Source organism: Actinomadura graeca, assembly GCF_019175365.1.
Classification (GTDB): domain Bacteria; phylum Actinomycetota; class Actinomycetes; order Streptosporangiales; family Streptosporangiaceae; genus Spirillospora; species Spirillospora graeca.
This window is the reverse complement of the sequence record NZ_CP059572.1, coordinates 8,828,913-8,886,583: the sequence shown is the minus strand read 5'-3', so window position 1 is coordinate 8,886,583 and position 57,671 is coordinate 8,828,913. Positions and strand designations below refer to the sequence as shown.

Genomic DNA, 57,671 nt, shown 5'->3' with positions numbered 1-57,671 from the left:
ATCAGGGCAGGGTCGTCGAGGGCCGGTACCCCGTCAACGAGGCCGCCTTCGCGATCCACTCCCAGATCCACCAGGCCAGGCCGGGCGTCGTCGCCGCCGCGCACAGCCACTCCACCCACGGCAGGGCGATGTCCGCCCTCGGGCGGCGGCTGGAGCCGATCACCCAGGACGTGTGCGCGTTCTACCAGGACCACGGCCTGTTCGACGACTACACCGGCGTCGTCACCGACGTGGAGGAGGGCAAGCGCATCGCCGCCGCCCTCGGCGGCCACAAGGCGGTCATCCTGCGCAACCACGGCCTGCTCACCGTCGGGGACACCGTGGACGCCGCCGCCTGGTGGTTCATCACCATGGAGCGCTCCTGCCAGGTGCAGCTGCTGGCCCAGGCCGCCGGGCCTCTCGTCCCGATCGAGCACGACAACGCCGTCCTCACCCACGGGCAGATCGGCAACGACCTCGTCGGCTGGATCAACTACCAGCCCCTCTACGACCAGATCACCCGCGAGCAGCCCGACCTGTTCGACTGACCCGCCCGGCGGGCGCCCTACCCGTCCGTGTCGGAGGTCTCGGCGAGCGGGAGCAGCACCTGGAAGCGGGTGTCGCCCGGCAGCGACTCCACCCGGATGTCGCCGCCGTGCCGGTCGGCGACGATGCGCCAGGAGATGTCGAGGCCGAGGCCCGTCCCCTGCCCGACCGGCTTGGTGGTGAAGAACGGCGTGAAGATCCGGGTGAGGTGCTCCTCGGGGATCCCCACCCCGGTGTCGCCGATCTCCACCAGCGCGTGGTCGTTCTCCAAGGCCGTCCGGATCGTGAGGGTCCCCGACCCCTGCATCGCGTACAGCGCGTTCACGATGAGGTTCGTCCACACCTGGTTGAGCTCGGCCGCGTAGACGGGCACGGGGGGCAGCGACGCGTCGTAGTCGGTCTTCACCGTCACGTCCGGGCCGATCTTGCGCTTGAGCATGGTGAGCGTGCTGTCGAGCAGCCCGCGCAGGTCGGTGCGCTGATAGGCGGCGCGGTCGAGCTGGGAGTACTGCCGCGCCGAGTCCAGCAGCGCGGTGATCCGGCCCGTCGCCTCGGCGATCTCCTCCTGGAGCTGGGCGACCTCCAGCACCTCGGCGAGCCACCGCACCGCCGCGGGCAGGTGCTCGCCCGCCGCGGCCGCGACCTCCCCGGCCTCCTCGACGCCGACGCCGGCCGCCACCAGGCCCGGCGCCAGGTCCCAGGCGTCCGGGACGCCGTGCTCCTCCAGCCAGTCGCCGAGCTCGTCCTCGGCGTCGCTGACCTCCATCGGGCTCCTGCGCGCCGCCGGCGCGGGCAGTTTCGGTCGCAGTGACACCAGGGCGCTCAGGTGCGTGCAGTCCACGCCCCGCGCCGCGAGGTCGGCCAGGCTCCGCTGCGCGCCGAGCAGCCGCTCGCCCAGCTCGGCGCTCGCCCGCGCCGCGGCCGCCGCCGGGTTGTTCAGCTCGTGGGTGAGCCCGGCGGTGATCGTGCCCAGCGCCGACAGGCGCTCACGCTGGTCCACGGTCCGGCGCAGCGTGCTCATCCCGAAGAAGATCCCCGCCAGCAGGTGCGTCGCCATCGGGAACCACTGGCGGACGGCCTTGCCGAACTTGCGCGCGGGCAGCACAAAGATCCGCGAGGGCCGCGACGCCCGCAGCGTGTGCTGGTACCTCTGCTCGATCTGGTCGTCCAGGTACGCCTGGACGGCGCCGCCGTAGGTGCCCCGGCGCGCCGTCCGGCTGATCTCGACGCCGTGCCCGCGGACGTTCTGGCTCATCACCATCTCGCCGTCGAGCAGCACGTAGAAGTACTCGGCGGGGTCGCCCTGCGCGCAGATCACACCGTCCGCGGGGTACTCCTCGACGGTCCCGTACTGCGACAGCCAGCGCAGCTTCTCCTCGTCGAGGTCCTCGAAGAGGAACAGCCCCCGCAGTTCCTCCGGCGACGCCTTGCTCATGCCGGCCTCCCCATGCCCCCGCACCTCACGCCTGTTCCAGGTACCGGTGGACGAGCGCGACGGCCATCGCCCCGTCACCGACGGCCGAGGCGACGCGCTTCATCGACTCCGAGCGGACGTCTCCGGCCGCGAACACGCCGGGCACGCTGGTCTCCAGGTGGTAGGGCTGGCGGCCGAGCGTCCAGCGGGCGGGCCGCCGGCCGCCCGCGACGAGGTCGGGGCCCGTCACCACGTAGCCGAGCCGGTCCCGCTCCACGTAGCCGTCCAGCCAGTCCGTGCCGGGCTCGGCGCCGATGAACACGAACAGCCAGTGCGCGTCGATCGTCCGCAGCCCGCCCGGCCACCGGACGGTGAGCCGCTCCAGCCGGTCGCCGCCCTCGGCCCCGCAGACGGCCTTGCCGGTGTGGACCTCGATGTTGGGCGTCGCGGCGATCTGCTCGACCAGGTAGTGCGACATCGACCTCTCCAGGCCGTCCGCCCGGACGATGATGTGCACCTTCTTGGCGTACTTGGCCAGATGGACCGCGGCCTGCCCGGCGGAGTTGGCGCCGCCGACGATGGCGACCTCCTCGTCCACGCAGGAGGGCGCCTCGGTGAGGGCGGCGCCGTAGTAGACGCCGCGCCCGACGAAGTCGTCCACGCCGGGGGCGGCCAGCCGCCGGTAGGACACGCCGGTGGCGAGGATGACGGCGTGCGCGGCGATCTCCGTGCCGTCCGAGAGGCGGGCGACGCGGGCGGTGCCGCGCGACTCCAGCGCGACGACCTCGCCCGCCTGGAGGAGCTCGGCGCCGAACCGGTCGGCCTGGCGGCGGGCCCGGTCGGCGAGCTGCGCGCCGGACACCCCGTCGGGGAACCCGAGGTAGTTCTCGATGCGGGAGCTCTGCCCGGCCTGGCCGCCGAGCGCGCGGCGCTCGACGACGACCGTCTTCAGCCCCTCGGACGCGCCGTACACCGCGGCGCCGAGCCCGGACGGGCCGCCGCCCACCACGATCAGGTCGTAGAAGCCGGTGGACGGCGTGGTCGGCAGCCCGATCGCGGCGGCCAGCTCCGCGTCGGACGGGGCGGGGAGGGCCGCGCCCTCGGCGGTGACGACCAGCGGCAGCTCCGGCGCCCCGGCCGCCGCGACCAGCTCCGCGCCCTCGGGGTCGGCGTCCAGGAGCCACGTGTAGGGCACCTGGTGGCGGGCGAGGAAGTCGCGCACCTCGTAGGAGCGGGACGACCAGCGGTGCCCGACCACCCGCAGCTCGCCGGGGCTCCGCCGGTCGGCGCGCTCCCACGCGTCCAGCTGCGCGTCGATCACCGGGTAGAACTTCTCCTCCGGCGGGTTCCACGGCTTGAGCAGGTAGTGGTCGAGGTCCACCACGTTGATCGCGCGGATCGCGGCGTCGGTGTCGGCGTAGGCGGTCAGCAGCACGCGGCGGGCGAAGGGGAACAGGTCCATGGCCCGTTCCAGGAACTCGACGCCGGTCATCTCCGGCATCCGGTGGTCGGCGAGCAGCATGGCGGTGTCGTCGCCGCGCAGCCGCAGCTCGCCGAGCGCCTCCAGCGCCTGGCGGCCGGACTCGGCGCGGACGATCCGGTAGGACCCGGCGTACCTGCGGCGCAGGTCCCGCGCCACGGCCCGGGACACCCCCGGGTCGTCGTCGACCGTCAGCAGGACTGGTTTGGGCACCCTGTCTCCTCGATCGGGAACTCCCCCGGGCGAAAGCCTACGTCCCGCCGCGCCGTCCCGACCCCGGCGGCACCGCCGGAGGGGCCGATCGGTCATGATGCGGGCATGGACCTGCGTGTTGCGCTGATCGGGTACGGCACCGGCGGCTCGGTGTTCCACGCCCCGCTGATCTCCTCGGTGCCCGGGATGCGGCTGGCCGCGGTCGTCACCGGGGACGCCGGGCGGCAGCGGGACGTGAAAGACCGGTACCCCGGTGCGAAGGTCCTCGACACCGCCGACCGGCTCTGGGAGGCGTCGGGCGCCTACGACCTGGTGGTGGTCGCCGCGCCGAACCGGATGCACGTCCCGCTGGCCCGGACGGCGCTGACCTCCGGGGTGGCGGTCGTGGTGGACAAGCCGGTGGCGGCCACGGCGGCCGACGCCCGGTCTCTGGCGGCGCTCGGCGCCGTCCGGGGGCTGCCGGTCGTCCCGTTCCACAACCGGCGCTGGGACGGCGACTACCGCACCGCGTACCGGCTCGCCGCGTCGGGCGCCCTCGGCGACGTGCACCGGTTCGAGTCGCGGTTCGAGCGGTGGCGGCCCGAGGTGGGGACGGGCTGGAAGGAGAGCGGCGACCCCCGCGACGGCGGCGGCATCCTGCACGACCTCGGCTCCCACCTGATCGACCAGGCGATCACGCTGTTCGGCCGTCCCGAGCGGGTCTACGCCGAGATCGACGCGCGCCGCCGGGGGGCGGCGGCCCCCGACGACGCGTTCGTGGCCCTCACGCACCGCGGCGGGATCCGCTCGCACCTGTGGATGAGCGCGACCGCGGCGCAGCTCGGCCCGCGGTTCCGGGTGCTGGGCAGCCGCGCGTCCTACACGGTCTCCGGCATGGACGTGCAGGAGGCGGCCCTGCGCTCCGGGAGCACGCCGCGCGACGCCGGGTACGGCGTCGCTCCCGCCTCGTCGTACGGGCGGCTGGGCACGCCGGGCGACGACCGTCCCGAGCCCACCGACCCGGGCGCCTACCAGGACTTCTACGCGGCGGTGGCCCGCACCCTGCGGACCGGCGCGACACCGCCGGTGACGCTCGCGGACGCGATCACCGGCCTGGAGGTCGTCGAGGCGGCGCTGCGCTCGGCCCGCGAGGGCGTGCTCGTCGACCTCTGACCGGGGGACGGTCAGAGGACGGACACGTGGACGTGGTCGTAATGGTTGGCGGTGATGCTGCCGCGGTCCTCCATCTGGCGCCAGCCTCCGCCGCCGCGCATGTCGTAGATGCGCTGCCGCCAGATGACGTACTTGATGCCGAGCCGCGAGGCGTTGCTGATCACGTACTGGGCGACCTGGTCGCCGTGGGAACGGGCCGAGGCGCTCGGCGCCCTGCCCCCGGTGCTCTCCATGAAGTCGCACGCGCGGCCCGAGCCGTGGTCCTGCGGGTCGCCGGGGCGGGCGCAGCCGATCGTGGGGAAGGGCCCGAACCGGCCGTCGATCGCGAGGAGCGCCGTCCGCATCCGCGCGGTCATGGAGTTGCCGACGATGGGCGACCTGGCGCCGCTCGCGCCGTCCGGGCGCCCGCCGCCGCTGGGGGCCCGGGTCTTGGTCACCTCGGGCTTGTACTTGGCGAGCAGCTTGCTGACGCGGGCGCGCTGGCCCTCCAGGTCCTCGATCTCGCGCCGGACCTCCTCCAGCTTGGTCTCGGCCGTCCGCCGCGACTGGGCCGCCTGGTCGTTGAGCGTCCGCAGGCCCTGGACGCGGCGGCCGGTGTTGCGGCTCAGGTGCTCGATCATGGTGGCGTCCCGGATGGCGCCGTCGGGCTCGCCGCCGGTGACGATCGAGGTCACGTCGAGCCGCCCGGTCATGTACGTGGTGGACGCCAGCCGGACGATGTCGGCGCGGGCGTCGTCGTACTCGCGGCCCGCCCGCTCGGCGTCCGCGCCGGCGCGCAGGGCGGCCTTCTTCGCCTGCTCCAGGGAGATGAGCTCGCCCCGGTACTCCTTGGAAAGGGCGTCGGCGCGCTTCTTGAGCTTCGCGTACTCCTTTTTGAGGTCCTTCTTAGGAGCCTCAGGGGCGTACGCGGCGCTCCCGGACGCCGGGGGCAGCGCCGACGACATCCCCGCCACGAGGACGAGCACGGCCAGGCGGCGGGCAGCCGTGCGCGTTCCGGAGGGGCGCTCCGTCCTTCCGCGCCGGGTGCCGCCGGGGGGATCGTGGGCCGCCACAGATCACTCCTCTATAACAAACCTCAAGATTTGCGGCACGCTACCACATTCACTCAATTCACCTCAGTAACTTCGATAAATACACAGAGTCACACAGAGACCACGGAGGCGGACGCCGCGCCGGACGATTCGGGGCCGGACCACCCATGGCGGTCCGGCCCCTCCCCCGTCACACCGGGCGGCCGTGGCCCCCGGCCCCCGCTCCCGGTCCCCGGGCTGTGGCGGCGGCCCTCGCCGGGTCACCGCCCGGCGAGCTCCTCCCAGCGCGGCACCCTCGGCTCCCACCGCAGCCGGAGCCCGGCCTCGGCGGGCGTCCGGTCGCCCTTGCGGTTGTTGCACCTGCCGCAGGCCAGCACGGTGTTCTCCCAGGTGTCCCGGCCGCCGCGCGACCGCGGATGGACGTGGTCGATGGTGTCGCCCCGCCTCCCGCAGTAGCCGCAGCGGCCGAGGTCGCGCAGGTACACCCCGCGCTTGCTCCACGGCGGGCGCCTTCCGTGCCGCCAGCGCATGGCGACGTACTTGACCAGCCGGAGCACCCGCGGCACGGGGAAGCTGCCGATCGTCCGCCCCTCCTCGGCCTCCTCGACGACGGCCACCTCGCGCACCAGCATGCGGATGGCGTGCCGCAGGTCCACCTTCTGCAGCGGCTCGTAGGACGCGTTCAGCACGAGCACGTTCACCGGGTCACCTCCCTGGCCCGCGTGCCGCTCCCCCGCCAGGATTCGAACCTGGATATCCGCATCAACAATGCGGCGTTCTGCCGTTGAACTACGAAGGAATGGTCCGGCAATTCTCTGCCTTCCGGGCATTTCCCGGAAGCCCCATCAGAGTGCCGATACACCGGCGGAAACGGCAACGCATTTTCCGGCGGCCCGGCCCCGGCGGCCTCGTCCGGCGCCCCGGAGCGGCCGGAGCGCGCGGCGCAGCCGTCTGCGCGCGCGAACACGCGCCGTCCCGTATTCAGGGAAGATGGACAACGGCGCCCATTCCGCCGGGGCGGCGGACGGTCAGCGGAAGGCGGGGAGGGCGGTCACGGCGGCCTGGTACTCCAGGGACTCGCGTTCGACGCGGAAGCCGAGTTCCTCGTTGACGGCCAGCATGTGCGTGTTGTCGCCGACGTTGTCGGTCTCGATCTCCCTGACCTCGGGGCGCTCGATGGCGAGCCAGTCGAGCATCGCGGCCTTGACCCAGATGCCGAGGCGCCGCCCCCGGTGCTCGGGGGCGACCGCGGTGTCGTACTGCGCGGCGCGCCCGGCGCAGCCGAGCGGGACGACGACCTCGGTGAACCCGGCGATGGCGGAGCCGTCGAACGCGGCGACGGTGTAGAGGTCGTCGCCGCGCTTGGCGACGACCTCGGCCGTCTCGCGGACGCGGTCGGCGTCCCACGGGGTGCCCTCGTACTCGGCGAGGTCGGCCATGGCGGTCTTGACCCGGGCGAGGGCGGAGGCGTGCTCGTCGGGGACGACGCCCTGCCAGCGGACGAGCCGGTACCCGGGGGGCGCCTCGGCGAGGAGCCGCGCGACCCGGCCGGGCGGCATCTCGTCCAGGCGCAGCAGCATGCCGCGCAGGGTCAGGACGCACTCGAAGCCGTGGGACTCCAGGAACGGCACGGCGGGGGTCCCGGCGAGCACCTGCGCGATCACGCTGGAGCGGCCGTCGGCCCGCAGGCCCTCGGCGGCCGCGGCCAGCAGCCGCCGCCCGAGCCCGCGCCGGCGGTCCTCCGGGCGGACCTTGATGTCGATCTCGGCCGGGCGGACCGCGCCGGGCTCGCCGGGCAGCCGGAGCACCGCCACCGCGGCCAGCCGGCCGTCCCCGGCGGCGGCCCACAGCCGCAGCCGGGACCCGCAGCCGAGCAGCCGCTCCGCCGTCTGCTCCGGCTCGGGCGCCGGCTCCCCGGCGGGGTCGGCCGCGTGGACGGCGGTGACCACGTCGTGCCACTGCCGGACCTGCGCGGCGGTCGGATCATCGAGTGCGATGACGTCCATCCGACTTTTGTACCGGATACCGGGCCGCCGCGACCGGGACCCCGCAGAACCTGTCCCCCGGGGGCCGGGAACGCGGCTCAGCGGTCCCGCGAGAACGCCTCCAGGATGCGCTCGGCGGCCAGCGCGGGCGGCAGGTCGCCGTCGGCGACGCGGCGCTCGAGCCCGGGCGCCAGCTCCCGGACGGACGGGGCGGAGCGCAGCTCGCCGAGGAGCCGCTCGCGGACCATCTCCCACGTCCAGCCGACCAGCTGGCGGCGGCGCCGCTCCTGCAGCCCGCCCGATTCCCGCAGCCGCTCCTGGTGCTCGACGATCCGCGCCCACACCTCGTCCAGGCCCCTCTCCTCCCGGGCGCTGCACGTCAGGACGGGGGCGGCGGGCGGCCCGCCGCCGCCGCGCAGCAGCCGCAGCGCCCCGGCCAGCTCGCGGGCGGCGCGCTCGGCGTCCTTGGCGTGCTCGCCGTCGGCCTTGTTCACCGCGATGACGTCGGCGAGCTCCAGCACGCCCTTCTTGATGCCCTGGAGCTGGTCGCCGGTGCGGGCGAGGGTGAGGAACAGGAAGGTGTCGACCATCCCGGCGACGGCCGTCTCGGACTGGCCGACGCCGACCGTCTCCACGAGGACGATGTCGTACCCGGCGGCCTCCATGACGACCATGGCCTCGCGGGTGGCCTTGGCGACGCCGCCGAGCGTCCCGGCCGTGGGCGAGGGCCGGATGAACGCGGCGGGGTCGGCGGCCAGCCTCTGCATGCGTGTCTTGTCACCGAGGATGCTCCCGCCGGTGCGTGTGGACGAGGGGTCCACGGCCAGGACCGCGACACGGTGGCCCCGGCCGGTGAGGGAGGTGCCGAGCGCGTCGATGAAGGTGGACTTGCCGACGCCGGGCACGCCGGTGATCCCGACGCGGCGGGCTCCCCCGGAGTGCGGGGTCAGCGCGGTCAGCAGCTCCTGCGCGAGCCCGCGGTGGTCGGGGCGGGTGGACTCCACGAGCGTGATCGCCCGCGCGATCCAGGCCCGCGACCCGTCCCGCACCCCCGCGGCGTAGTCGTCGAGCCCGTGCCTCACCGGGGCGCGTGCCCGAGCTTGGCGGTCAGCTCCTCCAGCAGGCCGATCGCCGCGTCGGCGAGGACCGTGCCGGGCGGGAAGATCGCCGAGGCGCCGGCGGCGCGCAGCTCGTCGAAGTCCTGCGGCGGGATGACCCCGCCGACGACGATCACGATGTCCTCGCGGCCCAGCGCGGCGAGCTCCTCGCGCAGCGCGGGCACGAGCGTGAGATGGCCGGCGGCGAGGGAGTTGACGCCGACGATGTGCACGTCGGCCTCGACGGCCTGCCGGGCGACCTCGCCGGGGGTCTGGAACAGCGGGCCGACGTCGACGTCGAAGCCGAGGTCGGCGAAGCCCGTCGCGATCACCTTCTGGCCGCGGTCGTGGCCGTCCTGGCCCATCTTGGCGACGAGGATGCGGGGGCGGCGCCCCTCGGCCTCCGCGAACGCGGCCGCCGCCGCCCGCGCCCGCTCGACGCCCTCCGCGCCTCCCGCCTCGTCCCGGTACACACCGGAGATCGTACGGATCTGCGCGGCGTGGCGCCCATAGGCCCGCTCCAGCGCCTCCGAGATCTCGCCGACGGTGGCCTTGGCGCGGGCCGCCCCGATGGCGAGGGCGAGCAGGTTCTGCTCCAGGCCGGGCGCGCGGGTGCCGTCCTCGGCGGCCGCGGCGGCGCGGGTCAGCGCCGACAGCGCGTCCCGCGCGGCGGCCTCGTCGCGCTCCTCCCGGAGGCGGCGCAGCTTCTCGATCTGCCGTGCGCGGACGGCGGCGTTGTCGACCTTGAGGACCTCGATGTGCTGCTCGGTGTCCGGGCGGTACTTGTTGACGCCGATGACGGGCTGGCGCCCGGAGTCGATGCGCGCCTGGGTGCGGGCGGCGGCCTCCTCGATGCGCAGCTTCGGCAGGCCCTCGTCGATGGCGCGGGCCATGCCGCCGGCCCGCTCGACCTCGGTGATATGACCCCAGGCACGGCGGGCGAGGTCGTAGGTGAGGCGCTCGACGTAGGCGCTGCCGCCCCACGGGTCGATGGTCCCGGTCGTCCCGGACTCCTGCTGGAGGAGCAGCTGGGTGTTGCGGGCGATGCGGGCGGAGAAGTCGGTGGGCAGCGCGAGCGCCTCGTCCAGCGCGTTGGTGTGCAGCGACTGGGTGTGGCCCTGGGTCGCGGCCATCGCCTCCACGCACGTGCGGGCGACGTTGTTGAAGGCGTCCTGCGCGGTCAGGGACCATCCGGAGGTCTGCGAGTGCGTCCGCAGCGACAGCGACTTGGGGTCGCCGGGGTCGAAGGTCTTCACCAGCCGCGCCCAGAGCAGCCGGGCGGCGCGGAGCTTCGCGACCTCCATGAAGAAGTTCATCCCGATGGCCCAGAAGAACGACAGGCGCGGGGCGAACGCGTCGATGTCCAGGCCCGCCTCGCGGCCGGCGCGGATGTACTCGACGCCGTCGGCGAGGGTGTAGGCCAGCTCCAGGTCGGCGGTGGCCCCGGCCTCCTGGATGTGGTAGCCGGAGATCGAGATGGAGTTGTACTTCGGCATCCGCCGGGAGGTGAACGCGAAGATGTCGGAGATGATCCGCATCGACGGCGCGGGCGGGTAGATGTAGGTGTTGCGGACCATGAACTCCTTGAGGATGTCGTTCTGGATGGTCCCGGCGAGCGCCTCGGGCCCGACGCCCTGCTCCTGCGCGGCGGCGATGTACAGCGCCAGGACGGGCAGCACGGCCCCGTTCATGGTCATCGACACGCTCATCCGGTCGAGGGGGATCCCGTCGAAGAGCTGCCGCATGTCGTAGATCGAGTCGATCGCGACGCCGGCCATGCCGACGTCGCCGGCCACGCGCGGATGGTCGGAGTCGTAGCCGCGGTGGGTGGCGAGGTCGAACGCGACCGACAGGCCCTTCTGCCCGGCGGCGAGGTTGCGCCGGTAGAAGGCGTTGGACTCCTCGGCGGTGGAGAACCCGGCGTACTGGCGGATCGTCCAGGGCTGGGTCGCGTACATGGCCGGGTAGGGGCCGCGCAGGTACGGCGCTATGCCGGGGTAGGTGTCGAGGAAGTCGACACCGGCCAGATCGTCGGCGGTGTACAGGGGGCGGACGGCGATGCCCTCGGGGGTGTCCCACGTGTGCGCGTCGGGGTCCCGGCCGGTGGACTCGGTGACGGCCCCGCGCCACCGCTTGGCGGCCTCGTCGGCGGGCGGGGCGGCGCCGAGGTCGATTTCCGCGAAGTCGGGGATCATCACTTCACTCCCAGGTCGTGGAGGGTGGCCCGCAGCACCTCGACCGCGTCGCAGCCCGCGGCCAGGGTCGCGTCGACCCCCTCGTAGGTTCCCTTACCCGCGAGCCAGACCTTCATCGCGCCCGCGGCCCGGAGGTCCCGGGCGGCGCCCGCGGCCTGCTCGGCGTACACCGTGTCACCGGAGCACAGGCAGGCGACGGGTGTCCCGGCCGTCCCGAACTCCCCGGGGGCGCCGGTGACCGTCTCGATGCCACCGGCCTGGAAGAGGTTGGCGGCGAAGGACGCGCGGGCCGTGTGCGCGGCGGCCGTGCCGAGGACGGCGAGGAAGACCCGGGGGCGGGCCCCGGTGGACCGGGCGTGGGCGTCGGAGCGGTCCCGGAGGGCCTCGAAGTCCTGGGCGTAGGCCACGACGGGCAGGCCGCCGCCGGGGCGGCGCGGCGCGGGCTCGCGCTCGGGCGGCGTCTCGTCCAGGTTCGGGAACTCGCTGACCCCCGTCAGCGGGGCCGTGCGCCGCGCGATGTCCCGGCGGCGGCGCTCCCAGGTGCGCGCGAGCCGGCCGGCGATCAGCCCGGACCCGAGCGCGGCCGCGTACCCGCCGGCCTTCTCGATCTCGGTGAACCAGTCCCAGGACGCCTGGGCCAGGTCCTCGGTGAGCCGCTCGGCGTACCAGGACCCCCCGGCGGGGTCGACGACGCGCGCGAGGCTCGACTCCTCCAGGAGGAGGGTCTGGGTGTTGCGGGCGATGCGGCGGGCGAAGCCGTCGGGCAGGCCCAGGCGGGCGTCGAACGGCTGGACGGTGACGGCGTCCGCGCCGCCCACCCCGGCGGCGAACGCCGCGACGGTCGTGCGGAGCATGTTCACCCACGGGTCGTGCCGGGTCATCATCGCCGACGACGTCACCGCGTGGACGCGCGCGGCGGTGCCCTCGGGCGCCCCGCTGACCTCGGCGACCCGCGACCACACCCGGCGCAGCGCGCGGATCTTGGCGATCGAGGGGAACTGCCCGGCGTTCACCGCCAGGCGGAACTCGATCTGCCCGAACGCCTCGGCCACCGTCAGCCCGGCGCCGGTGAGGGCGCGCAGGTAGGCGACGCCGGAGGCGACGACGGCGCCCAGCTCGTCGGCGTCCCCGCCGCCCGCGTCATGGTGGACGGTGCCGTCCGCGACGATCGCGCGCAGCCGGGGGAACCCGCGGGCGCAGCGCACGGCCAGCGCGGCGGCCTCCTCCAGCGGGGCGGCCGCGCCGGTCCGGGCCTGGAGGCCGAGCGGGTCGGCGCCGAGGTTCCCGGACGCGCCGGCGGCGTCACCGCGCTCGGCGGCCAGCGTCAGGAACACCTCGGCGGCCTCGCCGGTCTCCTCCCCCGCGTCCAGCACGACGGGCGCGAGGCCGGGCAGGACGCCGCGCAGCGCCTCGGGGATCCCCGCCACGGGCAGTCCCGCGCCGCCGGCCTCCAGCCATACGGAGGTGACGCCGTTCTCCAGGTCGGTGAGGATCGCGTCCCGGACCGCCGCCGGGTCGGTGCCGGAATGCCGCTGCCGGACGTCCCAGCCCGCCAGGCCCTCGCCCTCGGGACGCACCTCGCGGATGTACGGCGCGAGCCCGGGGCGGCCGGGCGGCGCGTCGTCGCGCGTGTACAGTGCCGCCACCGGCACGCCGTCGTACGACTCACGGGCCAGGAGGCCCTCGATCTCCCCGAGGGGGGTGTCGTCGGTCGCCACGCCGGACTTGCGCAGGACCCCCTTCACCATCTCCCGCCACCGGTCGCGCCCGGCCGGGGGGAAGGCGGCGGCCAATTCGAGTTCCTCAGGCGGCACCGTCATGCCCTGGATCGTAAGTGAGCGGTCTAAGGCCGCCTTAGAGCGGGTCCCGCCGCGGGAGCCGGGCACGAACCGGGTTCGCGCCATCGTGGGCCGGAGCACCCCGGAACGGCCTGCGGGCCGGGCGTTGCTAGAGTTCCGCGTAGCACGCCCCCACCGGACCTTTGAAGAGGGAAGACGAACGCATGTCGACTGGCAGCCACGCTGGGCGCCCCAAGTCCTGGATCGCCGTGGCCATCATCTTCATCGGTTTCGCCATCGGCGGCGTCGGCCTCGTCATGGGCCCCGACTGGGTCGTGTTCGGCGTGGGCGCCGCGGTGACGGTGATCGGCGGCATCATCGCGCTGGCCGTCGACATCATGACCGACGTCGTCGTCGACGAGCCCCGGGGGTAGCGGTGTTCGGCCGCCCGCCCATCGAGGAGCGCATCGCCGCGCGGCAGCGGGAGCGGGGGCCGCTCAAGCCCGGCACGGTCTTCCCGCACGGCCCCGCCAAGATGCTGTTCTTCTTCGGGTTCGGCGTGGTCGTCGTCACCCACCTCATCGCGCTGTCGATGTACTTCTTCGTCCCCTGATCCCCGCCGCGCCCCCCATCGGCCTGACAGCCGGTCTGACAGCCGTCAGCCCGGTCGCTGCCCGGTCAGGTGCGAACGCGGCGGGGAGCACGTACGGTCGAAGGAGGTGGCCACCCGCGTCGCTCCCGGCCCGATCCGAGGTGGTGGGATGACCCTGCGATTCGGCATCGAGGAAGAGTACTTCGTCGTCGATCCCGGCTCCCGCGTGGTCGTCCCCCGCGCCGCGGCCGTCGTCCGCGGCGCCCGCCCGGCGCTGGGCGAGCGGGCCTCCACGGAACTGGTCGACTTCCTGGCCGAGGCCAAGACCCCGCCGTGCGACGACCTGGACAAGCTGGAGGAGCAGGTCCGGTCGATGCGCGCGGCGATGGCCGCGTCCGCCGCGTCCGAGGGGGTGCGGCTCGCCGCGACCGGGACGCCCGTGCTGGGCGACCTCGTCCCCGCGCCCATCAGCCCCGGCGCCCGGTACGCCGAGAGCCTCGCGACCTACCGGGGCCTGGACGACGAGCAGTGCATCTGCTCGTGCCACGTCCACGTGGAGATGCCCGACCGGGAGCGCGCCGTCCAGGTCAGCAACCATCTGCGGCCCTGGCTGCCGACGCTGCTGGCCCTCGCCGCGAACTCGCCGTACTGGGCCGGCCGCGACACCGGCCACGCCTGCTGGCGGGTGATGGCGTGGGCCCGCTGGCCGGTCGCCGGGCCCCCGCCGTACTTCGAGTCCTACGCCCACTACGAGGACCTCGTGGGGAGGCTCCTCGACTGCGGGGCGCTGATGGACACCGGGACGATCTTCTGGGACGTCCGCCCGTCCGCGCGGCTGCCGACCGTGGAGGTCCGGCTGGCCGACGTCTCCCTGACCGCCGCCGACGCGGCGGTGTTCGCCGGGCTCATCCGGGCGCTGGTACGGGTCTCGGCCGCCGCCGCGGAGGCCGGCGAGCGGGCGCCCGAGCCGTCCCAGGAGATGCTGCGCGCGGGGTACTGGCTGGCGGCGCGCGACGGCCTGTCCGGCACCGGCCTGGACGTGTGCACCGGGCGGCCCGCCCCGTTCCGGGACCAGGCCGGCGACCTGCTGTCCCACGTCCGGCCCGCCCTGCTCGACAGCGGCGACCTCGACCGCGTGACCGGCGGCGTGCGGCGCCTCATGACCGGCGGGACGGGCGCGGAGCGGCAGCGCGCCGCCTACCGCAGGCGGGGCCGCCTCACCGACGTCGTCGACGCCTGCATGCTCCGCGACGTCCCGGACTGACACCGGTGCCGCACCCGGCCGCCTCCTCTGCCGGGCCCGCCCGGTGACCGCCGCTCCGGCCTGCGCGTTTCCAGTGCCGAGGCCGGGGTAACGACCAGCGGGAAACGGTTCACCGAACCGCCGGGGACGCGGCGCGGGGGCGGGGGCGGTGTCGCGCCATCGCCGCCCGGCCCGTACGCTCGGTTCGATGCATGTCAAGGCTGTCCGAACGGAGTGACGGCGCGATGAAGGTCCTGTCCGGGCCACCGGGCCCGGCGCCCGCCGGCCCGTTCGTCCATCCCGCGCTCCTGTACAGCGGCGACGAGGAGTACCTCGCCGGCACCGTCCCCTTCATCCGCGAGGGCCGCCGCGCCGGGGAGCCTGTCGCCGTGGCCGTCCCGCGCCCCCGCCTGGACGCGCTGCGCGACGCGCTCGGCGACGACGCCGGGGGCGTCCGCTGGATGGACATGTCCGAGGCGGGCCGCAATCCCGGCCGGATCATCCCCGGTGTCCTGCGCGCCTTCGCCGACCGGCACGCGGGGCGGCGGGTCCGGATCATCGGCGAGCCGATCTGGCCGGGCCGGTCGGCGGCCGAGTACCCGGCCTGCGCGCAGCACGAGGCGCTGATCAACCTGGCCTTCGAGGGCCGCGGCGTCTCGATCCTGTGCCCCTACGACATCGCCCGGCTCGACCCGGTCGCCATCGCCGACGCCCACGCCACCCACCCCGTCGTCATCGACCGGCACGGCGAGCGGGCGAGCGCCGACTACGCGCCGCACCGGATCATCAGCGACTACAACCGGCCGCTGCCGGAGCCGGCGGAGGCCGTCCGCCTGGGCTTCGACCTGGGCCGGCTCCCCCGCGTGCGGGACTTCGCCTGCCATTGGGCCGGGCGCCTCGGCCTCGGCCCCGGCCGGGTGGGCGACCTGGAGGTCGCCGTGAACGAGCTGGCGGCGAACTCCTGCCTGCACGGCGGCGGGTCCGGGACGGTGCGGATCTGGCGGGAGGACGGGCAGGTCGTCTGCGAGGTCCGGGACGCCGGGACGATCACCGACCCGCTCGCCGGGCGCCGCCCGGCGGGCATGAGCCCCCACGGGGGCCGCGGGATCCTGATGGTCAACCAGCTCGCCGACCTCGTCCGTGTGCACACCGGCGACGGCGGCACCGCGGTCCGGATCTACATGCGCCTCTGAGCTGCCCCGATCGTGTCCGGGCGGCCGTGGGGCCGTCGTCGGGCGGCCGGAGGCGATGCCGAGACTTGACCCGCGCATCACGTGTAACGGACGCGGCGCGGGAATGATCCGGGTCGCCCGGTCTCCCGATCGATGTGGGGAAACGATGCGACTCTCGGCCCGCCCGCACCAGCTGCCCGTCCGGTTCGCCGTGGGCGCGTTCGTCCTGAACTCCGGGCTGTCGAAGCTCCGGGGCGGGGAGGAGACGGCCGAGGGCACGCACGGCATGGCCACGACCGCCTACCCGTTCCTGGAGTCGCAGGACCCGCGGGAGTTCACCCGCAGGCTCGGCATGGCCGAGGTGGCGCTCGGCGCCGCGCTGGTGGTCCCGGTCGTCCCGTCGCTGCTGGCGGGCGCGGCCCTCACCGCCTTCGCGGGCGGCCTGACGGGCCTGTACCTGCGGATGCCGGGGATGCGGGAGGAGGGCGGGCTGCGCCCCACCCAGCAGGGCATCACCCTGGCCAAGGACACCTGGCTCCTGGGGATCGGCGCGTCGCTCGTCCTGGAGGAGCTCGGGCGGCTGCGCGCGGAGCGGCACGCCGTCCGCGCACGGCTGATCCCCGCCTGAGGGCCCTCACCACCGGTCCTTGACGGGCGGGCGGCCGCTCGGTGAGGATCAGCGCGTCCCCCAGGAGGCGCGCCATGACGTCGTCCCAGTCCCAGCCGTCGCCCGCGGTCCGCCTCGCGGCGGACGCCGACGTGGCGGCCATGGCCGCCGTCCTCGGGCGCGCGTTCGACGACGACCCCGTCTGGCGGTGGATCATCCCGGACGACGCGTCCCGGGTGCGCCGGCTGACGGGCCTGTTCGCCCTCGCGATGCGGCGCGTCCACATGCCCTACGGCGCCAGCGAGGCGGCCGGGCGGGACGCCTCGGTCGAGGCGGCCGCGCTCTGGGACCCGCCCGGGCACTGGCACGTCTCGGCCGGAAGCCAGCTCAGGCTGCTGGTGCCGCTGCTGGGCGTCCTCGGGGCGAGGGTGCCCGCCGCGCTGCGCGCGCTCGGGGCGATCGAGAAGCACCATCCCCGGGAGCCGCACTGGTACCTGGCGGTCCTCGGGACGGACCCGCCCGCGCAGGGGAACGGGCTCGGCGGCGCGCTGCTGCGATCGCGGCTGGACCGCTGCGACGCCGAGGGCGTCCCGGCCTACCTCGAATCGTCGAAGGAACGGAACGTTCCGTATTATGAACGCTACGGATTCCGGGTGATGCGCGAGCTCGCGCTGCCCGGCAAGGGGTGCCCGCCGGTGTGGCTCATGTGGCGCGACCCCGCCGGCGGCGCATGATCCCGACAGGACGGCGGCGTCCCGGTTAAGTCACTGTCATGGCCGGAAACGGCCGTGCCGCGGGGCCGTCCGCACGCTGGCGCGCATACGCGGCGGTGGCCGCGGTGCTGCTGCGCTCCTGCTGCCGGCCGTCCGCCGCTCCCCGTCCGGCCGATCGCCGCCAAACGCCGATGACCCGATGCGGTCACGGGCGCGCCGACTTTCGGACGGGCCACCGGCCGCCCCCTCCACGACCCCATTCCCGGCGCCTACCGTCGGAGGCGAGCCACCGCAACGCTCCCGTTCTGCGAAGGCGACAGGTGAGATGTCATGACGGCGGACCCCGCCCTCCGTGAGGCGCGGACGGGCGCCGGCGCCCCCGGCGTCCGCCGGCGGGCGGAGGCGCCGGAGCGGGAACCGCTGGCCCTGCACCGGCCGGGTCCCGCCCGCGTGCACGACTACCTGCTCGGCGGCAAGGACAACTACGCCCCCGACCGCCGGCTCGCGCAGCGCATCCTGCGGGTGCTGCCGCAGTCGGCCGCGGCGGCCAGGGACGGCCGGGCCTTCCTCGCCCGCGCCGTCCGGGAGCTGGCCGCCCGCGGCATCAGGCAGTTCGTCGACCTCGGCTGCGGGCTGCCCGCCGCCGTCAACCTGCACCAGATGGCCGCGCGGCACGCCCCGGGCACCCGCGTCCTCTACGTCGACGACGACCCGCTGGTCCTGGCGCACGCCCGCGCGCTGCTCATCGAGGACGGCAACATCGCCGTCCTGCGGGGCGACCTCCGCGACCCCGCGGCGATCGCGGACGGCCCGGACTGGCACCGGCTGATCGACCCGCGCGAGCCGGTCGCCCTGGTGTTCTCCTCCGTCCTGCACTTCCTGCGCGACCCGTACGGCCCCGTCGCCGCCCTGGGCGCGGTGGCGCCGCCCGGCAGCGCGCTGGTCGTCTCGCACGCCACCGCCGACTTCGATCCGGGGACCGGCGAGGCTGCGCGGCTGTACAACGAGGCGAGCCTCGTGCCGCTGCTCCCCCGCCGGGCCGCCGACATCGAGCGGCTCCTCGGCCCGTTCACGCCGCTGGCCCCGGGCGTCGTCCCGGTCGCGCACTGGCGCCCTGACGCGCCGTCCCCGCCGTCCGGCCCGCCCCTCATGTACGGCGGAGTGGGTATCCGCGCCGCCCGGACCCGCAGCACGTGAGCCGATGTCCGGACGAGGGAGGCGGCGTCCTGATGACGGCCTTCGCGCCGCCGGCCGTCGCACGGCACGGATGGCGGACACCCGCCGAGCGGATGCAGGGCTGTGGTGTTCGTCACGGCGGGCGCGCTTGATGGGCCGCTTCTCACCGCCACGCTCCGCCTCCGCGCCGACCACGCGCCACCCGGCACACGGTCCCGGGTCTTCGCCGTCGGTGCCGGGCTGGAGATCACGGCGGCGACGTCCGGGACGGCGCTGGCGGGCGCGGCGGCGGGGCTCCCGGCGCCCGTCCTGCTTCTGGCCGTCGCCGCGTCGCACGCCGTCGCCGGGCTCCTCCACCCCGTGCTGCGGGGGACGGCCCGGTCCCCCGCCGCCCTCTCGGAGGCCACCTCCGCGAGCCGTCGCGTTCAGTGAGTGTTCAGGCGGCCCACTGTGAACATCGAGCACGGGCCCCTAGGGTGTCCCGGATGCCGACGAACACCCTCACCCCGCAGAGCACCGAAATCGGCGCCCCTCCGGCCAAGGCCCCCCGGATGGGCTGGCTCGACGCCCTCCGGGGCCTCGCCGCGATGGTGGTGGTGTTCGAGCATTCCCTGGACGTGCTGCTGCCCGAGGTGCGCCGCACGGCGAGCCCCTGGTTCGACTTCGGGCGGTACGGGGTGTTCGTGTTCTTCCTCGTCAGCGGCTACGTGGTGCCGTCCTCGCTGGAGCGCCGCGGGAACGTGCGGGACTTCTGGATCGGCCGGTTCTTCCGCCTGTACCCGGCGTGGCTCGTGTGCGTCGGCCTCGCGCTGCTCCTCGGTGTCACCGGGATCTCGTGGGGCCTCCCGGCGCCGCTCGGCGAACGGCCCTGGGCGTCCGCGCTGGCGCACCTGACGATGATGCAGGACCTGCTCGGCGTCCCCAACGTCGTGAACGTGCTCTGGACCCTGTCCTACGAGATGGTGTTCTACCTGCTCGTGACGGCGATGTTCCTCGCCGGGGTCCACCGCGCGAGCGCCCGCGTCGCGCTCGGCTTCGGCGTCGCGGCGGCGATGCTCGGGGTGGCGCTGCCGAGCGCGCTGCTCGCCTCCCGCTGGCCCGGCGGGACGATCCTCATCACCGCGCTCGCCCTCGCCGCCGGGCTCGCCGCGCTGGCCAGCCGGCGGCGGGCCGTCCGCCGCGCCGGCATCGCCGTCGCGCCGGCCCTCGCGCTGACCCTGCTCGTCCTCGACAGCCGCATCGGCGGCGTCGAGAGCCTGTGCATCATCGCGACGATGTTCGCGGGAACGGCCGTCCGCGGGGTCCAGGACGGGCGGCTGCGGCCCTGGCCGGCCGCGGCGATGGTCGCGCTCGTCCCGCTGCTGTCCGTGCTGGCGGGCCTGCGCCCGCCCGCCGCCTGGGGCGCGCGGGCGGGCGCCCAGGCCCTCGGGCCGGACTGGTCGATCGCCGTGGCCGCCGCGTGGCTGACGTTCCTCGCCGGGCTGGCCCTGCGCCACCGCGCCATGCCGCGCGCCCTGGTGTGGCTCGGGCTGGTCAGCTACTCCGTCTACTTGCTGCACCCGCTGGCCGTGCAGGCGGTGTGGCGCGCCGCGGGCGACCCGGTCGGGCAGCCCGCCATCGAGCGCCTGGCCTGGGGCGGCGTCCTCGTCTCGGGGGTGCTCGTCGCGGCGGGCCTCGCCCACCGCTATGTGGAGAGGCCGGCGCAGCGCCTCGGCCGACGGCTGTCCCGCGTCAGGTGAGCCGCCCGAGGGCGGCGCGGAGCCGGCGCAGGTCGCGCATGCGCTGCTCGTAGGTGGCGCCGGCCAGCAGGGTGAGCAGGCCGAGGCACGCGATGGGGATCCAGCCGGGGACGCTGCCGAGGGCGTCGGCGGCGTAGGGGGCGAGCCGGCGGGCGGCGGCCAGCACGAGGACGGCGCCGCCGAGGACGAGCGGGGCCTGGAGCCGGGCGCGGGCGCCGGCGAGGGTGATCGCGAGCGCGGCGGCGGCGAGGAGCAGCGGCCGCGGCCCGGTCGCGTCCGCCCAGGCGGCCAGCAGGCTCGGGACCAGGGTGGACGCGAGCGCCGGGCCGAAGTCGGCCCAGGAGGAGCGGGCCGTCCCCCGCGCCCGGCGGACCAGCCCGAGGGCGAGCAGCGCGGCCGAGACCGGCGCGGTGTAGACCTCGGGCACGGTGACCTCGGAGGCGCCGAGCCGGACCCACCAGGCGGCGAGCAGCAGCGCGGACGCCGCCCACGCGGCCGGGCGCCGGCCGGGGCGCAGCGCCACCGCGGCGGCGAGCACACCGGTCACCGCGAGGGCGAGGCTGAGCGGCGCGGCATGCCCCGCGGTCATCGCGACGCCCGCGGCGGCGACCGGCCATGGGGCGGTCTCCATAGCGGGACCCGTGCCCGCCCTTACGGCCCACGTCGCGAGGATCCCGCAGCCGGCCGCGGCGAGCACGGCGAACGCGGCGTGCCGCGCGGGCAGCCCGGCCGCGAGCGGGACGGCGGCGCCGAGGCCGCCGAGGAAGAGCACCGCCGCGGCCGCCGCGCCGTCGCGCAGCACGGGGAAGGCCACCGCGCACCCGGCGGCGGCGAGGGCCAGCGCGCCGAGGACGGCGATCGTGGCGTCCTCGGCCGCGAGCGAGTAGGCGGCGGCCCACAGGGACGCGGCGACGGCCGCGGCTCCGGCGGAGAGGCGTACGGGCCGGTCGAGCGCGGCCCAGGCGGCGAGGGCGGCGGCCGACGCGACGCCCAGCGCGAGCGCCGCCGGGTACGGCGCCTGCGTGGCGACCGCCGCGGTGAGGACGGCGAGCAACGCCGCGGGTGGCGCCGCCGCGCGCGCTCCGGCCGCGACGAGGACGGCCGCCAAGAGGGCGAGCACGACGGGCGTGGCGGGCAGGATCCAGTCCATGAGGTCCGGCGAACCCACGCCGGCCCAGCGCGCGTCCAGGTAGCGCCCGGGGAACAGCGCGGCGGCGAACGCGCCCGGCGCGACCCACGCGACGGACGCGGCGAGGGCGATCGCCGCGCCGGTCCAGGCGCCGTGCCGCAGCCTCCCCCGCAGCGGCCACGCGGCCGCGGCGACGGCCACCGCGGACAGCGCGCAGCCCGCCGCGGTCCAGCGCAGGGGCAGCGGAAGCACGGCGGTGAGCGCCGCCGAACCGGCCAGTCCGGTGACCACGGCGAGCACCGGATGCACCCGGAACGCCCAGGCCAGGGCTACCAGGGCGGCCGCCAGCAGCAGCGCGGCACCGGCGGGCGCGACCGGGACGGACGCGGCGGCCGGCCAGGACGCCGTCAGCGTGCCCGCCGCGCCCGCGATCAGGCCGGTGACGGTCGCGGTCCCCCGCTCCAGGCGCCGGGCACCGAGGTCGGCGAGGCTCAGCACGAGCAGGACGAGCGCCATCGCCTCCGGCGTCGCGTCCGCCGCGACGGCCGCGAGGGGCAGCGGGAACTGGGCCAGCACGACCGCCGTCGGCCGGGTCAGGCGCAGCGGCGCGACCCGGTCGTAGAGAGCCCAGACCGCGGCGACGGCGAGGGAGGCGGCCGCCGCGTAGCGGCGCCCGCCGACCCCGTCCAGCCCGAGAAGACCGTTGGCGTAGGCGGCGTAGACCTGGAGGAGGACCAGCAGCAGCCCGATGAAGGCGAGCGTCTCAGCGGTCGCGGCCAGGGCGCGCTTCGCCAGCATCCACGCGGCGCCCAGTGCCACGCCCGTCAGGGCGAGCAGGACGAGCGCGCGCGGGACGGCCCCGAGCGTGCTCCAGCTGAGGACAGTGAACACGACGGCGGCGATGCCGAGCAGCGTCCCGCCGACGCCGAGCAACGTGTTGCGGACCGTGGAACGGGAGGCGTCGATGTGCCGCGCGGCCGCCGCGCCGGGGGCCGGGGCGGAGGCGGGGGCAGGGCGTGGTCCCGCCGGGCCCGGCGGCGGCGACGCGTACAGCATCGCCAGCAGCTCGCGGCGTCGCCGCCCCAGCCGGGCGAGGTGCCCGTCCACCGCCCACAGCTCCGCCGCCACGGGTCCCGCGAGGCCCAGCCCGCACACCGGGCAGGACACGTGGCGGGGCGGGGGCAGTGGGGTCCGGCAGCCGGGGCACGTGATACGCATGTCTGGAGAATGTCGCCGATGTCGCGTCCGCGGATCCGCCGAGGTACTCAGATCCGCCCGAGTACCCCGGGCGCCGGGGCGGTGGCGCCCGGGTGGTGACACCGGCCGCGTTCTTGCCTAGGGTGAGGCCGGTTCACCCTCCCGGAGGGAGATCCCATGGTCAGTTCCCCGCCCAACGGGCACCGGGCGGCGCCGGGATCGCCGCCCGAGGGCCTTCCCGACGGGTTGCGGCGGCACCTGTGCGCCGCCGTCGAGGAGATGGAGCGGGAGATCCGCGACCGGGTGCCCGGGTACACGGGCGCCGACGACGGCGACCACGCCTGGCGGGTGGAGCGGACGGTCGGGGACACCGTCGCGTTCTTCGTCGACTCGGTGGACCGCCCCGGCGCCGACCCGCGGAGGCTGACCGGGCTCTACGTGCGGCTCGGCGAGCTGGAGGCCCGGCAGGGCCGGAGCCTGGACGCGCTGCAGACCGCGCTGCGGGCGGGCGGCCAGGCCGCGTGCCGCCGGTTCATCGGGGACGCCTACCGGCTGGGCTGGTCCCGGGATGTCCTCGGCCGTCTCACCGACTCGCTGTTCGTGCTGGTCGCCCGGATCACCGACGCGGCCGCGCAGGGGTACGCGCGCGAGCAGGCGCGGCTCTCCGCGGAGCGGGAGCGGCGCCGGGCGCGGCTGCGGGACCTGCTGGTCGCCGACCCGCCGCCGGGACCGGAGGCCGTGGCGGAGCTGGCGCTGGCGGCCCGCTGGGAGCCGCCGGAGAGCATCGGCCTGGTCGCGCTCCCGGCCGGCGCCCCCTCCGGCGCGGCGATCCTGCCGCCCGCCGTCCTCGCCGACTGGGACGCGCCGGTCCCCTACCTCGTGGTCCCCGACCCGGAAGGTCCCGGCCGGGACCGGCTCTGGGCGGCGCTGCACATGCTCGGCACCGCCGCCGTCGGGCCCACCGTCCCGCTGACGCGGGGCGCGGTGTCGCTGCGGTGGGCGCGGCACGCCCTCACGCTGGTCGGGCGGGGCCTCCTCCCCGGCGACACGCCCGTCCGCTGCGTGGACCATCTCGCGTCGCTGGCCACGCTGGCGGCGGAGGAGCTGGTCGGCGCGGCCGCGGGGTCCGTCCTCGGGCCCCAGCTGGAGCTGCCCCCGGCGCGCCGCCGCCCGCTGGCCGAGACGCTCCTGACCTACCTGCAGTGCGGCGACAACGCCGTGGTCACGGCGGAGCGGCTGCACATCCACGAGCAGACCGTCCGGTACCGGCTGCGCCGCATCGCCGAGCTGACCGGCGGCCGGTTCTCCGCGCTGGACGGGCGGCTGGACGTCATGCTGACGCTGAACTGGCTGGTGCGGTCGGGACGCGCCGCCGAGACGGCCTGACCGCCGCCCACCGGGCCGCAGGCGAGGCGTCTGGAGGAAGGGTCTAGAGGAGGTCCGCGACGCGCGCGGCGAACTCCTCCGGCGTCACGGTCTCGACGCCGAGTTTCCCGGCCTTGGCCTTCTTGGACCCGGCCTTGTCCCCGGCGACGAGCAGGGACGTGCGGGCCGACACCGACGAGGACGCCCGCCCGCCGGCGCGCTCGATCAGCTCGTTGACCTGGTTGCGGGTCAGGTTCTCCAGCGGGCCCGACATGGAACCGGTCACCACCACCGACATGCCCTCCAGCGGGAGCGCGGCGGCCGGAGCGGACGCGCCAGCGTCCTTTGGCCCCGTGACCGGCGTTTGCGTGGTCCCGGTTCCGGTTCCGGCCGGTGTTCCGGCGGGGACGGGCCCCGGCGCGCCGGGTTCGGTCATGTTCACCCCCGCGGCGGCCAGCTTGGCGATGAGCGGCCCCAGCTCGGCGATCTCGGCGACCAGCACCGGCGCCTTCTCCGGGCCGATGCCCTCGACCAGCTGGAACGCCTCGGCGTCGGCGGCGCGGACGGCGTCCATGGTGGCGAAGTGGCGCGCGATGCGCCGCGACATGGACCGGCCGGTGCCGCGGACGCCGAGCGCGCAGAACACCTTGCTCAGCGGCTTGGCCTTGGCGCCCTCGATCGCGGCGAGCAGGTTGGCGGTGCTGGTCTGGCCCATCCGCTCCAGCCCGAGCAGCTGCTCGCGGGTCAGTGCGAACAGGTCCGCGAAGTCGGTGATCAGGCCGGTGTCCACCAGCTGGTCGATGATCTTCTCGCCGAGGCCCTCGATGTCGAGCTGGTCGCGGCCCACGGCGTAGCGGACCGAGGCCACCGCGTGGCAGGCGCGGCCCCGCACGCACCGCCACCGCTGCTGCGAGACGTCGATCGCCTCCCCGCAGCGCGGGCACGCCGACGGCGCCTCGATCGGCCGCTCCCCGCCGGTGCGCAGGTGCGCCACCGGGGCCTGCACGCGCGGAATCACGTCGCCGGCCTTGTAGACGGTGACGTGGTCGCCGAGCATCAGGCCGCGCCGGGCGATGTCGGCGGCGTTGTGCAGCGTGGCGTAGGTGACGGTCGAGCCCTCCACCTCCACCGGCTCCAGGACGGCGCGCGGCGCGATGATCCCGGTGCGGCCGACGTTCCACTCCACCGCCAGCAGCCGGGTGATCTTCTCCACCGCCGGGAGCTTGTAGGCGACGGCCCAGCGCGGCGCCCGCGAGGACAGCCCCGCCTGGGCCTGGTCGGCCGCCGCGTCCGCCTTGACCACGATGCCGTCGATGCCGAAGTCGAGCCCGGCCCGCAGCGCCGCGATCTCCTCCACCCGCTCCTGCAGCCGCTCCAGGGTGGTCGCGGTGACCGCCGGGACCCGGGTGGCGGCGGTGGTGTGCGCGCCGAGCGCGGCCACGTACTCCATGATCGCGCTATGCGGCATCGCCCGCAGCCGGGCGGCCAGGTCCTCGCCGGTGCCCTCCAGCGGCAGCGCGCCGTAGGCGAAGAAGGTCATCTCCACCTGGTACGGGCGGTCCTTGGCGCGCAGCGACCCCGCGGCGGCGCTGCGCGGGTTGGCGAACGCCGCGCCGCCCGCGGCCGTGCGGGCGGCATTGGCGTCCTCGAACTGGGCGCGCGTCATCAGCACCTCGCCGCGCAGCTCCACCGTGACCGGCTCGGCCAGCCGCGCGGGCAGGCCGATGATCATGCCCATGCCGTGCGAGACGTCCTCGCCGGCGGCGCCGTCCCCGCGCGTCACCAGCCGGGCAAGCCGGCCCCCGGAGTAGCGGGCCGAGATCGCCAGGCCGTCCAGCTTCGGCTCGACGCTCCACACCTCCACCTCGCGGCCGAGGCGGCGCGTCAGGCCCGCCGCCCACGCCCGCAGCCCCTCGGCGGAGAACACGTTGTCCAGGCTCAGCATCGGGACGGTGTGCGGCACGTCACCGATGCCCGCTCCCCCCGCGACCTTCCCGGTCGGGGAATCGGGCAGCACGTGCCCGGGGTGCCCGGCCTCGTAGGCGGCGATCCCCCGCACCAGCCGGTCGAAGACGTCGTCGTCGAGAGGCGAGTCGCCCTCACCGTAGTAGGCGGCCGACGCGGCCACCGCGGTCTGCACGGCGGCGGCGTAGGCGGCCTGGTCGCCGATCTCGGTACGGGCCGTTGCCGGGGGTGCGGGGGGTCGTCCCCCCACAAGAGGCCGGCCCGGTGTCGTCTCGGTCATGGCCCCATCTTGCCTGGTGGGTACGACATTTCATGATCAGCGGATGGTCAGGGCGCCGCGGCGCCGCCCCGCCCGGCGGCGGCCGAGCGCGCCATGGCCATCACCCCGGCGGTCAGCAGCGCGGCGCTCACCGCGACCGCCGCGAACGCGGACGCCGACCCGGGCGGCCGGGTGTGGAAGGCGAAGACCGCCAGCAGGTAGGAGGCCGCCGGGTTGGTCATCGTCATCGCGGTCATCGCCGCGGGCAGCGACCCGGCGGCGAACGCCCTCTGCTCCAGGACGAGGCCGAGCAGGGTCGTGCCGGCGAGGGCGTAGCCGGGCCAGTCGGCGGCGGTGGCGGCGACGCCCCGGTCGACGAGGTCGGCGGTGGTCAGCTTGATGAGGACGGCGCTGCCCGCGAACAGCAGCCCGGCGCAGGTGCCGAGCAGCACCGACCGGATCCGCCCCTTCCGCAGCGCCGCGCCCCGCGACAGGGCGAGGACGAGCGGCGCGGCGAGCACCGCGGCGACGAACAGCCGCGGCCGGGACGGCTCGCCCGCCGGCGGGACCGCCCCGGGGACCGTGAACAGCAGGGCGAGGCCCGCCGACACGGCGATGCCGCCGAGCAGGTCCATCCGGGCGGGCAGGCAGCCGGTGCCGGCGCAGCCGAGCAGGATCGTGAAGACGAGCTGGCTGACCAGCAGGGGCTGGACGAGGCCGGTCGAGCCGAGGTGCAGCGCCACGGCCTGGCTCATGAAGCCGCCGAGGTTCACCGCCCACCCGGCGAGCCACACCGGGTCGCGGACGAGCTTGCGGATCAACCCCGTCGCGGCGACCGCGTCGGAACGCCCCCGGACGGCACGCCGGGCCGCGCGGTACTGCAGCGCCGCCGCGGCGGCGAACAGGAACGCCGCGAGCAGGCTGAACCCGATGCTCCACGCCACCGGACCACCCCCCGTGACCGTCCCCCGTGAACGTCCTCCCGGTGATCATCCCCAGATCGGGGACCATGACCCGCGTACCGGCGTCCCCCGGCCCGCCGCGCCGGGCCGGGGCCTCCGGGCCGCCGGGAGGACGGCCGTGCCGGCCCACGTCCGCATCCGGCCAGCCGGCAGGCCGCGTCCGGGCTTCGTCACCCGCCACCAGGGCCGTTCCGGTCGGACCCGTATTCGCGGGGTCGTTGATGTGTAAAGAAACCGATCCGAAGTCGGCGTGAGGCCGCCCGCTGCCCCTAGCGTCTGTACCGGAGCAAGCAATGAGACATGTCGCGCCCGTGCCGTCCCCGCCGCGGCGGGCCTCGATCCCAGCGACCTGGACGGACCCATGACCGCATCCGACGCCCTGATCGCGAGCCCCGCCCGCGTCAACGACCACCTGCTCGGCGGCAAGGACAACTACGCCGCCGACCGGGAGCTGGCGGGCGCCCTGCTCGCCGTCCTGCCCCGGCTGGGCGCCGCCGTCCGCGCGGACCGGGCGTTCGTGCGGCGCGCGGTCGGGGTCCTCGCGGCCCGCGGGATCCGCCAGTTCCTCGACGTCGGCTGCGGCCTGCCCACCACCGAGAACGTGCACCAGACCGCCGCCCGGCACGCGACCGGCGCGCGCGTCGTCTACGTCGACAACGACCCGGTGGTGATCGCGCACGCGCGGGCGCGGCTCGCCGACGACGGCGACATCGGCGTCGTCCGCGCCGACCTCCGCAAGCCCTGCGAGCTGCTGGACGACGCGTTCTCCTGCGGGCTGCTGGACCGGGACGAGCCGGTCGGCATGATCGTCGCCTCGTCCCTGCACCACCTGCCGGACGCCGACGGCCCGCACGCCGTCGCGGCCGAGCTGCGGGGGGCGCTGACGCCGGGCGGCGCGCTCGTGCTGTCGCACCTCAGCGCCGACTTCGCGCCCGCCGCGACGCTGGAGGCCGCGCGGTTGTACACCGCGGGCTGCGAATCCCCGCTCGTCCCGCGCGGGAGGGACGAGATCGCCGCGTTCTTCGGGGACCTGGAGCCGCTGCCCCCGGGCCTCGTCCCCACCGGCCGCTGGCGCCCGGACGGGCCCGCCGGCCGCGCGGGCCGGGACCTGATGTACGCGGGGCTCGCGATCCGGTAGCGCGAGCGGGCGGGACGAGCGGGACGGCGCCGCGCCGTCCGCCCCGGCGACGCGGTGCCGTCCGGCCCCACCCCCTACAGCGCGGGCCTCGGCGCAGGCGTCACACCCGCCTTCTGACCTGCGCGGCGAGAGGCGCCGCGCCGGAGATCGAAGGTGCCGGACCCGCGGCGTCCTGCAGCACCACTGGTGGCTCCCCGGCGCGCGCCGTGACGCCTGGCCGGTCGCCCAGGCCGCCCGATCGGTCCGGTCAGTTCGGGCGGTCCGCCAGGCTGCGGGGGCGGATGTCGGTCCAGTTCGCCGTGACGTAGTCGAGGCAGCCGGCGCGGGGGCCGGGGCCGAACGCCGTCGCCCAGCCGGACGGGACGTCCGCGAACGAGGGCCACAGGGAATGCTGGCCTTCGTCGTTGACGAGGACGAGGAAGGTGCCGTCGGGGTCGTCGAACGGGTTGGTCATCACGCCTCCTGGGTGACGGGCGCCGCGCGGCGGGCCATGGACTTGACGATCTCGCCGGTGCGGACGGCGGTCATGGACAGCAGGGACGAGGCGATGCCGTGGGTGTGCTCGGTGGCGCCCTGCAGGTAGACGCCCCAGTCGCAGCCGGGCTCGGTGGCGACGCGGTAGTCGCGCTCCACCAGCGGGCGGCCGTCCGGGCCGCTGCGGCAGTGCGCGCCGGCCTCGCCGAGCAGGTCGAACGGGTCGCGTTCACGGTAGCCGGTGGCGTAGACGACGGCGTCGGCGTCCAGGTCGGTCGTCTCGCCGGTGGGCAGGAACCCGACGCGCAGCCGCACGCCGCCGCGGACGTCCCGCGTCTCCAGGACGCGGGAGACGTTGAGGATCCGCAGCCGCTCGGCCCCGGCGACCTTCTCGGCGTAGCACCGCCGGTACAGCTCGTCGATCAGGTCGAGGTCGACGACGGAGTAGTTGGTGTTGCGGGAGTAGTCGAACAGCAGCCGCTTCACGTCGTCGGGCGCGGCGTAGTAGTGACCGACGGCCTGCGGGTCGAAGATGCGGTTGGCGAACGGGCTGTCGTCGGCGGGCGCGTAGCCGTAGCGGGCGAAGACCGCGCACACCTCCGTCTCGGGAAGGTTGCGGTGCAGGTGCTCGACCGCCTCGGCGGCGCTCTGCCCCGCGCCGACCACGACGACGCGCCGGGGCTTCCAGCCGGGCCGCTCCCCCAGGCGCGTCAGCAGGTCCTCGGTGTGCCAGACCCGCTCGCCGGCCCGCACGCCGTCGGGCAGGACGGGGTCCAGCCCGGCGGCGATGACGACGTTGCGCGCGAGGTGCGTCTCCAGCTCGTCGTCGCGGCGGACGACGACCTCCAGGGTCGCCGCGTCGTGCGGCCGGAGGGCGACCACCTCCGTCCCGTACCGGACGTTCCCGGCGAAGGAGGCGGCCACCCATTCCAGGTAGTCGTGGAACTCCAGGCGCGTGGGGAACATCGTCTTGTGGTTGACGAAGTCGACCAGGCGCTCCCTGGCGTGCAGGTAGGCCAGGAACGAGTAGCGGCTGGCGGGGTTGCGCAGCGTCACCAGGTCCTTGAGGAAGTGGACCTGCATGGTGGCGCCGTCCAGCAGCATCCCGCGGTGCCAGCCGAAGCGGGGCTGCTTCTCGAAGAACACCGCGTCCACGCCGTCGCCGTATTCCTCCTCCAGCGCGACGGCGAGCGCCAGGTTGGAGGGGCCGAACCCGATGCCTGCGACATCATGGACGGGGGGCTGCATGTCGGACTCCACTCTGGCGGGGATTAGGAGGGGCCGGCCGCGCCGGCGGCCTTCGCGATCCGCGGGACGACCTGGTCGACGACGTAGGGGACGGCGAGCGGCGTGGGGGTGCGCAGCGGCCAGAACGCCTTGAGGTCGAGCGGGACGTACGAGCCGCGCTTGACGACGGGCAGGCCGGAGAACAGCTTGCTGCCCTCGACCTTCTTCTGCGTCGCGGGGTCGTCGTTGTAGTGGCTGAGCAGGACGTCGACGTTGAGGACCGAAACCTTCTCCATGCTCAGCTCGGCGGCGAAGCCCTCGCCGGGCAGCTTCTTCAGCGGCTCCGGCAGCGTCATCCCGAACTGCTCCAGCAGCTTCACGCTGGTGTCGTCGGGGGACTTCATGACGCCGATGTTCCCGGAGGGGAACACGCTGGTCAGCGCGAAGCCCTTGCCCTTCAGCTGCGGGTGCGCGGCCGGCACGGAGGTGATCTTCTTCTCGACGGAGGCGACCAGCGCCTCCCCGTCGGCGGTGCGGCCGACGGCCTTGGCGACCTGCCGGGTGATCTGCTGCCAGGAGTCCTCGGCGGGCCCGGTCTGGTAGGCGACGGTGGGGGCGAGCTTGGAGAGCTTGCCGTACTCCTTGTCGATGGTGAAGTCGCCGCCGGCGAGGATGAGGTCGGGCCGCAGCGCGGCGATCTCCTCCAGGTTGAAGCCGGCCTCGCCGGCCTTCAGCAGCTTGGGCCTGGCCCCGGTGACCTTCGGCGCGCTCCAGGGGGCGAGCCCGTCGGGCTGGACGCCGGTCAGCTCGGTCATCCCGACGGGCTGGATCCCGAGGGCCAGGAGGGCGTCCTGGTCCACCTCGCCGAGCGCGACGATCCGCTTCGCGGGCTCCTTGACGGTCGCGGAGCCGAGCTTGTGCGCGACCGTGACCGGGAAGGCCCCGGCCGCGCCGCCGGACGCCCCGGCGGCGGGCTCGTCGTCGTCGCCGCATGCGGCGGCCAGGCCGAGGCTCAGGACGAGCGCGCCGGTGGCGGCCAGGCTCCGCATCAATGTGCGCATGGGGGTGGGGTGTCCTTCCAGGTCGGGGGCTTGCCGAGCAAAGACATTAGGTTAGCCTCACCTAACTCCACAAGGGGCGGGGCCGTATGAGGACTCTCACTCGTCCCGGCGGCCTTCCTCCAGGTGGCCGAGGAGGCCGGCGACGGTCGGGGACGCCATGAGCGCCGCGATCCTCAGGCCGGCGCATCCGGGCTCCCTCCTGATCCGGCGGACGAGCCGCATGGCGAGCAGCGAGTGCCCGCCGAGGTCGAAGAAGTCGTCGTCGGGGCCGACGTCGGGGACGCCGAGCTCCGCGGCGAAGATGCGGCACAGGGCGGCCTCGCGGTCCCCCCCGCGCGGTGCCGCCACGGCGGCGGCCGGCTCCGCGGTCACCGTGCGGGCCGTGCGGACGGACGGCAGCGCGCCGACCGCCACGTCCGGGTCGGCGGCGACGGACTCCAGCAGACCGGCGATCCCGTCGGCCAGCGCCCTCGCGGTGTCCCGGTCGAACAGGTCGGCCGAGTAGTCGACGATCAGGCGCAGGTCTCCGGTGCCGGCGTCCTCCCGGAAGATGAAGTCGAGGTCGAACTTCGCGGCGCCGGGGCCGAAAAGCGCCTCCCGCTGCTCCAGGCCGGGGAAGCGGACGTCTCCGGCGCCCTGGTTCTCATACCCCACCATCACCTGGAACAGCGGGTTGCGGCCGGGGACCCGGCGCGGGCGCAGCGCCTCCACCACGGCCTCGAAGGGGAGGTCCTGGTGGGCGAGGCCGGCGAGGGCGGTCTCCCTGACGCGGGCCAGCAGCTCCGCGAACGTGGGCGCCCCGGACACGTCGGCGCGCAGGACGAGGGTGTTGACGAAGAACCCGACGAGCCCGGCGGCGGCCTCCTCCGTCCGCCCGGCGACGGGGCTGCCGAGCGGGATGTCGTCGCCCGCGCCCGTCCGGTGCAGCAGCGCGGCGACGGCCGCCTGGCAGACCATGAACATGCTGGCGCCGGCGTCCCGGGCGACGCGGCGCAGCCGTCCGGTGAGGCCGGGCGGCAGGGCGGCCGACAGGGTCGCGCCCCGCTGGCCGACCGTGCCGGGACGCGGCCGGTCCACCGGCAGGGGGATCTCGTCCGGGATCCCCGCCAGGGCCCGCGCCCAGTGGTCGAGCTGGCGGGCGTGGACGCTTCCCGGGTCGAGCGGGTCGCCGAGCAGCTCCCGCTGCCACAGGGCGTGGTCGGCGTACTGGACGGGCGGCGGCTCCCAGCCGGGCCCGCGTCCCTCCAGCCGCGCGCCGTAGGCGGCGGCGACGTCGCGGGCGAACGGGCCGAACGACCACTCGTCGAAGGCGATGTGGTGGAACACGGCGAGGAGCAGGTGCTCGCGCTCCCCCTCGGGGAACACCGCGACGCGCAGGGGAAGGTCCGCGGCGAGGTCGAACGGCCGCGCGATGAACTCCTCCGGCGTGCAGGAGGCGATCTCCAGGACGGGGCGCGCCTCCTCCGGCGGCAGGATCCGCTGGTAGGGCGTGCCGTCGTGCTCGGCGAAGACGGTCCGCAGGCTCTCGTGCCGGGCGGTGACGTCGCCGATCGCGGCGTCCAGGGCGGCGCGGTCGAGGTCGCCGCGCAGCCGGACCGCGAGCGGCAGGTGGTAGGCGCCGCGCGGCCCGTCGTCCTCGCGCAGGAGCTGGTCGAGCATCCACAGGCGCCGCTGCGCGAACGACAGCGGGATCCTCGCGGGACGCTCCCGCGGCGTGAGGGCGGGTCTCGGCGGGGCGCCCCCGGCGGCGTTGCGGTGGACGCGCCCGGCCAGCTCGGCGACGGTCGGCGCCTCGAACAGGTCGCGGATCGCCAGCTCGGCGCCGAGCACCGACCGCGCCCGCCCGACGAGGCGGGTGGCGAGGAGCGAGTGGCCGCCGAGGTCGAAGAAGTCGTCGTCGATCCCGGCTCCCGGCGCGTCCAGCACCTCGGCGAACAGCGTGCACAGCAGGCGCTCGACGGGGGTGCGCGGCGGCCGTCCGGCGCGGCGCGGGCCCTCCCGGCCGGGGTCGGGCAGGGCGCGCCGGTCGAGCTTGCCGTTGACGGTGAGGGGCAGCGCGTCCAGCGTCACGATCGCGCTCGGGACCATGTAGCCGGGCAGCCGGCGCTTCAGCCCCTCGCGGACCCGCGCCGCGAGGACGCCGAGGTCGCGGGCCGCCACCGGGTCGCTGGCGTACGACGCGGGCGGGCGCCCCGGTTCGGCGGGAGGGCACGCCGCGCCGCCGCCGAAGACCGCGTCGTACCGTCCGATCTCGCTCGACGGCGTGAGCACCACGCCGGGGTCGAGGGCGTACAGGGTCTCCGGCTCGACGCCGTCGGGCGGCGCGTCCAGCGCCGCGCGGGCCCGCTCGGGCGGCGCGCCGCCGCGCAGCGCCCGCAGCGCCGCGATCTCGCCGGACAGCCGGGGATCGGGGATGCCGCGCACGCGCAGCGGCCCCGCCGCGCGCCGCTTGAGGTCGTCCAGGCCGGCCCAGTCCACGGTCGTGGTCTCCGGCGGGGGCGGCACGTCCTTCCAGAGGACGGCGTCGTAGCGGTGGCGGGTCAGCTCGTTGTGGTGCGTGCCGCGCTTGGTGAGGACGTCCACCCGCGCGGGTCCCTCCAGCGCGCCGAAGAAGGCGGGGTCGAGCAGCAGCTCCTTCTCCATCCGGACGGCCCGCTCGACCGCGTCGAGGTCGCCGCGGCCGCGGCCGAGCCGGATCGCGGCGTGCAGGCAGCGGACGGTGCGCAGGTCCCGGATGTCGCCGAGGAACAGCGCGCCGCCCGGCGCGAGCAGGTCCATCGCCTTGGCGAGGACGTCCTGGAGGTACCCGGCGCCGGGGAAGTACTGCGCCACCGAGTTGATGACGATGGTGTCGAAGTGCCCGCGGGGCAGCCCGGAGACGTCGTGCGCCGGCCGGACGTCCAGCCGGACGGCCGTGTCCGGGCCGAGGTCGGCGCGCAGCTTCTCGATGACGGGCGCGGAGAAGTCGGTGCCCCGGTACTCGGCGGCATGCGGGGCGAGGCGGGTCAGGATCAGCCCGGCGCCGACTCCGATCTCCAGGACGCGTCCCGGGCCGCGCTCCCCGTGCAGCCCGCGGATGCGCTCGACGGTCGTCTCCCGCCACTCGCGCATGTCGTCCAGCGGGATGGGGGCGCCGTCGTAGCTGCTGTCCCAGCCCGCGAACTCCTCGGCGTGGACGACGGTGCCGACCTCGGTGTACTCGGCGTCGTAGATCTGCCGCCACTCGGCGATCTGCTCGTCGGCGGCGCCCTCGCGCGTCCCGTCCGGCACGACGTAGCCGACGAGGCGCCTGACCCCCGCGACCTCGGTGTCGGCCGCGATCACCGCGGCCTGCCCGACGCCGGGCTCGGCGGCGAGCGCGGCCTCGACCTCCTCCAGCTCGACGCGGTAGCCGCGGATCTTGACCTGGTCGTCGGTGCGGCCGAGGAAGTCGATGTTGCCGTCCTCGCGGACACGCACCAGGTCGCCCGTCCGGTACATGCGGCCGCCGGAGCACAGGGGGCCGCCAGGGACGTGGGCGGCCCCCACCCCGCAGCAGTACGGGTCGGCGACGAACCGCTCGGCGGTCAGGTCGGGGCGGCCGAGGTAGCCGCGCGCGAGCCCGGCCCCGGCGATGTACAGCTCGCCGGGCGCGCCGGGCGGGACGGGACGCAGCCAGCCGTCCAGGACGTGGCCGCGCGTGTTCCAGATGGGCTTGCCGACGGTCGGCGTCGCGCTGTCCGCGGTGCCGCCGCCGAGGGTGTTGATCGTGTACTCGGTCGGCCCGTAGAGGTTGTAGCCGAGGACGCCGTCGGCGCGTGCGAGCCGGTCCCACACCGACGCCGGGACCGCCTCGCCGCCGAGCAGGACGAGCGGCGGCCGGTGCCCGCCGTCGAGGAGCCCTTCGTCCAGGAGCTGCTGGGCGTAGGTCGGGGTGACGTTGATGACGTCGATGCCGTGGCGGCGCAGGTAGGCGGTCAGCGCCTCGGCGTCGCGGCGCAGGTCCTCGTCGCAGACGTGCACCTCATGGCCCTCGATGAGCCACAGCAGCTCCTCCCAGGACATGTCGAAGGAGAAGGAGACGGTGTGGGCGATGCGCAGCCGCCGCCCGGCGGCCTTCACGACCGGGTCGAAGATGCGGGCGCGGTGGTTGAACTGCATGTTGGTCAGCCCGCGGTAGGGCGTCACCACGCCCTTCGGGCGGCCCGTGGAGCCGGAGGTGTAGATGACGTACGCGGGACGGTCGAGGCGGCCGGGCGTGCCGGGCGCGAACCCGGGCAGCTCACCGGGCGTGAGGTCGGTGCCCGGGAGGTCCGCGAGTGCGCGCGCCGTCGCGGGGTCGTCCAGGGCGAGGGTGGTACCGCCATGGGACAGCCCGGCGGCGATGCCGCGGTGCGAGACGAGGCAGGCGGGGGCCGCGTCGGCGAGCATGTAGTCGAGCCGGCCGGCCGGGTAGTCCAGTTCCAGCGGCAGGTACGCGGCGCCGGTGCGCAGGACGGCGAACAGCGCGACGACCATCTGCGCCGAGCGCGGCAGGGCCAGCGCGACGACCCTCTCGGGCCCGGCGCCGTGCGCGAGCAGGAGCCGCGCGAGCCGGTTGACCTGGGCGTTCAGCTCCCCATAGGTGAGGCGGACGTCCGGCAGCGACACCAGCGCGAGGTCGTCCGGCCGCTCGGCGGCGCGCTCGGCGAGCAGTTCGGCGACGGTCGACTCGGGGACGGGGTGGCGTGCCTCGTCCCAGTCGCGCCGCAGCCGGTCGTGCTCCTCGGGGACGAGGAGGCCGAGGCGGTGGCAGGGGGCCTCCGGCGCGGCGGCGATCTGCTCCAGGACGCGGACGTACCGGTCGGTGATCCGCTCGGCGGCGGCGCGGGTGAACGCGTCCTCCCGGTACATGACGCGCAGGCCCGCGCCGGGGTCGACGACCATGGTGACCGGGTAGTGGGTGGCGTCGCGGACCTCGCGTCCGAGGACGCGCAGGCCGCCGCCGGGGCCGAAGCCGCGGCCGGTGGGCATGCCGGGGAAGTTCTGGAAGACGAACAGCGTGTCGAACAGCGTCCCGAGGCCGGTGGCGCGCTGCACGTCGGCGAGCGCGACGTGCTGGTGGTCGAACAGCTCGGACCGGGCGGCCTGGACGCGGTCCAGCACGGCGGCCGCCGGGTCGCCGGGCCCGGCCTGCACCCGCACGGGAATGGTGTTGAACAGCAGCCCGACCATGGTCTCGACGCCGTCGACGTCGGGGTGGCGGCCGGACACCGAGGCGCCGAAGACGACGTCGTCGCGTCCGGTGAGGCCCATCAGCACCAGGCCCCACGCCGTCTCGAACACCGTGCCGGGCGTGACGCCCCGCTCCCGCGCGACCGCGTCGAGCCGCTCGCCGAGGCCGGCGGGCAGCGCGCGGTGCACCTCCCCGGCGGCCGCCAGGTCGGCGGGCGCCCCGGCGAGGCCGGGACGGACGAGGGCGGGCTCGTCGAAGCCGTCGAGGGCGCGGCGCCACGCGTCCGCGGAGGCGTCCTGGTCGCGGGCGTTCACCCAGTCCAGGAACGCGCGGAACGGCGCGACGGGGCGGGCCGCCTCGGCGGCGGCGTCGGTGTAGGACTCCAGCAGCGAGGTGACCAGCAGCCCGCCCGACCAGCCGTCCAGCAGGATCAGCTCGGAGGTCAGGATCAGGCGGTGGTCGTCCTCCCCGACCCTGGCCAGGGCGAAGCGGAGCAGCGGCGGCGCGCCCGGGTCGAACGGCTCGGCGCGCTGGGCGTCGGCGAACGCCTCCAGGCCGTCGGGGCCGTCCAGCTCCGCGTAGGTCCACGGCACCTCGAACCTGTCCGGGACGAACTGCACGGCGCGGTCGCCGTCCGTGCGGAAGCCGGCGCGCAGATTGGGGAACTTCTCCAGCACCGCGCGCGCCGCCTCCGCCATCCGGCCCGGGTCGAGCGGGCCGGACAGTGTCACGACGGCCTGCTGCACGTAGATGTCGCGGCCCTCGCCCGCGAGCATCAGGTGGTACAGGAGACCTTCCTGGAGCGGCGACAGCGGCAGCTCGCCGGACGTGCCCGATCCGCCCGGTCCGCCCGCCGCCGCGGCGGCCGGGGCCGCGGCCGGGGCGCCGGCCGTCGCCGCGGCCCCGGCGAGGGCCTCGACGGTCCGCAGCCGGAACACGTCGCGGACGGTGAACACCAGCCCGGCGCGGCGGGCGCGCGCGACCAGCAGGGCCGCGCTGATGCTGTCGCCCCCGGCGCGGAAGAAGTCGTCGTCGGCGCCGACGTCCGCGCGGCCGAGGACGGTCGCGGCGAGGCGCGCGAGGACGCGTTCCCTCTCGGTGCCGGGCGCCCGCCCGGCGGCGGGCGCCCCCGGCGCGGGCAGGGCCCGCCGGTCCACCTTGCCGTTCGGGTTGAGCGGCAGCTCGTCGAGGACGACCAGGTCGGACGGGACGAGGTGGCCGGGCAGGACGGCGCGGAGCCGCCCGTCCAGCGTGCCGGGGTCGGCGTCGCCCACGACGTACCCGACCAGGCGCGAGCCGTGGGCGGCGACGGCGGCGCGGCGGACGCCGGGCTGCGCGGCGAGCGCCGCCTCCACCTCGCCCGGCTCGATCCGGAACCCGCGGATGGTGATCTGGTCGTCGGCGCGGCCGAGGAAGTCCAGGGTCCCGTCCCGGCGGCGGCGCACGCGGTCGCCGGTGCGGTAGAGGCGTGAGCCCGGCGGGCCGAACGGGTTTGCGACGAACCGCTCGGCGGTCCGGGCCGGGTCGCCGAGGTAGCCGCGGGCGAGGCCGTCGCCCGCCAGGTACAGCTCGCCGGCGGGGACCTCGCGGAGCGCCGCGTCCAGCACGTGCGCGCGGGTGTTGGCGATGGGCGCCAGCCCCCCGCCGGCCTCGGCGGCGAGGCTGTCGCCGGCTGCCTCCGAGCAGCCGTAGAGGTCGACGAGCCGCGCCGGGATCCGCGCGGCGAGCGCGGGCGGCAGCGCCTCGCCGCTGCTGATCCAGGTGGTGACGGACGCGGGCAGCCCGTTGTCGGCCAGCGCGGCCAGCAGGCTCGGGACGAGCGTGACCACCTCGGCGCCGTGCCGCCCGGCGAACTCCGCGAGCGCGACGGCGTCGGTGGCGGTCGCGTCGTCGGCGACGGCCACGGTGTCCCCGGCGACCAGGCCGCCGAGCAGTTCGGTGGAGCCGTCGATGAACGCGGGCGAGCTCTTGGCGACGCGGACGCCGGGGACGGTCAGGCCCGCGCCCCAGGCGAGCCGGTTCGCCAGGGCCCGCTGCGTCCCGGCGACGGCCTTCGGCGCCCCGGTCGAACCCGAGGTGAAGACGACGTAGGCGAGGTGGCCGGGCGAGACCTCGGGGCGGGCGCGGCGGGGCGCGTCCGCGGGCGGCTCGTCCCGGCCGAGGACGAGCAGCGGGCGGACGGCCTCCAGCATCGCCTCGATCCGCGCGGCCGGGTACGTCAGGTCGAGGGGGAGGTACGCGGCGCCGGTCTTCAGCACCGCCAGCAGCGCCACCGCGAACGCGTCCGAGCGCGGCAGGGCGAGCGCGACGACCCGCTCCGGTCCCGCGCCGGCCGCCGCGAGCCGGTCGGCGAGCGCCTCGGCGCGGCGGTCGAGCTCGGCGTAGGTGAGGCAGGTCGCGCCGAAGACGAGCGCCGTCCTGTCCGGCGTGCGGGCGGCCTGCGCCTCGAACAGCGCGGCGGCCGTCCCGAGCGGCAGGTCCCGCGCGGTGTCGGGGTGCGCGACCGGCGCGCCCAGCGTGGACAGCCTCCGGCCCGGGTCGGCGGCGACCTGGCCGATCAGCGCGCCGAGGCCGTCCAGCAGTCCCTCGACCGTGCTCCGGTCGAACAGGTCGGCGGCGAACGCGGCGAAGCCCTCCACCTCGTCGTCGCCCTCGGCGAAGTACAGGTCCAGGTCGAACTTCACGCCGCCGGTCTCGGGCAGGAACGGCTCGGCGCGCACGCCCGGCAGCGCGAGCCGCACGTCGTCCAGCCGCTGGTGGACGATCATCACCTGGAACAGCGGGCCGCGCGCGAGGGAGCGCTCGGGCGCGAGCCGCTCGACGACCCGCTCGAACGGGACGTCGGCGTGCGAGAACGCGGCGAGGTCGGCGGCGCGCACCCGGTCGAGCAGCTCCGCGAACGCCGGGTCGCCCGACAGGTCGGCGCGCAGCACGAGCGGGTTGACGAACACCCCGACCAGCCCGGCGAGGTCCTCATCCCCGCGCCCGGCGATGGGCGAGCCGAGCACGATGTCGTCACCGGCGCCGGAGCGCTGCAGCAGCGCGGCGACCGCGGCGTGCAGCACCATGAACACGCTGGTCCCGGTCTCGCGGGCCAGCCGCCGCACCCCGGCGGCGGGGAGCCGGAACGGCACCAGCCCGCCCCGGTGGCTCGCCTCGGCCGGGCGGGGGCGGTCGAACGGCAGGACGGTCTCCGCGGGCGCCCCCGCGAGGGTGTCCGCCCAGAAGCCGAGCCGGGCGCCGGCCGCGGGCGCGGCCTCACGCTCCCAGGTCGCGTAGTCGGCGTACTGGACGGGCAGCGGCTCCCAGCCGGGCGCGCGGCCCTCGCGGCGCGCCTCGTAGGCGCGGGCGAGGTCGGCGAGCAGCGGCGTGAACGACCACTCGTCGGCGGCGGCGTGGTGCAGCAGCAGGACCAGCGACCAGTCCTCGTCGCCGGTGCGGATCAGGGTGCCCCGGACGGGCAGGTCGGCGCCGATGTCGAACACGTGCGAGGCGGCGGCCGCCTCACTGCGGCCAGGGGACTCCCCCCGGGAGTCGACGACGGTGAAGACGGCGGACGCGGCGGCGGCGGACTCGTCGAGGATCCTCTGGACGGGCAGCCCGTCGGGGCCCTCGACGAGCAGCGTCCGCAGGGCCTCGTGGCGTGCGACGACGTCGGCGAACGCCGCCCGCAGCGCCCCGGGGTCCACGGGCCCGCGCAGCCGCAGCCCGAGCGGCAGCGCGTACGAGGGCGAGGGCCCGCGCAGGCGCTCCTCAAGCCACAGGCCCCGCTGCGCGGCCGATGCCGGGACGACCGCGGGCCGCTCCACGTCCCGGACGCGCGGCCCGGTCGCCGCCGCGAGCCTCGGGGCGAGCGCGGCGACGGTGGGCGCCTCGAAGACGTCCGCGATCGACAGGGACCCGCCCAGCACCGCGCGGGCCTTCGCCGCGACCCTCGTGGCCAGCAGCGAGTGGCCGCCCAGGGCGAAGAAGTCGTCGTCGACGCCGACCCGTTCCAGGCCGAGCAGCTCGGCGAAGATGGCGCACAAGGCGGCTTCGCGGGCGTCGCGGGGGGCGCGCCCCGACGTCCGCCCGGACGGCACATCCCCCGGGTCGGGGAGCGCGGCGCGGTCGAGCTTGCCGTTGACCGTCCTAGGCAGTGCCTCCAGGGGGACGAGCGCGGAGGGGACCATGTAGTCGGGCAGCGCCCCGGCGAGCGCGCCGCGCAGGTCGCCGGTCTCGCCGGACGGCACGTAGTAGCCGACGAGCCTCGGTTCCCCGGGCCGGTCCTCGCGGACGACGACCGCGGCCTGCGCCACGCCCGGCTGCGCGGCGAGCACGGCCTGCGCCTCCGCCGGCTCGATCCGGAACCCGCGGATCTTGACCTGGTCGTCGGTGCGGCCGAGGTAGTCGAGGGTCCCGTCCCGGTTCCACCGGGCGAGGTCGCCCGTCCGGTACATGCGGGCCCCGGGCGGGCCGGACGGGTCGGCGACGAACCGCTCCGCGGTGAGGCCGGGCCGCCCGGCGTACCCGCGGGCGAGCTGGGCGCCGGCCAGGTACAGCTCACCGGGGATCCCCGGCGGGACGGGCCGCAGCGCGGCGTCCAGCACGTGGGCGCGAATGTTCCAGAAGGGCCGGCCGATCCCGGTGGCGGGCAGGTCGGCGGACGTCGCCCAGATCGTCGCCTCGGTCGGCCCGTACATGTTGGCGGCGGGCGTGCCGGCGGCGCGGGCGGCGCGCTCCAGCGCCCCGGCCAGCGGCCGGGGCAGCGCCTCGCCGCCGACCAGGACCCGCAGCCCCTCGAACGCCGCCGGGTCGAGCGTGCCGAGCAGCGACGGGGTGCCCTGCACGACCGTCGCGTCCTTCAGCAGCGCCGCCAGGGCGCCGGGGTCGCGGACGGCCTCCCGGGACGCGAGCACGACGGCCGCGCCGCTGATCAGCGGCCCGTACAGCTCCAGCGCGGCGATGTCGAACGCGACCGTCGTGACCGCGGCGAGCCGGTCACCGACGTCGAGGCCGAGCCGCGCGCGCGTCGCGAGCAGGAAGTTCGCGAGGGCGCCGTGCGGGATCGCCACGCCCTTGGGACGCCCGGTCGAGCCCGAGGTGTAGATCACGTAGGCGAGGTCGTCCGCGGCGGCGGGCCAGGACGCGGGGGCGTCCGCGGGGACGTCCGGCGGCGCCCCGTCCAGGACGAGGAGGTCCGCGCCGTCCGGGAGGAGGCCGCGCGTGGCGGGCGTGACGACGGCGCAGAGCGGGCGAGCGTCGTCCAGCATGTAGGCGAGCCGGTCCGGCGGGTGGTCCAGGTCGAGCGGCAGGTACGCGGCGCCGGACTTCAGCACGCCGAGCAGCGCCACGACCAGGTCGGGCGTGCGCGGGACGGCGAGCGCGACGACGCGGTCCGGCCCGGCGCCGCGCCCGCGCAGCGCGGCGGCCAGCGCGGACGAGCGCCGGTCCAGCTCGGCGTAGGTCAGCGTCCCGGCCCCCGACTCGACCGCGGTGGCGTCCGGCGTCCGCGCGGCCTGCTCCTCGAAGAGCGCGACCACGGTCGTGTCCGGGACGTCGCGCGCGGTCGCGTTGGCGCCGTCGATCAGCGCGCGCTCGCCCGCGGTCATCAGCTCCAGCGCGCCGATCGGGCGGTCCGGGTCGGCGAGCGCGTCGCCGAGCAGCGTCTCCAGGTGGCCGAGGAGGGCGTCGACGCGCCCGTCGTCGAACATCTCGCGCCGGAACGTCGCCTCGACGGTCATGCCCTGCGCCCGGACGAACGCCTCCAGCGACAGGTCGAAGTGCGTCGTCCTGTTGTGGACGTGCGTCCAGCCGGACGTCACCCCGGGCAGGTCCAGCTCGCCGATCTCCTGCGCGAGGAACAGCAGCATCGTGTCGAAGAACGCCGACCGCCCACGCCCGCGCGCGGGCCGGAGCTCCTGCACGATCCGGTCGTACGGCAGCGCCTGGTGCGCGAAGCCCTCGGCGCAGGTCCGCCCGGTGCGCCGCAGCGCCTCCCGGAAGGTCGGCGCGCCGGACAGGTCGGTGCGCAGCACGAGCGTGTTGCCGAAGTTGCCGACGAGCCGCTCGATCTCGACGTGCTCGCGGTTCATCACCGCCGACCCGACCGCCACGTCGTCGGTGCCGGTGTAGCGGTGCAGCAGGACGGCGTAGGCGGTGAGCATCACCATGTACGGCGTGAGGTTCTCCTCCGCCGCGAGGCGCCTCATCCCCTCGGTCACCGCGTCGTCGAACCGCCGGGCCCTCCGCCCGCCCTCCTCGGACAGGACGGTACCGCGCGGCCGGTCGGAGGGCAGGTCGAGCGGCGGTGGCGGCGGGTCCAGGCGCCCGCGCCAGTACGCCAGGTCGGCCTCGTCGGCGGGCCGCTTCTGCTCCCACTCGGCGAAGTCGGCGTACTGGACGTCCAGGCGGGGCAGCCCGTCGGGTCCCCCGGTCACGGCCGCCCGGTACAGCGCCGAGAGGTCGCGTGACAGCGACCCCCACGTCATCCCGTCCCACGCGATGTGGTGGACGACGAGCACCAGGGCGTGCTCGTCCTCCCCCAGCCGGAGCAGCTCCAGGCGGATCGGGCGCTCGGCCCGCAGGTCGAAGGGCAGCGCCGCCAGCTCCGCCGCCCGCGCGTCGGCGTCGCCGCATCCGGCGGGCTCCAGGTCGAGCGTGTCGTCGTCGGTGACGATCTGCACCGCCCGGCCATCGGGGGCGCCGTCCGGGGCGCCGTCCGGGGCGCCGTCCGGGGCGTCCGCGTAGACCGTCCGCAGGATCGCGTGGCGCCGGATCAGGCCGCGCAGCGCGTCGCGCAGCGCCCCGGTGTCGAGCGGTCCCGACATCCGGATCAGCAGGCACACGTTGTAGGCGGGGCTGGCGGGGAAGGTGCGATGGTGGAGCCACATGCTCTGCTGCGCGTACGAAAGAGGGGCCGGCCCATCGGATCCGCGAGGGACCGGCCGGGCGGTGTCGGGGCCGAGTCCGGCCTCCGCCATCATCCGCCGCATGAGCTCGCGCCGCCGTGCCACCGTCGTCTGATCCCGCACGCTCAACTCTTCCGTTGTGGTCCTGCCGACGCCGGTTAGGTTAGCCTTGCCTCGGTTTTTCCTGCAAGGTTAGCCTTACCTAAGTCTTGGGACGTTCCGTCACAACAGAAAGGTTGTGCTGCCTTGTCCTCCGGTCTCAGCATCGATCAGACCTCCACGGAGATCGTGGCGGAGTGCACGTCCGACCCCCTCGCGCTCATGGCCCGCCTGGCGGGATCGGGGCTGTACGACGACTACGTCGTCTACGAGCGGCCGGGCTCCTACACCTTCGCGGGCGGCGTGCTCGGCGAGGTGGTGCTCGACGCCGGCGAGGTCCGCACGCGCTGGCCGGACACCGGCACGGCGAGCGCACCCTGGTCGGGACGGCCCGCCGACGTCCTGCGGGAGGCGTTCGCCGCCTCTCCCCTGCCGGTGTGGAACGCCTACGGCTGGATCGCGTTCGAGTTCGCCGCGCCCCGTCCCGCCGGGCGGCTCGCCCACCTGGTCGTCCCCCGCGCCGAGGTGCGCGTCGCGGACGGACTGGCGCGCGTGACCGCCGCCGGCCCCGGCGAGGCCGGGCGGCTCGCCGGGCTCATCGCCGGCACCGGCGCCGCGGCCCCCGCCGAGCCCGCCCCGGTCGACGTCCGGGTCGGCGCCGCGGAGTACAAGCCGCGGGTCGCGCGGGCCGTGGCGGACATCGAGGCCGGCGCCTACCAGAAGATCATCGTGTCCCGCCGCCTCGACGTCCCCTTCCCCGTCGACGTCGTCGCGACCTACGTGCGCGGGCGGGCCGCCAACAACCCGGCACGCTCGTTCCTGCTGGACCTCGCCGGCTTCCAGGCCACCGGCTTCAGCCCCGAGGTCCTCGCGAGCGTGGACGCCGCCGGCCGCGTCATGACGCAGCCGCTCGCGGGCACCCGCGCCTTCGGCCTCGGCCGCGACACCGACGCCCGCACCCGCCACGAGCTGGAGACCGACCCCAAGGAGATCTTCGAGCACGCCGTCTCGGTCCGCACCTCACAGGACGAGCTGTACGGGATCTGCGCACGCGACACCGTCCGGGTGACCGGGTTCATGACCGTCAAGGAACGCGGCAGCGTCCAGCACCTCGGCTCCAGCGTCAGCGGCACCCTCGCCCCAGGCCGGACCGCGTGGGACGCCCTCGACGCGCTCTTCCCCGGCGTCACCGCGTCCGGCATCCCGAAACCCGAGGCGATCGAGGCCGTCACCCGCCTGGACGAGCCGCGCGGCCTCTACGCCGGCGCCGTCGCGGCCCTGTCCCACGACGGCTCCTTCGACTCCGCCCTCGTCCTGCGCGCCCTCTATAAGGAGGACGGCCGGGCCTGGCTCCGCGCCGGCGCCGGGATCGTCAGCGGCTCGACGCCCGACCGCGAGTACGAGGAGACCTGCGAGAAGCTCGCCAGCATCGCCCCCCACGTCGTCCCGCTCCCCTGACGGAAACGGTCGCGTCCTCTTCCGGCCTGGGCGCCCCGGGGCCGGGTGCCCGATGATGGACGGATGACGGGACGTGGAGTGATCTGGGCCGGGGGCCTGGTCGCGGTGGCGGCCGTGGCGGTCCTGGCCGTCTACTTCGCCGTGCGGGGTCTCCGCCCGGTCGACACGGTGGGCGTCGTGGGCGCCGTGGTCGGGATCGCGGGGCTGGCCCTGGCGGTGCGCGGGCTGATCGTCGAGCGGCGCGGCGCCCGGGACCGCGCGGAGCCCTCCGCGGGCGGGTCCGCCGCCGCGCGGGTGCAGGCATCGGGGGAAAGGTCGGTCGCGATCGGCGGCGACAATTCCGGAATCATTTCCACCGGGGACGACACCACCAACACCGGGGCGCGGTGAAACGCGCGGCCGTTTCACGGCGGGCGGCCAGGCGGATGCCCGGCGGAAACGGCGGTGACAAGCGCGTCGAATCGCTATTCGGCGATCCGGGTGCGCTGGGTCCAGCGGAAGACGGCCTGCGCGGCGTCCGGGCCGGGTGACCCGTCGACTCGCTCGAAGTGCTCCCTGCCGCCGCGGTGGTCGATCTTGATGCGGCCGTCCTCGATCTCGTCGAGGGCGACCCGGAGCCGGCGTGGGATCCCCCCGGGACCGCCTTCGAGGAGGATGTCGACGGACCGGTTCACAGTTCCCCCGCGGCCGCCGCCGGTTTCAGGTAAGCCCATTTTTCCGCTGACTTTCCCGGGCATGGAAATCCTCCTGCCGCCGAACGGTTCATATACCATCAAGCATATCCGCGCCGCCGTTCAGGGCCACCCCTAGAGGAACGGGTGCCGCGAAGGCCGCAATTAGGGGTCGGCGCCGAAGGGCAGGGGTGGCGGGCCGGCCGTCGCAGGGGTGCCGCGTCCCCGGCGCTCACAGGGTGACGGGGAGCGCGAGCAGCTTCCACAGGCCCGGGATCCGGGCGTGCCGGAGCTCGGCCGGGTCGGCGGCGAGCGCGAGATCGGGGAAGCGGCGCAGCAGCGCCTCCAAGGCGACCTCCGCCTCCATCCGGCCAAGCGCGGCGCCGGGGCAGTGGCGCAGCCCGTGCCCGAAGCCGAGGTGGGCGCGGCCGGGCGTCGCCTCCCGGTCGAGGTCGAGCCGCTCCGGGGCGTCGAACGCACGGGGGTCGTGGTTCGCGCCGGCGAACACGACCATCACCGACTCCCCCTTGCGCACCAGGACGCCGCCGACCTCGATGTCCTCGGTCGCGTACCGGTGCGGGGCGGTCACGACGGGGCTGCACCAGCGCACCAGCTCGTTGACGGCCTTCGGCATGAGCTCCGGCCGCCGCCGGAGCAGGCCGAGCTGGTCGGGATGGGTGAGCAGGGCCGCGACCGAGTTGCCGATGAGGTTGGCCGTCGTCTCGTGGCCCGCGATCAGCAGGCTCATGATCAGCCACACCAGCTCGGTGTCGCCGACGCGGCGCTCGTCGTCGTCCCGGACGCGGATCAGCGAGGAGATCAGGTCCGTGCCGGGATCGGCGCGGCGGCGCTCGACGAGGTCGAGGATGAACCCGTGCACGTCGCCGGGCCCCGACGGCGACGCGCCGCCCTTCCCCGAGCCGGCCGCGATCATCCACTGCCAGATGGTGGCGAGGAAGCGCGGGCGGTCCGGCTCGGGCACGCCGACCAGCTCGAAGATCACCGCGAGCGGCAGGGGCAGCGCGAAGTGCGCGACCAGGTCGACGACCCCGTCCCGGGCCATCCCGGGGAGCCGGTCCAGGAGGTCCCCGACCATCTCCTCGACCCGCGGGCGTAAGGCGATCATGCGGCGTGCGGTGAAGACGTGCGCCGCCAGCCTGCGCTGCCTCAGGTGGTCGTCGCCGTCCAGGCGCGCCATGCTCGTCCGCAGGTACTCCAGGAACTCCGGCGGGATGCCCCGGGAGATCTGGAACTGCTCCATCCGGTCCGGGACCTCCAGGTCCGGGACGTTGTCGACGCTCGACACGAACCGCGCGTCGCCCAGGACCTGCTTCACGTCGTCGTAGCGCGTGACGATCCAGTACGGCTCCACGCCGGGCATCGCGGCGCGGACCAGCGGGGCCTGCTCGCGGATCCGGCCGTAGGCGGCGAACGGATCCGCGAGCATGCTCTCGTCCTTCATGTTCAGAACATCGGCCGTGCCCGATTCCGCCCTGGCCATGAACCGCTCCTCGGTAGCGCCCGTCGTGTCGTCCCACGCTCACACGCACCGTGGGGCGCGACAACCCGGAGCCGCCCCCTACGTCCGCCCCCGCCGCGGGAGGGGGCGGGACGCGTAGGGGCCGGTAGGGGTCAGGCGGGGAGGTCGCGGCGGCGGAGGGCGGCCAGGCCGGCCGCGCCGACCGCCAGGGCGACCGCGGTCAGCGAGACCAGCGGCGTCACCGACGGGTCGCCGCCCGGCAGCTTGGGCGTGTGGGTGAAGGGCGAGACGTCCAGCACCCACTGGCTGAGCTCCAGCAGCGCGCCGACCTGGCCGAGCATCACGCACACGCCGAGGGCGCCCCAGGCGATGGGCGAGAGCCGCGGAAGGCGGCCGAAGACCAGGAGGCCCACCGCGACCAGCACCCAGACCGCGGGCAGCTGGGCCGCCGAGGCGCCCAGCAGCCGGGGGATCTGCCGGCCCGGGTCGCCGCTGGCCAGCCCGGCGCCGAGGCCGGCGACCAGCAGCACGACCACCGGCCCGGCGACAGCGAACACCAGGTGCCCGGCCGCCCAGCGGAGCCGGGCGACCCCGGTGGCCAGGAGCGACTCGGCGCGCAGCGAGGTCTCCTCGGCCCGCAGCCTGAGGACGGCCTGGATCGCGTACGCGGCGGCCGCGATCGCCATGAAGTTCAGCATGCTCGCGAGCCAGGTGTCGATGAGCCCGCCCTGCCCGCCGAGCCGGGCCAGGGCGTCCTCCAGCTTCTTGTTCGGGTTGTCCTCCAGGCCCTCCGCGACGGTCTTGGCCAGCCCGCCGTACACCAGCCCGGCGACGGCGAACCCGGCCAGCCAGCTGATCTGGGCACCCCGCTGGATCCGCCAGGCGAGGGCCAGCGGGGACCGCAGCGACGGCGCCGCCTCGGGAGGGCCGAGGCGGTCCGGCAGCAGCCCCGCGCCGAGGTCGCGCCGCGCGGACAGCACGTGGGCGGCGGCGACCAGCACCACGACGGCCGCGAGCGGCACGGCGAGCACCCACCAGCGGTCGCCGTCGAACGGGCGGAGCTGGTTCGCCCAGCCGAACGGCGACGTCCACGACACCCAGGACGCCGCGCCGCCCCGCTGGCCGCTGGAGTCGCCCACGCCGCGCAGCGCGAAGAACACGCCGAGGACCGCCACGGCGATGCCGCGCGCGGTCAGGGCGCTGGTGGTCAGCTGGGCGGCCACTCCCCCGACCGCGGCGAACACCGCGCCCACGACGAGGTACTGCGCGCCGAACGCCCACGATCCCGCCGCGGGCAGGCCCTGGCCCTGGACGGTCGTCCCGACGAGCACCATCGCGACGAGGGCGACCAGGAACGCCACGGCCAGCGCCGCGGCCAGCGGCGCCCGGCGGTCGACGGAGGCGGCGCCCACCAGCTCGCGGCGGCCGCTCTCCTCCTCGGTGCGCGTGTGCCGGATGACGAACAGGAGGGCGAGCAGCCCGAAGAACACCGGCATGAAGCCCGCCCGCCAGACCGCCAGCTCGCCGAGGTCCGACCCGTAGAGGCGGCCGTACAGCACCATGAGCGCCGAGTTGCCCTCCATCTCCGCGGCGAAGTCCTGGCGCTCGGCGGCCGTCGGGTACAGGTCGCCCAGCGAGTTCACGGCGGAGACCGGGAAGAGGGCGAGCAGCAGCCACAGCGGCAGGAGCCACCGGTCCCGCCGCAGGATGAGCCGGACGAGCTTGCCGGTGCCGGCCGGGACGCTCATCGCGACGCCTCCGCCCTCGGCGTCCCGGCGGACCGGCCGGCGTCGCCGGTCCCGCCCGCGTCGTCCGACCGGTAGTGCCGCAGGAACAGCTCCTCCAGCGTCGGCGGCCGGCTGACCAGGGAGCGCACGCCGATGGACGTGAGATGGCGCAGCGCCACGTCCAGCTGGGTGTTGTCCACGGCGAAGTGGACGTGCCCGTCCTCGGTCCGCACGTCGTGGACGCCCTGCAGCCCGGCGAGGCCCTCCGCCGGGCCGGCCAGCTCGGCGTCGATGGAGGTGCGGGTCAGGTGGCGGAGCTCGGCGAGGGACCCGGTCTCCACCGTCCGGCCCGCGCGGATGATGGTGAGGCGCTCGCACAGCGCCTCCACCTCGGAGAGGATGTGGCTGGACAGCAGCACCGTCCGCCCCTCGTCCAGGCGTTCCCGGACGACCTGGCGGAAGAGCTCCTCCATGAGCGGGTCCAGGCCGGAGGTGGGCTCGTCGAGGATGAACAGCTCGACGTCGGAGGCGAGCGCGGCGATCAGCGCCACCTTCTGCCGGTTGCCCTTGGAGTAGGCCCGGCACTTCTTGCGCGGGTTGAGGTCGAAGCGCTCCAGCAGGTCCGCGCGCCGCTGCCTGTCGAGCCCGCCGCGCAGCCGCCCGAGCAGGTCGATGGCCTCGCCGCCGCTGAGGTTGGGCCACAGCGTCACGTCGCCGGGCACGTAGGCCAGCCGGCGCTGCAGCCGTGTCGCCTCCGTCCACGGATCGCCGCCGAGGAGGGTGGCGGTCCCCCCGTCCGCGCGCATCAGGCCGAGCAGGACGCGCAGTGTGGTGGTCTTGCCGGCGCCGTTCGGCCCGAGGAAGCCGTGCGCCTCGCCCGTGCGCACCGACAGGTCCAGCCCGTCCAGCGCACGCGCTCGCCCGAACCTTTTGACCAGGCCCTCGACTGTGATCGACTCGGTCATCACCCTTCTCCTTCGGCCACGCCGTCCGCCGTGGGCGGATCCGCGGCGATGGGACTGTGTTCTGTCAGCAGGCGGTCGTACGCCGCCCGCACCTCGGCGGCCACCTCGGGAGGGAGCAGCGGGTCGGAGTGCAGATCGAGCACTCCCTTGCGCAGCCGCAGGTTCCCCTCGGGACTGGAGGGGTCGGTTCCCAGGGCCCGGTGGACGTGGTCGTACATCACCAGCAGGCCGACGTGCATCCCCACGAAGGCCGCGGCGTGGGCCCGCAGGTCCCCGGCGCGGCCGCCGTGGTTCGCGGCGAGCCACTCCTGGGTGAGGTCCACCAGGCGGTCGAACCGCTCCGCCGCCGCCGGGGAGCCGTCCATCATCGAACGGCCCAGGTAGCGGTGGAGCAGCAGCGTCGTCGGGTTGACGGCGGGGAGGAAGCCGGGGTCGGCGATCCGCCCCTCCACCACGGCCTGCTCCTTGATGCGGATGAGCCGCTTGATCGCGTACAGGTCGCAGGCGTCGCGCAGCGCCGCCTTGGCCCCGAAGTGGTGCCGGACCAGCCCCGCCGAGACGCCCGCCGACCGCGCGATGTCCCGCAGGGTCACGCGGTCGATGCCCCGGTCGGCGAACAGCCGCAACGCCGCGTCCCTGATCCGCGCGCGGGCGGTCAGGTCCTCCGACGCCGGTCCACCGGACATGCGATCACCGGGCCTTGGGAGCTACACGACTGTGTAGGAAACTATTCGACGTGTTGAAAAGCTACACTCGCGTGCGGTCAGGTGCAACGCCCGCTCCCCCGTTCCACGGACCTCTTACGGAAACGTGACACCGCGCCGGAGCGGACCCCGCGCCGGGGGCAGGCGCGCGGGGGACGGAGCGGCCAAGGGCGGCGCTAGCGGGGCTTAAGCCGCGCGGCCGAGCATCACAGTCACACTGTGTCGTTCGTATGCGGACCGGCCCGGTCACGGGCGAGAAAGGCTGACGACAACATGGATGACAGCGGCCAGCACGGCACCACGGACCAGGGCGGCGAGGCGGGGGCGCCCGCCGCGGAGACGGCGGCGCCGGACGAGGCCCACGAGGCCGAGCGCGCGCGGCTGCTCGCCGCCGAGGGCCCCGAACGCGAGCGGCTGCTCCGGGAGATCGTGCGCTCCAACGCCGGCACCGTGCTCAGCGCGGACATCGCCGACGACAGCAACTTCCTGGAGAGCGGCCTCAACTCGCTGACCGCCCTGGAGCTGACCAAGACGCTGATGAACATCACCGGCCTGGAGATCCCCATGGTCGCCATCGTCGAGCACCCCACCCCCGCCGACCTCGGCCGCTACCTCGCCGAGGAACTCGACAACGCGCCGGTGGCCTGAGGCCGCGGCGCGCCGGCGGCGGCCCCGAGGGGAGTGCGAGCAGGCAGATGAGGGGAATCATTCTCGCGGGCGGCAACGGGACCCGATTACAGCCGGTGTCGCTGGTCGGGTCCAAGCAGCTTGCCCCGGTCTACGACAAACCGATGATCTACTATCCGCTGTCGGTGCTGATGCTCGCCGGGATCTCGGACGTGCTGATCATCACCCGCCCGACGGAGCTGGAGCTCTTCCAGCGGCTGTTCGGCGACGGCGGCAGGCTGGGCATGTCCATCCGCTACGCGGCGCAGGACGCGCCGCGCGGCATCGCCGACGCGTTCCGGGTCGGCGCCGACCACATCGGCGGGGAGGACTGCGCGCTCATCCTGGGCGACAACCTCTTCCACGGGGCCGACCTGCCGCCCATGCTGCGCAGCAGCGCGGAGCGGCTGAACGGGTGCGTGCTGTTCGCGCACCAGGTCTCCGATCCGCAGAAGTTCGGCGTCGCGGAGGTGGACCGGGCCGGGCGCCTGGTCGCCATCGAGGAGAAACCCGAGCGGCCCCGCTCCAACCTGGCCATCCCGGGCCTGTACTTCTTCGACGGCGAGGTCGTCGACATCGCCAAGCGGCTCACGCCCTCCCTCCGCGGCGAACTGGAGATCACCGACGTGCTGCGCGCCTACCTGAAGCAGGGGCGGGCCGACCTGATGTGGATGGGCCGCGGCGTCACCTGGCTGGACACCGGCACGCACGAGTCCCTCCTGGAGGCCGGCCTGTTCGTCCGGGACGTGCAGCGCCGCCAGGGCACCCGGATCGGCTGTGTGGAGGAGGTCGCCATGCACATGGGCTTCATCGGCCCGGATGAGTGCCACCGGCTCGGCGCCGAGATGCCGAACTCCCCCTACGGGCGGTACGTGATGGACTGCGCCCGGGCCTACGAGCGGCTCCCCGCGTCCGCGCGTCTCCGGGGCGGGCGATGAACCTGCTCGTCACCGGCGCGGCCGGGTTCATCGGCTCGGCGTACGTGCGCATGCTCCTCGGCCCCGGCGTGGCCGGGGGGCCGGAGATCGGGCGGGTGACCGTGCTGGACCGGCTCACCTACGCCGGGACCGTCGACAACCTCGACCTCACCGACCCCCGGCTGCGGTTCGTGTACGGCGACATCTGCGACGCCGGCCTGGTCGGCACGCTGATGGCCGACGCCGACCAGGTGGTGCACTTCGCGGCGGAGTCGCACGTGGACCGCTCGATCGCCGCCGCCGGGGAGTTCGTCCGCACCAACGTCCAGGGCACGCAGACGCTGCTGGACGCGGCGCTGCGGCACGGCGCCGGGCCCTTCGTGCACGTGTCCACCGACGAGGTCTACGGCTCGGTCGAGTCGGGGTCGCGGGCGGAGACCGATCCGCTGGACCCGAACTCCCCGTACGCGGCGTCCAAGGCCGCCTCGGACCTCATCGCCCTGGCCTACCACCGCACCCACGGCCTGGACGTCCGGGTCACCCGTTGCACCAACAACTACGGGCCGCGCCAGTTCCCCGAGAAGGTCATCCCGCTGTTCGTCACCAACCTCCTCGACGGCGGCGACGTCCCGCTGTACGGCGACGGGACGAACCGGCGCGACTGGCTGCACGTCGAGGACCACTGCGCCGGCGTGGACCTGGTGCGCGCCCTCGGGCGGCCGGGCGAGATCTACAACATCAGCGGCGGGACGGAGCTGACCAACACCCGGCTCACCGAAATGCTGCTCGACGCCTGCGGCGCCGACTGGGGCCGGGTCCGCCACGTCCCGGACCGCAAGGGGCACGACCGGCGCTACTCCATCCGCGACGACAAGGCGCGCGACGAGCTGGGGTACCGGCCGCGGCACGACTTCGAGCGCGGGCTCGCCGAGACCGTCGAGTGGTACCGGCGCAACCGCGACTGGTGGGAGCCGCTCAAGCGGCGCGCGCCGGCCGCGCCGGCCGGGGCGGGCCATGCGGTCTGAGGCCGCGGGCCCGGTCCGGTTCGGCGTGCTGGGCTGCGCGTCGTTCGCCCGGCGGCGGATGCTGCCGGCCCTGGCCGCCTCCCCCGACGCCCGGCTGGTCGCGGTGGCCAGCCGGGACCGGGACAAGGCCACCGAGACCGGCCGGCGGTTCGGCTGCGCCGCCGTCCTCGGCTACGAGTCGCTGCTCGCCTCGTCCGGCATCGAGGCCGTGTACGTCCCGCTGCCGTCGATGCTGCACGCCGAGTGGGTCCGCCGGGCCCTCGACGCGGGCAGGCACGTGCTGGTGGAGAAGCCGCTGGCCGCCGACCACGCGACCACCGCGCGGCTCCTGCGCCACGCCGGGTCGCGCGGGCTCGTGCTGATGGAGAACATGGCGTTCCCCCACCACGCGCAGCACACCGCCGCGCGCAAGCTGCTCGCCGACGGCGCCATCGGGGAACTGAGGGACTTCTCCAGCGCCTTCACCATCCCGCCGCTGCCGGAGGACGACAACCGGTACCTGCCGGACGTCGGCGGCGGCGCCCTGCTCGACATGGGCGTCTACCCGATCAGGGCGGCCCTGCACTACCTCGGCCCCGACCTGGAGGTCGCCGCCGCCGTCCTGCGGCACCACCGCGGGACGGGCGCGGTGACGTCCGGGCGGATCCTGGCGCACACGCCCGGCGGCGTGACGGCCGACCTCCACTTCGGCATGGAGCACTCCTACCGGACGACCTGCGAGTTCGCGGGGAGCACGGGACGGCTCGGCCTCGACCGCGCCTTCACCCCGCCCCCGGACCTGCGGCCGGTGGCCCGCGTCGAGCGGCAGGACCACCGCGAGGAGATCACGCTGCCCGCCGACGACCAGTTCGCGACCGTGATCTCCGCCTTCGCCCGCGCCGTCCGCTCGGGCCGGGCGGGCCGGGCGGACGGCCTCGCCGAGGCCGGCGAGCACCAGGCCCGCCTGGTCACCGCCGTCGAGGAGAAGGCCCGGCGGTTCGGGCTCTGACCGGCACACCGCACCGCAGGCACCGGGAGCCCCCCTCGCCCGGGGGGCTCCCGGTCCTTTCCGTCACGTGCCCCCTCTCACCGGGCCTGGCCCGCCAGGGCCGTCGCCGCGTTGAGGCAGGTGAGCAGCGTCCGGGCCTGGACGCTGACGTAGTGGCCGTGGCGCGCCAGCTCGGAGAGCTGCCCGTGCGACACCCACCGGAACCCGAACGGCGGGACCTGCGGCACCTGCTCGTCGTCGGCCTGGATCACCAGGTAGCGGCTCACCGCGTTCAGGAACCGGCCGCCCTCCTCCGAGTGCAGCGCCGAGTAGCGGACGCGCGCGGGGTCCGGCGCGGACACGAGGTCCAGGAACGGCGGCCGCTCCGCGGGCGGCAGGTGCGCGGAGTTCGACGGCGTGTGCTGGACGGTCGGGCCGATCTCCACCGTGTCCAGGAATCCGGGCTCGGGCCTGGCCTGCACCAGCACGTGCGGGACGCCCTCGATCTCGCGGGCCAGGAACGCGACGATCCCCTCGCCGCGCGGCTCGAACAGCGGCTGCGTCCACTGGGCGACCTCGCGGTTGCCCGCCTGCACCGCCACCGCGACGACCCGGAAGTACCGGCCGTCCGCCTGGTCGATCGACGACGGGCCGCGCGTCCAGCCGGACACCTCCGGCAGGCGGAGCCGCTCGGTGCGGACGGTGTGCGCGGAGCGCATCGCGGCGATCCACGACAACAGGTCGGTGTCGGCGTGCAGGGCGCGCGGCGTGCCCGCGACGGGCAGGCCCGCGAGGACGGACCGCGCGTCCATGTTGACCAGGTGGTCGTGGTGGGTCAGCTCGGCGATCTGGCCGAGCGTCAGCCAGCGGAAGTCCGGATGCGGGGCGATCTCGTCGAACACCTCGACGATCATGTTCCGGTTGCGCTTGCGGTAGAACCAGGAGCCGTGCTCGGACTGGAGCACGTCGGACAGCACCCGGCCGCGCCCGGGGTCGGCGAAGTGCTCCAGGTAGCGGACGGCCGCGCCCCAGTGCACCCCGGTGTAGTTGCTGCGGGTGGCCTGCACGGTCGGTGACAGCTGCAGCAGGTTCGGGTTGCCCGGCTCCATCTTGGCCTGCATCAGGAAGTGCAGGACGCCGTCCAGCTCCCGGGCGATGATGCCCAGGATGCCGATCTCGGGCTGGTGGATGACGGGCTGCTCCCACCGCGCGGAGGCCGGGTCTCCGATCCCCGCGCGCAGGCCCTCCACCGAGAAGAACCGGCCGCTGCGGTGCACCAGGTTCCCCGTCCCGGAGTGGAAGGACCAGCCGTCGAGGTCGTCGAAGCGGATGCGGTCCACCGCGAAGCGGGTGGCGGCGCGCCGCTCGCCGAACCAGGTGTGGAAGTCGTCGGCGCCCCCGGCCACTCCGTGGCGGGCGGCGGCGGATCGCGCGAGGCGCGCCGGCAGGCCGGCGTCGGCGCGGGGGCGGGTCAGTGTCCGGTCGCTCATCGGTGCGTCTCCACGAACTCCGCAATGGAAGCGATGACGTAGTCGATCATCTCGTCGGTCAGGCCCGGGTACACGCCGACCCAGAAGGTGTGGTCGGTGACGACGTCGCAGTTCGCCAGGTCCCCGGACACCCGGTGCTCACGGTCGATGTAGGCGGGATGGCGGGTGAGGTTGCCCGCGAACAGCCGGCGGGTGCCGATCCGGCGCGCCTCCAGGAAGTCCACGAGCGCGGCGCGCCCGAACGGCGCGTCCGGGTCCACGGTCAGCACGAACCCGAACCAGCTGGGGTCGCTGTTGGGCGTGGGCTCCGGCAGGACCAGCCACGGCAGGCCGTCCAGCCCTTCCCGCAGCCGCCGCCAGTTGCGCCGCCGCGCCGCGCAGAACATGTCGAGCTTGGCGAGCTGGCTCAGCCCGAGCGCGGCCTGCAGGTCGGTGGACTTCAGGTTGTAGCCCACGTGGGAGAAGATGTACTTGTGGTCGTAGCCCTCGGGCAGCGTGCCCATCTGGTAGCCGAAGCGCTTCCGGCAGGTGTCGCTCTCCCCCGGCTCGCACCAGCAGTCCCGGCCCCAGTCCCGCATCGACTCCACGATCCGGGCGAGGGCGAGGTTGGAGGTCAGGACGCAGCCGCCCTCCCCCATGGTGAGGTGGTGGGCCGGGTAGAAGCTCACCGTCGACATGTCCCCGAACGTGCCGGTGAGCCGCCCGCCGTAGGTGGAGCCCACCGCGTCGCAGTTGTCCTCGATGAACAGCAGCTCGTGCTGCTCGGCGAGCTCGGCGATCTCGGCGGCCTCGAACGGGTTGCCCAGCGCGTGCGCGATCATGATGGCGCGGGTGGACGGGCCGATCGCGGCGGCGACGCGGTCGGCGGTGGTGTTGTAGGTGGCGAGGTCCACGTCCACGAAGACCGGGACGAGACCGTTCTGCGCGATCGGGTTGACGGTGGTGGGGAACCCCGCCGCCACGGTGATCACCTCGTCGCCGGGCCGCAGCCGCCGGTCCTCCAGCCGCGGCGAGGTCAGCGCCGCGACCGCCAGCAGGTTGGCCGACGACCCCGAGTTGGCCAGGTGCGCCTTGCGCATCCCGAGCCTGCGGGCGAAGTCCCGCTCGAACCGCCGCGACAGCTTGCCCGCGGCGATCCGCATGTCCAGCGCCGCCGAGACGAGCGCCACGCGGTCGTCCTCGTCCAAGACCGCCCCGGAGGGCCAGATCTCGGTCACGCCGGGCACGAACCCGCGCGCGTCCTGGACGTCGTGGTGGTACTTGCGGACCTCGTCGAGGATGCGCTCAGCCTGGCTGTCCATGATCCGTCCTTCCTGGGCCCGCGGCGGCGGCCCGGGGTTCGGCGGGCACGCCCGCGGCGGCGAGGAGGTCGCGCAGCGACTCCTCCAGCGTCCGGCTCGGCGACCAGCCCAGCCGCCGCCTCGCCCGGGAGATGTCGAGCCGCTGCCAGGGCGAGTCGGAGCGCGTCCGCGGGGCGTCCGCCTCCTCCACGACGCGCACCGGACGGCCGCTCAGCGAGATCATCAGCTCGACCAGGCGGCGCACGGGCACGGCCCGCCCGCCGCCGATGTTGACGACGCCGCAGGCGACGGCGTCGGCCGGGGCCCGCGCCGCCGCGACCACCGCGGCGGCGACGTCCCGCACGTCCACCAGGTCGCGGTGCGCGCGCAGCGGCGCCAGCCGCAGCTCACCGCGACCGGCGGCCAGGTGACCGGCGACCGTGCCGGGCAGGCTGGTGCCGGGGGCGCCGGGCCCGCAGGCCACGGAGATGCGCAGCACCACCGCGTCGGCGCCGTCCTCCCTGACCGCCCGGAGGACGGCCTCGGACCCGCGCAGCTTCGTCCGCCCGTAGACGGTCGCGGGGGCGGGGACGCAGTCCTCGCCGGTCAGCGTGCCGTGCCGGGCGGGGCCGTATTCGTAGGCGCTGCCGAGCTGGACGAGCCGCGGCCGGTCCGCGGCCGGCAGATCGGCGACGGCACCGGCGAGCCGGTCCGGCAGGTCGGCGTTGAGGGCGGCCATGCGCTCCGGCGATCCGGCCCAGACCGCGCCGGAGGCGTTCACCAGCACCTGCGCCCCCGCGTCGGCGAGCAGCCGGGCGAGGTCCCGCCGGCCGGCGCCGGCGAGGTCCAGGGACAGCGTCCGGCAGCCGTCGCCGTCCGGGCCGGCGGGAGCGGCCCTGGAGACCCGGAGGACCCGCGCCCCCTCGGCCGCGAAGGCCCGGCAGACGTGGCGTCCCAGGAAACCGGTCCCGCCGAGGACGACGACCGGCCGCCCCTCCAGCGCCCGTCGGGTCACGTGCGCCCGTTCTTGTAGAGGGCCTGCCAGAAATAGCTCCACGGGACGCCCCTGGCGTCCGCGGCGCAGACCCAGTCGTCCCCCGGCCGGTAGGCGCCCACGAAGTCCGGCACGGCGGCCTCGACGGCCTCGGTGTCGAAGATGTCCAGCACCTTCCTCAGCGGCCCGGTCCGCAGCGCCATCTGCACCGCCTCGTCGCCTTTGAAATGGCCGTCCAGACGCTTGTCGAGGAAC

General features: G+C 75.3%; 43 protein-coding genes and 1 tRNA gene (2 of these 44 cut by a window edge). 19 read left to right on the top strand and 25 right to left on the bottom strand.

All coding sequences use genetic code 11. From position 1 onward, the window contains the following. Positions 1-527, top strand: partial view of a class II aldolase/adducin family protein gene (locus AGRA3207_RS39220; RefSeq protein WP_231332415.1) — the 3' portion only. The gene continues 268 nt to the left of window position 1, outside the view; only the last 527 of its 795 coding nucleotides appear in the window; its start codon lies beyond the left edge, outside the window; its stop codon occupies positions 525-527. A gap of 17 nt (positions 528-544) precedes the next feature. On the opposite strand, the gene AGRA3207_RS39215 is transcribed toward AGRA3207_RS39220, so the two are convergent. Both AGRA3207_RS39215 and AGRA3207_RS39210 read right to left on the bottom strand, forming a co-directional pair. Then, on the bottom strand, positions 545-1,960 hold the full coding sequence (locus tag AGRA3207_RS39215; protein WP_231332414.1) for an ATP-binding protein: 1,416 nt from the start codon (positions 1,958-1,960) through the stop codon (positions 545-547). A 25-nt stretch (positions 1,961-1,985) separates the two neighbouring features. Continuing rightward, positions 1,986-3,632, bottom strand: coding sequence for an NAD(P)/FAD-dependent oxidoreductase (locus AGRA3207_RS39210; protein WP_231332413.1), 1,647 nt, complete (start codon positions 3,630-3,632; stop codon positions 1,986-1,988). Between the two features lie 105 nt (positions 3,633-3,737). On the opposite strand from AGRA3207_RS39210, the gene AGRA3207_RS39205 reads away from it, so the two are divergent. Further along, positions 3,738-4,784 (top strand): Gfo/Idh/MocA family oxidoreductase, encoded by a 1,047-nt coding sequence (locus tag AGRA3207_RS39205; RefSeq protein ID WP_231332412.1) that lies wholly within the window; start codon positions 3,738-3,740, stop codon positions 4,782-4,784. Positions 4,785-4,795: 11 nt separating this feature from the next. Here the strand turns inward: AGRA3207_RS39205 and AGRA3207_RS39200 are convergent, their stop codons facing one another. The 7 genes from AGRA3207_RS39200 to AGRA3207_RS39170 all read right to left on the bottom strand — a co-directional run bounded on the left by AGRA3207_RS39200 (position 4,796) and on the right by AGRA3207_RS39170 (position 12,912). Next, positions 4,796-5,836 (bottom strand): coiled-coil domain-containing protein, encoded by a 1,041-nt coding sequence (locus AGRA3207_RS39200; protein WP_231332411.1) that lies wholly within the window; start codon positions 5,834-5,836, stop codon positions 4,796-4,798. Between the two features lie 239 nt (positions 5,837-6,075). Further along, positions 6,076-6,516, bottom strand: a complete 441-nt coding sequence (locus AGRA3207_RS39195; protein WP_231332410.1) for an HNH endonuclease — start codon at positions 6,514-6,516, stop codon at positions 6,076-6,078. Positions 6,517-6,543: 27 nt separating this feature from the next. Beyond that, positions 6,544-6,614, bottom strand: a tRNA-Asn gene (locus AGRA3207_RS39190). A gap of 229 nt (positions 6,615-6,843) precedes the next feature. Further along, on the bottom strand, positions 6,844-7,821 hold the full coding sequence (locus AGRA3207_RS39185) for a GNAT family N-acetyltransferase (protein ID WP_231332409.1): 978 nt from the start codon (positions 7,819-7,821) through the stop codon (positions 6,844-6,846). Positions 7,822-7,898: 77 nt separating this feature from the next. Then, entirely contained in the window at positions 7,899-8,882 is a 984-nt protein-coding gene (gene meaB / locus AGRA3207_RS39180) for a methylmalonyl Co-A mutase-associated GTPase MeaB (protein ID WP_231332408.1), read from the bottom strand. Next, positions 8,879-11,092: a methylmalonyl-CoA mutase gene (gene scpA, locus AGRA3207_RS39175; protein WP_231332407.1), complete on the bottom strand. Its 2,214-nt coding sequence runs from the start codon at positions 11,090-11,092 to the stop codon at positions 8,879-8,881. The genes meaB and scpA overlap by 4 nt, the downstream gene beginning before the upstream one ends. Next, positions 11,092-12,912: a methylmalonyl-CoA mutase subunit beta gene (locus AGRA3207_RS39170; RefSeq protein ID WP_231332406.1), complete on the bottom strand. Its 1,821-nt coding sequence runs from the start codon at positions 12,910-12,912 to the stop codon at positions 11,092-11,094. Before AGRA3207_RS39170 ends, scpA begins: the two co-directional genes overlap by 1 nt. 182 nt (positions 12,913-13,094) lie before the next feature. On the opposite strand from AGRA3207_RS39170, the gene AGRA3207_RS39165 reads away from it, so the two are divergent. The 9 genes from AGRA3207_RS39165 to AGRA3207_RS39125 all read left to right on the top strand — a co-directional run bounded on the left by AGRA3207_RS39165 (position 13,095) and on the right by AGRA3207_RS39125 (position 20,112). Beyond that, on the top strand, positions 13,095-13,304 hold the full coding sequence (locus tag AGRA3207_RS39165; RefSeq protein ID WP_231332405.1) for an HGxxPAAW family protein: 210 nt from the start codon (positions 13,095-13,097) through the stop codon (positions 13,302-13,304). 2 nt (positions 13,305-13,306) lie between these two features. Further along, complete coding sequence (locus tag AGRA3207_RS39160) at positions 13,307-13,483, top strand: hypothetical protein (protein WP_231332404.1); 177 nt, start codon at positions 13,307-13,309, stop codon at positions 13,481-13,483. A 148-nt stretch (positions 13,484-13,631) separates the two neighbouring features. Next, complete coding sequence (locus tag AGRA3207_RS39155; RefSeq protein ID WP_231332403.1) at positions 13,632-14,726, top strand: carboxylate-amine ligase; 1,095 nt, start codon at positions 13,632-13,634, stop codon at positions 14,724-14,726. 191 nt (positions 14,727-14,917) lie between these two features. Continuing rightward, on the top strand, positions 14,918-15,898 hold the full coding sequence (locus tag AGRA3207_RS39150) for an anti-sigma factor RsbA family regulatory protein (protein WP_231332402.1): 981 nt from the start codon (positions 14,918-14,920) through the stop codon (positions 15,896-15,898). 145 nt (positions 15,899-16,043) lie between these two features. Next, complete coding sequence (locus AGRA3207_RS39145; RefSeq protein ID WP_231332401.1) at positions 16,044-16,505, top strand: hypothetical protein; 462 nt, start codon at positions 16,044-16,046, stop codon at positions 16,503-16,505. A 74-nt stretch (positions 16,506-16,579) separates the two neighbouring features. Beyond that, positions 16,580-17,218 carry a GNAT family N-acetyltransferase gene (locus AGRA3207_RS39140; RefSeq protein WP_231332400.1) on the top strand — a complete coding sequence of 213 codons (639 nt, stop codon included), beginning with the start codon at positions 16,580-16,582 and terminating at the stop codon, positions 17,216-17,218. 309 nt (positions 17,219-17,527) lie between these two features. Continuing rightward, a complete protein-coding gene (locus AGRA3207_RS39135; RefSeq protein ID WP_231332399.1) occupies positions 17,528-18,394 on the top strand; it encodes an SAM-dependent methyltransferase in 867 nt (288 codons plus the stop codon). A gap of 102 nt (positions 18,395-18,496) precedes the next feature. Further along, positions 18,497-18,805: a hypothetical protein gene (locus tag AGRA3207_RS39130; RefSeq protein ID WP_231332398.1), complete on the top strand. Its 309-nt coding sequence runs from the start codon at positions 18,497-18,499 to the stop codon at positions 18,803-18,805. 53 nt (positions 18,806-18,858) lie between these two features. Next, positions 18,859-20,112, top strand: a complete 1,254-nt coding sequence (locus AGRA3207_RS39125; protein WP_231332397.1) for an acyltransferase family protein — start codon at positions 18,859-18,861, stop codon at positions 20,110-20,112. On the opposite strand, the gene AGRA3207_RS39120 is transcribed toward AGRA3207_RS39125, so the two are convergent. Next, positions 20,105-22,459 (bottom strand): SCO7613 C-terminal domain-containing membrane protein, encoded by a 2,355-nt coding sequence (locus tag AGRA3207_RS39120; protein ID WP_231332396.1) that lies wholly within the window; start codon positions 22,457-22,459, stop codon positions 20,105-20,107. The genes AGRA3207_RS39125 and AGRA3207_RS39120 overlap by 8 nt on opposite strands. A 156-nt stretch (positions 22,460-22,615) precedes the next feature. Between AGRA3207_RS39120 and AGRA3207_RS39115 the strand changes: the two genes are divergently transcribed. Then, the gene (locus AGRA3207_RS39115; protein ID WP_231332395.1) at positions 22,616-23,824 is read left to right on the top strand and encodes a PucR family transcriptional regulator; all 1,209 of its coding nucleotides are present in this window, start codon (positions 22,616-22,618) and stop codon (positions 23,822-23,824) included. A 43-nt stretch (positions 23,825-23,867) separates the two neighbouring features. Here AGRA3207_RS39115 and ligA read toward each other — a convergent pair whose 3' ends face one another. Further along, on the bottom strand, positions 23,868-26,048 hold the full coding sequence (ligA, locus tag AGRA3207_RS39110; protein WP_231332394.1) for an NAD-dependent DNA ligase LigA: 2,181 nt from the start codon (positions 26,046-26,048) through the stop codon (positions 23,868-23,870). Positions 26,049-26,095: 47 nt separating this feature from the next. Continuing rightward, entirely contained in the window at positions 26,096-26,971 is an 876-nt protein-coding gene (locus tag AGRA3207_RS39105) for a DMT family transporter (protein ID WP_231332393.1), read from the bottom strand. Between the two features lie 379 nt (positions 26,972-27,350). Here AGRA3207_RS39105 and AGRA3207_RS39100 point away from each other — a divergent pair, with 379 nt between their 5' ends. After that, entirely contained in the window at positions 27,351-28,127 is a 777-nt protein-coding gene (locus AGRA3207_RS39100) for an SAM-dependent methyltransferase (protein WP_231332392.1), read from the top strand. 247 nt (positions 28,128-28,374) lie between these two features. Here AGRA3207_RS39100 and AGRA3207_RS39095 read toward each other — a convergent pair whose 3' ends face one another. The 4 genes from AGRA3207_RS39095 to AGRA3207_RS39080 form a co-directional block, all read right to left on the bottom strand. Next, entirely contained in the window at positions 28,375-28,581 is a 207-nt protein-coding gene (locus AGRA3207_RS39095) for an MbtH family protein (protein WP_273699982.1), read from the bottom strand. Further along, a complete protein-coding gene (locus AGRA3207_RS39090; protein ID WP_231332390.1) occupies positions 28,581-29,849 on the bottom strand; it encodes a lysine N(6)-hydroxylase/L-ornithine N(5)-oxygenase family protein in 1,269 nt (422 codons plus the stop codon). Before AGRA3207_RS39090 ends, AGRA3207_RS39095 begins: the two co-directional genes overlap by 1 nt. A 23-nt stretch (positions 29,850-29,872) precedes the next feature. After that, complete coding sequence (locus tag AGRA3207_RS39085; protein WP_231332389.1) at positions 29,873-30,889, bottom strand: iron-siderophore ABC transporter substrate-binding protein; 1,017 nt, start codon at positions 30,887-30,889, stop codon at positions 29,873-29,875. 96 nt (positions 30,890-30,985) lie between these two features. Next, complete coding sequence (locus tag AGRA3207_RS39080; RefSeq protein WP_231332388.1) at positions 30,986-43,096, bottom strand: non-ribosomal peptide synthetase; 12,111 nt, start codon at positions 43,094-43,096, stop codon at positions 30,986-30,988. Between the two features lie 123 nt (positions 43,097-43,219). Between AGRA3207_RS39080 and AGRA3207_RS39075 the strand changes: the two genes are divergently transcribed. Together AGRA3207_RS39075 and AGRA3207_RS39070 are read left to right on the top strand one after the other, a co-directional pair. Next, positions 43,220-44,530, top strand: a complete 1,311-nt coding sequence (locus AGRA3207_RS39075; RefSeq protein WP_231332387.1) for a salicylate synthase — start codon at positions 43,220-43,222, stop codon at positions 44,528-44,530. 63 nt (positions 44,531-44,593) lie between these two features. Beyond that, entirely contained in the window at positions 44,594-44,920 is a 327-nt protein-coding gene (locus tag AGRA3207_RS39070; RefSeq protein WP_231332386.1) for a hypothetical protein, read from the top strand. Between the two features lie 74 nt (positions 44,921-44,994). Here the strand turns inward: AGRA3207_RS39070 and AGRA3207_RS39065 are convergent, their stop codons facing one another. The 5 genes from AGRA3207_RS39065 to AGRA3207_RS39045 all read right to left on the bottom strand — a co-directional run bounded on the left by AGRA3207_RS39065 (position 44,995) and on the right by AGRA3207_RS39045 (position 50,059). After that, complete coding sequence (locus AGRA3207_RS39065; RefSeq protein WP_231332385.1) at positions 44,995-45,204, bottom strand: DUF5988 family protein; 210 nt, start codon at positions 45,202-45,204, stop codon at positions 44,995-44,997. 229 nt (positions 45,205-45,433) lie between these two features. Further along, entirely contained in the window at positions 45,434-46,702 is a 1,269-nt protein-coding gene (locus AGRA3207_RS39060; protein WP_231332384.1) for a cytochrome P450 family protein, read from the bottom strand. A 131-nt stretch (positions 46,703-46,833) separates the two neighbouring features. Beyond that, entirely contained in the window at positions 46,834-48,429 is a 1,596-nt protein-coding gene (locus AGRA3207_RS39055; protein WP_231332383.1) for an ABC transporter permease, read from the bottom strand. Then, on the bottom strand, positions 48,426-49,373 hold the full coding sequence (locus AGRA3207_RS39050) for an ABC transporter ATP-binding protein (RefSeq protein WP_231332382.1): 948 nt from the start codon (positions 49,371-49,373) through the stop codon (positions 48,426-48,428). Before AGRA3207_RS39050 ends, AGRA3207_RS39055 begins: the two co-directional genes overlap by 4 nt. After that, positions 49,373-50,059, bottom strand: coding sequence for a TetR/AcrR family transcriptional regulator (locus AGRA3207_RS39045; protein ID WP_231332381.1), 687 nt, complete (start codon positions 50,057-50,059; stop codon positions 49,373-49,375). The genes AGRA3207_RS39050 and AGRA3207_RS39045 overlap by 1 nt, the downstream gene beginning before the upstream one ends. Before the next feature lie 291 nt (positions 50,060-50,350). On the opposite strand from AGRA3207_RS39045, the gene AGRA3207_RS39040 reads away from it, so the two are divergent. From AGRA3207_RS39040 to AGRA3207_RS39025, 4 genes are read left to right on the top strand one after another with little or no spacing between them, the layout of a single operon-like run. Next, positions 50,351-50,725: an acyl carrier protein gene (locus AGRA3207_RS39040; protein WP_231332380.1), complete on the top strand. Its 375-nt coding sequence runs from the start codon at positions 50,351-50,353 to the stop codon at positions 50,723-50,725. A 47-nt stretch (positions 50,726-50,772) separates the two neighbouring features. Beyond that, a complete protein-coding gene (gene rfbA / locus AGRA3207_RS39035; RefSeq protein ID WP_231332379.1) occupies positions 50,773-51,681 on the top strand; it encodes a glucose-1-phosphate thymidylyltransferase RfbA in 909 nt (302 codons plus the stop codon). Beyond that, positions 51,678-52,685, top strand: coding sequence for a dTDP-glucose 4,6-dehydratase (rfbB, locus tag AGRA3207_RS39030; protein ID WP_231332378.1), 1,008 nt, complete (start codon positions 51,678-51,680; stop codon positions 52,683-52,685). Before rfbA ends, rfbB begins: the two co-directional genes overlap by 4 nt. After that, positions 52,675-53,673: a Gfo/Idh/MocA family protein gene (locus AGRA3207_RS39025; RefSeq protein WP_231332377.1), complete on the top strand. Its 999-nt coding sequence runs from the start codon at positions 52,675-52,677 to the stop codon at positions 53,671-53,673. Before rfbB ends, AGRA3207_RS39025 begins: the two co-directional genes overlap by 11 nt. A gap of 77 nt (positions 53,674-53,750) precedes the next feature. Here AGRA3207_RS39025 and AGRA3207_RS39020 read toward each other — a convergent pair whose 3' ends face one another. The 4 genes in view from AGRA3207_RS39020 to AGRA3207_RS39005 are tightly spaced (each overlapping or abutting the next) and all read right to left on the bottom strand, a layout consistent with a single transcriptional unit that may run on beyond the window. Continuing rightward, positions 53,751-55,142, bottom strand: coding sequence for an NDP-hexose 2,3-dehydratase family protein (locus AGRA3207_RS39020; RefSeq protein ID WP_231332376.1), 1,392 nt, complete (start codon positions 55,140-55,142; stop codon positions 53,751-53,753). Continuing rightward, complete coding sequence (gene rfbH, locus AGRA3207_RS39015; RefSeq protein WP_231332375.1) at positions 55,139-56,443, bottom strand: lipopolysaccharide biosynthesis protein RfbH; 1,305 nt, start codon at positions 56,441-56,443, stop codon at positions 55,139-55,141. The genes AGRA3207_RS39020 and rfbH overlap by 4 nt, the downstream gene beginning before the upstream one ends. After that, positions 56,427-57,437, bottom strand: a complete 1,011-nt coding sequence (locus tag AGRA3207_RS39010; protein WP_231332374.1) for an NAD-dependent epimerase/dehydratase family protein — start codon at positions 57,435-57,437, stop codon at positions 56,427-56,429. Before AGRA3207_RS39010 ends, rfbH begins: the two co-directional genes overlap by 17 nt. Beyond that, a protein-coding gene (locus AGRA3207_RS39005) for a putative sugar O-methyltransferase (protein WP_231332373.1) crosses the window boundary here: on the bottom strand, positions 57,434-57,671 show its end. Its footprint extends 671 nt past the window's final position; the window shows 238 of its 909 coding nt (coding positions 672-909); its start codon lies beyond the right edge, outside the window; the stop codon is at positions 57,434-57,436. Before AGRA3207_RS39005 ends, AGRA3207_RS39010 begins: the two co-directional genes overlap by 4 nt.

What these genes read in the sequence shown, in the direction of transcription:
- AGRA3207_RS39215 (WP_231332414.1), bottom strand. Translation starts at nt 1,960, where the DNA reads ATGAGCAAGGCGTCGCCGGAGGAACTGCGGGGGCTGTTCCTCTTCGAG.
- AGRA3207_RS39205 (WP_231332412.1), top strand. Translation starts at nt 3,738, where the DNA reads ATGGACCTGCGTGTTGCGCTGATCGGGTACGGCACCGGCGGCTCGGTG.
- AGRA3207_RS39185 (WP_231332409.1), bottom strand. Translation starts at nt 7,821, where the DNA reads ATGGACGTCATCGCACTCGATGATCCGACCGCCGCGCAGGTCCGGCAG.
- scpA (WP_231332407.1), bottom strand. Translation starts at nt 11,092, where the DNA reads ATGATCCCCGACTTCGCGGAAATCGACCTCGGCGCCGCCCCGCCCGCC.
- AGRA3207_RS39170 (WP_231332406.1), bottom strand. Translation starts at nt 12,912, where the DNA reads ATGACGGTGCCGCCTGAGGAACTCGAATTGGCCGCCGCCTTCCCCCCG.
- AGRA3207_RS39165 (WP_231332405.1), top strand. Translation starts at nt 13,095, where the DNA reads ATGTCGACTGGCAGCCACGCTGGGCGCCCCAAGTCCTGGATCGCCGTG.
- AGRA3207_RS39155 (WP_231332403.1), top strand. Translation starts at nt 13,632, where the DNA reads ATGACCCTGCGATTCGGCATCGAGGAAGAGTACTTCGTCGTCGATCCC.
- AGRA3207_RS39150 (WP_231332402.1), top strand. Translation starts at nt 14,918, where the DNA reads ATGTCAAGGCTGTCCGAACGGAGTGACGGCGCGATGAAGGTCCTGTCC.
- AGRA3207_RS39145 (WP_231332401.1), top strand. Translation starts at nt 16,044, where the DNA reads ATGCGACTCTCGGCCCGCCCGCACCAGCTGCCCGTCCGGTTCGCCGTG.
- AGRA3207_RS39140 (WP_231332400.1), top strand. Translation starts at nt 16,580, where the DNA reads ATGACGTCGTCCCAGTCCCAGCCGTCGCCCGCGGTCCGCCTCGCGGCG.
- AGRA3207_RS39135 (WP_231332399.1), top strand. Translation starts at nt 17,528, where the DNA reads ATGACGGCGGACCCCGCCCTCCGTGAGGCGCGGACGGGCGCCGGCGCC.
- AGRA3207_RS39125 (WP_231332397.1), top strand. Translation starts at nt 18,859, where the DNA reads ATGCCGACGAACACCCTCACCCCGCAGAGCACCGAAATCGGCGCCCCT.
- AGRA3207_RS39120 (WP_231332396.1), bottom strand. Translation starts at nt 22,459, where the DNA reads ATGCGTATCACGTGCCCCGGCTGCCGGACCCCACTGCCCCCGCCCCGC.
- AGRA3207_RS39115 (WP_231332395.1), top strand. Translation starts at nt 22,616, where the DNA reads ATGGTCAGTTCCCCGCCCAACGGGCACCGGGCGGCGCCGGGATCGCCG.
- ligA (WP_231332394.1), bottom strand. Translation starts at nt 26,048, where the DNA reads ATGACCGAGACGACACCGGGCCGGCCTCTTGTGGGGGGACGACCCCCC.
- AGRA3207_RS39100 (WP_231332392.1), top strand. Translation starts at nt 27,351, where the DNA reads ATGACCGCATCCGACGCCCTGATCGCGAGCCCCGCCCGCGTCAACGAC.
- AGRA3207_RS39095 (WP_273699982.1), bottom strand. Translation starts at nt 28,581, where the DNA reads ATGACCAACCCGTTCGACGACCCCGACGGCACCTTCCTCGTCCTCGTC.
- AGRA3207_RS39090 (WP_231332390.1), bottom strand. Translation starts at nt 29,849, where the DNA reads ATGCAGCCCCCCGTCCATGATGTCGCAGGCATCGGGTTCGGCCCCTCC.
- AGRA3207_RS39085 (WP_231332389.1), bottom strand. Translation starts at nt 30,889, where the DNA reads ATGCGCACATTGATGCGGAGCCTGGCCGCCACCGGCGCGCTCGTCCTG.
- AGRA3207_RS39070 (WP_231332386.1), top strand. Translation starts at nt 44,594, where the DNA reads ATGACGGGACGTGGAGTGATCTGGGCCGGGGGCCTGGTCGCGGTGGCG.
- AGRA3207_RS39060 (WP_231332384.1), bottom strand. Translation starts at nt 46,702, where the DNA reads ATGGCCAGGGCGGAATCGGGCACGGCCGATGTTCTGAACATGAAGGAC.
- AGRA3207_RS39055 (WP_231332383.1), bottom strand. Translation starts at nt 48,429, where the DNA reads ATGAGCGTCCCGGCCGGCACCGGCAAGCTCGTCCGGCTCATCCTGCGG.
- AGRA3207_RS39050 (WP_231332382.1), bottom strand. Translation starts at nt 49,373, where the DNA reads ATGACCGAGTCGATCACAGTCGAGGGCCTGGTCAAAAGGTTCGGGCGA.
- AGRA3207_RS39045 (WP_231332381.1), bottom strand. Translation starts at nt 50,059, where the DNA reads ATGTCCGGTGGACCGGCGTCGGAGGACCTGACCGCCCGCGCGCGGATC.
- AGRA3207_RS39040 (WP_231332380.1), top strand. Translation starts at nt 50,351, where the DNA reads ATGGATGACAGCGGCCAGCACGGCACCACGGACCAGGGCGGCGAGGCG.
- rfbA (WP_231332379.1), top strand. Translation starts at nt 50,773, where the DNA reads ATGAGGGGAATCATTCTCGCGGGCGGCAACGGGACCCGATTACAGCCG.
- rfbB (WP_231332378.1), top strand. Translation starts at nt 51,678, where the DNA reads ATGAACCTGCTCGTCACCGGCGCGGCCGGGTTCATCGGCTCGGCGTAC.
- AGRA3207_RS39025 (WP_231332377.1), top strand. Translation starts at nt 52,675, where the DNA reads ATGCGGTCTGAGGCCGCGGGCCCGGTCCGGTTCGGCGTGCTGGGCTGC.
- AGRA3207_RS39020 (WP_231332376.1), bottom strand. Translation starts at nt 55,142, where the DNA reads ATGAGCGACCGGACACTGACCCGCCCCCGCGCCGACGCCGGCCTGCCG.
- rfbH (WP_231332375.1), bottom strand. Translation starts at nt 56,443, where the DNA reads ATGGACAGCCAGGCTGAGCGCATCCTCGACGAGGTCCGCAAGTACCAC.